Genomic DNA, 56,770 nt, shown 5'->3' on the forward strand with positions numbered 1-56,770 from the left:
TGCCGGACTGCGCCACCGTCCGCATCGAACGGGTGGGCGCCGCCGACGGGGCGCGCTACCTGGTCGACCGGGCCATGAACCAGGCGCCGCTGCGCGCCCTGGAGGCCGAGCTGTTCGCCCCCGGCACCGCCACGGCCGCCGAACTGTCCTCCCCGTGGATGCTGACCCTCGCCTCGCTGGTCTCCCGTTCGGAGCCGGGAGTCGAGCGGCTCGGCTCCCTCACCGGCATCCCGGACTCCGGCGAGGGACGGCAGCGGGTGCGCGACGCCCTCCTGGAAGAACTCATCCCCACCGCGTGCGCCCCGGATCCCGCGGAGCGCCGCCGTCGTTACGAGCCACAGGCGGTGTCCCGGTGGCTGCGGCTGCTCGCCGCGAGCCTCCCCGGCGGCAGCCGGGCCCCGGCCGAAGCGGGCGACGGCGCCCCGCGCTCCGGAGGCCTGGAGATCCACACCCTCTGGCCGGTCGCCGGGCCCCGCGCCGCCCGGTACGCCGCGATCGCGATCACCCTGGCCTGCTGGCTGCCCGCCCTCGTCCTGCTGGCGCTCTGCTTCGACCGGCGGAACCAGCTGCCCCTGCCGGGGCTGGTGCTGCTCCTGCTGCTGACGCCGGCGCCGCTCGCCTCGGCCTGGCAGGCGCGGGCCCCCTTCGCGCAGCCACGCCGGATGATGTTCCGGCGGCTGCGCGGCCGGTTCGCCCGGGTCCGGGTCGTCCTGGGCGCTGTGACGGGCGGGGTGCTCATGCTGCCCCTGATACCGCTGTTCGGCCAGGGGTTCGCACTGGGCGCCGGTGGTGGCTTCGCCTTCGTCTTCGGCTTCGGCCTGGCCCTGTCGGTACGGGCGGACGTCGATCGGGACCGGCTGCTCCTGGTGGGGGCACCGACCGCCCTGGCGGTGACGGTGGTCTCCGGACTGGCGGCCGGCGGGCTCGGCGACTTCGTCGGCGTCCTGGCCGGCTGCGGTGCCGGCGCGATCGGACTGGTGGTGGGGGTGCAGGCGGGACTGCGAGCCGCCCGGCGCCGGGGCGGCGGCGAACCCGACCCGGACGAGCCGGGGGTGCCCACCCCGCTGTCGCCGCTGCGCAACGACACGATGGCCGGGCTGGCGGCGGGCGCCATGATGACGGGCCTGACGCTCTACGCGCTGCTGTTCGTCGACTGGCTGCGGGTCTCCTGGCCGCTCGCCGCCGTCACGGCCGTTGCCTGCGGCCTGGCCGCCGGACCGGGCTTCGTCGCGATCACCGGCCGCCAGTACCTCGGTGTGCTCGCCGCGACCAGGGGCCGGCTGCCGTGGCGCCTGGCCGGGTTCCTCGGCTGGTGCCACGACCGGGGCCTGCTGAGGTCGGCCGGCACGGTGTACCAGCTGCGCCATGACGAACTGCTGGAGTGGCTGCAGCGGCCGGAGCCGTAGGGGCGTGCACGGCGGAGGGGCGCCCCCTTGCCTCGAAAGGGGCGCCCCTGGGTCAACCACGAGCTGTCGGCCACGAGCCCCGGGCTACGGCAGCGCCAGCATCCGCTCCAGGGCCAGCTTCGCGAACGCCTCGGTCTCCTTGTCGACCTCGATCCGGTTGACCAGGTTGCCCTCGGCCAGCGACTCCAGGGTCCAGACCAGGTGGGGGAGGTCGATGCGGTTCATGGTGGAGCAGAAGCAGACCGTCTTGTCGAGGAAGACGATCTCCTTGCCCTCGGGGGCGAAACGGTTCGCGAGGCGGCGGACCAGGTTCAGCTCGGTGCCGATGGCCCACTTGGAGCCGGCCGGGGCGGCCTCCAGGGCCTTGATGATGTACTCCGTCGAGCCGACGTAGTCGGCGGCGGCCACCACCTCGTGCCTGCACTCGGGGTGGACGAGGACGTTCACGCCCGGGATGCGCTCGCGCACGTCGTCGACGGAGTCCAGGCTGAAGCGGCCGTGCACCGAGCAGTGGCCGCGCCAGAGAATCATCTTCGCCGCCCGCAGCTGGTCGGCGGTCAGGCCGCCGTTCGGCTTGTGCGGGTTGTAGACCACGCAGTCGTCCAGGGACATGCCCATGTCCCGGACGGCGGTGTTGCGCCCCAGGTGCTGGTCGGGCAGGAACAGCACTTTCTCGCCTTGCTCGAAGGCCCACTCCAAGGCGCGCTGAGCATTCGACGAGGTGCAGATGGTGCCGCCGTGCTTGCCCGTGAACGCCTTGATGTCGGCGGACGAGTTCATGTACGAGACGGGGACCACCTGCTCGGCTATCCCGGCCTCGGTCAGCACGTCCCAGCACTCGGCGACCTGCTCGGCCGTGGCCATGTCGGCCATGGAGCAGCCGGCCGCGAGGTCGGGGAGCACCACCTTCTGGTCGTCCGAGGTCAGGATGTCGGCGGACTCGGCCATGAAGTGCACACCGCAGAACACGATGTACTCGGCCTCCGGGCGGGCGGCGGCGTCCCGGGCCAGCTTGAAGGAGTCGCCCGTGACATCGGCGAACTGGATGACCTCGTCGCGTTGGTAGTGGTGGCCGAGGACGAAGACCTTGTCGCCGAGCTTCTCCTTGGCCGCGCGGGCACGCGCGACCAGGTCCGGGTCGGACGGCGAGGGCAGGTCGCCGGGACACTCGACGCCCCGCTCGCTCTTCGGGTCGGCCTCACGGCCGAGCAGCAGCAGGGCGAGCGGAGTCGGCTGTACGTCGAGCTCCGTGGTCTGGGCGGTGGTCACGACACGCACCCTTTCTACTTTTCGTCGTTCTGACGTTATCTATCATAACTGCTTCACGTCACTTTGACGATGGCCATAGCGTCGATGTGACATCAATCCCGGCGCCGAACGGGAGGGTGGCCGCCAGATGGACGCGGGGTGGTCGCCTTGTGCGCAGGTCGCCGTGGGTGGCCACGGCGACTGCTGTGCGTCACTTCGGGCATGTGCGAGCATGAAGACGTAGGAAAAACGCGAGAACGCGCATGCCGGCCCGGAATGAATCAGCGGACCCGCCGGTTGCACTCGTCGGCAAGCAGTCTCCGTACAACCCGGGAGAGATGTAGATGTCCGTATCGGACGAGACCAGCACCGCCACCGACGGCATCATCCTGAGCGACGCCGCCGCGGCCAAGGTCAAGGCCCTGCTCGACCAGGAAGGCCGTGACGACCTCGCTCTGCGCGTCGCCGTCCAGCCCGGTGGCTGCTCCGGCCTGCGCTACCAGCTCTTCTTCGACGAGCGTTCCCTCGACGGCGACGTCGTCAAGGACTTCGGCGGCGTCAAGGTCGTCACCGACCGCATGAGCGCCCCGTACCTGGGCGGCGCGTCGATCGACTTCGTCGACACCATCGAGAAGCAGGGCTTCACGATCGACAACCCGAACGCGACCGGCTCCTGCGCCTGCGGCGACTCCTTCAGCTGAACCGAAGGGCACACAGCAGGAAGGCGGCGGCCCCTCGTGGTGAGGGGCCGCCGCCTTCGTCGTTCCGTGCTGTGCGTGTGCTCAGCCCAGCTGCGGGCTCAGCGTCGTCGACTTCTCCTTCGGGACGGCCTTGCCGTCCGTGCCGACCACCTTCCGGTCGGCCAGCGGCGCGTCCAGGCGCACCGCCTGGTGGTACTGCTTCGCGATCATCACGCAGATCTTGTCCGGCCAGGGCGTAGCGGTGACCTTCACCACCACCTGCTCCGAGCCCTCGTCCGCCGTCACCTTGTAGTCGGCGCACACCCCGCCGGTGAACGCCACGACCAGTTCGCGGTCATCGGTCGTGTACCCGTCCACCTTCACGTCCTTCGTGGTCCCCGCCGAGGCGCTCGCGCTCGCCGACGGGGTCGGCGTCGACGAGGAGGCCAGGTACTTCGGGTCCACCGCCGGATAGGTCACGGTGTACGAGTCCGCCGCCCCCCGCACCTGGAACAGCCAGGACGGCACCAGCGCCTGCCGCCCGGCCACGGACTGCGCGGCGAGCCCGAACACCGCCTTCTCGATCACGGCCGAGGCCGTGGACGACGTCGACGCGGACGACGTCGACGCGGACGACGTCGACGCGGCGCACGGCTGCTCCAGCCGGTCCTTCAGCGGTACGGAACTGGCGCAGCCGCCGATGCCCATCCGGTGGTCGGAGCGCGGCGCCGCGTTCATCAGCTCCAGCGTCTTCGCGGCGCCCAGCACCGGATACGTGTCGCCCTTGGCCGGCGTCGCCAGCATCCCGTTGCCGCCGACCACCTCGCCCTGCTTGCTCACGGTCAGCCCGGTCGTCCAGCCGTACGTCGGCAGCCCACCGACCACCGGATCGGCGTTCACCACCCGCTGGGCGCCCATCACCTGGCTCGCGTCGAGCTTCGCGGCGTCCTGGCCGAGCGCCTTCAGCACCGGCGCCGCGGCCTGCTCGGCGTCGCCGACGCTCACCGGGTCACCGGCCGGCGCCGCCGGGTCCTGCGTGCACACCAGGCCGCTCTTGCAGTTGTCGGTGCCCGGGGCGTAGCGGCTGTACGTCCAGATGCCCGGGGCGGCCCGGTTCACCTGGAGACTCCCGCCCGAGCCGTCGTTGTCGGTGCCCACCTTCCAGACCTGGCCCTCGGCCACCGGGGTCCCCTCGATCCCGAGCGCCTTCGCCAGCGCGGCGACCCGGTCCTTGGAGACCTCGCCGGAGGGCTGGTACACGGTGGCCGACCCGGGGCCTGCGGGGAGCGTTCCGCTCGCCTTGTACGTCACCCCGTAGGGATTGGGCTCGCCCGGGGCTATGCCGTTGCCGCCGGAGGAGTAACCGTCCAGGGCGAGGGGCGGGGGAGTGGAACCGCCGGACGCGCCCGTGGTCGTACCGCCGCCGGAGTCGGAGTCGGAGCCCGTGTTCGCGGCGAGGTAGGCACCACCTCCGCCGACCAGGAGGACGGCGGCGGCCACGGAGGCGACGACGAGGGCGGGGGAGCGGCGGCGGGGGGCGGGGTGATCGGCCTCGGGCTCGGGCCCGGATTCGGGCTCGGCTTCGGCCGCTGACGTCTCGGGAGCGTCGGGAGCGTCGGGAGCGTCGGGGGCAGCGGCGGCAGGGGCCACGTCCGGCTCGGGGGCTACGTCCGGCTCCGGAGCCTCTGCCACGGCGCCCTCGGCGGACTCCGCGGGGGCCTGCGCGTCGGCACCGGCGTCGGCGGCCACCTCGGCCTCGGCAGCCTCCGGCGACTCCGTGGCCTGCCGGGCCTCGGGGTGCTCCCCGGTGCTGCCCGCGGCCGCGCCGTCGTCGTTCTCGGGTCGCTCGCTCTTCACCGCATCGCTCCTTGCCGTGTCGTATCCCGCCTCCCCTGCACGGGGGACGGCGATGGGACGCGGGAGGGGAGCGCGCGGTTCCCTGGAAACGCGCCGGGCGGGACTCAGTCGCCGTAGTCGGACATCGCGTCCAGGAGTCTGGCGGACTTCTTCGGCACGGTCACCCCGTGGATGAGTGAGGGCGGCACCGGACGGGCATCGCTGTGATCGGGAACAGCCCAGTGCGGAGCCATCCGGGCGCAGTCCCCGCGCAGCGACGCGAGGTCGCCGTCGAGGTCGGCCGGAGCGGGGGCATGCACCTTGAGGTTCGTCATGACGGAACCGTAAGCACGCCAGGTGCCGCGAAGAAAGATCTACTATCGGGTAGTTTTGGCACCTTCAGGGCGCCCACCCGGACCCGGTAGCGTTAACTGTCAATAACGCCTCCCCCTCAGGAGAGTCCCAGCCGTGCGCATCGCAGTCACCGGCTCCATCGCCACCGACCACCTCATGACCTTTCCCGGCCGCTTCGCCGACCAGCTGGTCGCGGACCAGCTGCACACGGTCTCGCTGTCCTTCCTGGTCGACAACCTGGACGTACGGCGGGGCGGCGTCGGCGCGAACATCGCGTTCGGCATGGGACAGCTCGGCACCCGGCCGATCCTGGTCGGCGCGGCGGGCTTCGACTTCGACGAGTACCGGGCCTGGCTCGACCGGCACGGCGTCGACACGGACTCCGTCCGCATCTCCGAGACCCTGCACACCGCGCGCTTCGTGTGCACGACCGACGCCGACCACAACCAGATCGGCTCCTTCTACACGGGCGCGATGAGCGAGGCCCGCCTGATCGAGCTCAAGACGGTCGCCGACCGGGTCGGCGGACTCGACCTGGTCCTGATCGGCGCGGACGACCCGGAGGGCATGCTCCGCCACACGGAGGAGTGCCGGACCCGGTCCATCCCCTTCGCCGCCGACTTCTCCCAGCAGATCGCCCGGATGAACGGCGACGAGATCCGGATACTGCTGGAGGGCGCGACGTACCTCTTCTCCAACGAGTACGAGAAGGGGCTCATCGAGACGAAGACCGGCTGGAGCGACGAGGAGATCCTCGCCAAGGTCGGCCACCGGGTCACGACGCTGGGTGCGCGCGGCGTCCGTATCGAGCGGGTGGGCGAGGACCCGATCGAGGTCGGCTGCCCCGACGAGGAGCGCAAGGCCGACCCGACGGGCGTCGGCGACGCGTTCCGTGCCGGGTTCCTCTCGGGCCTCGTGTGGGGGGTCTCGCTGGAGCGGGCGGCCCAGGTCGGCTGCATGCTCGCGACGCTCGTCATCGAGACCGTGGGGACGCAGGAGTACCAGCTGCGTCGGGGGCACTTCATGGAGCGGTTCACCAAGGCGTACGGGGACGAGGCCGCGGAAGAGGTTCGGGGCTACCTGGTCTGAGTTTCGGGTGCGGGGGCGTGGGGGTTGGTCGCGCAACCCCGCGCCCCTTTCAGGGGCGCTCAGGTGAGCCGGCGTACCAAGTAAGCCGTTCCCTGCTCGGCCGGTTCCTCGCCGACATACTCCTGGCCCCGCATCTCGCACCACGCCGGGATGTCCAGTCTCGCCGCCTCGTCATCGGACAGGACCCGCACCCTGCCGCCCACCGGCACGGTGCCGATGACCTTCGCCAGTTCGATGACCGGGATCGGGCACCGCTTGCCCAGTGAGTCGACGACGACTTCCTCCGCCTGCGGCACGGCGGCCGTCGGCATCGGGGCGCCCAGCTTCTCCCGCACTCCCGCCACCACCCCCGGCAGCACCTCCAGGAACCGCTCCACATCCCCCTCGGCCGCCCCCGCCGGCAGTGACACCCGCACATTTCCCTCACTCAGTACGCCCATCGCCTTGAGCACATGGCTCGGCGTCAGCGTGCTGCTCGTGCAGGACGACCCCGAAGACACCGAGAAGCCCTCCCGGTCCAGCTCGTGCAGCAATGTCTCTCCATCGACATAGAGACAGGAGAAGGTGACGATCCCGGGCAGCCGCTGCTCGGCGTCGCCCACCACCTCCACGTCCGGCACCAACTCCGGTACCCGCGCGCGGATCCGTGCCGTCAGCTCCCGCAGTCGTACGGCCTCCCGCTCGGCCTCCGCCCGTACGGCCCGCAGCGAGGCGGCCGCCGCGACGATCGCCGGCAGGTTCTCGAAGCCGGGCGCCCGCCCCGACTCCCGTTCGTCCGAGGCCCCTTGGACGGCGAACCGCACCCCCTTGCGGACGACCAGCAGCCCGACCCCGCTCGGCCCGCCCCATTTGTGGGCGCTCGCCGTCAGCAACGACCAGTCGCCCGCCACCCGCCCCCACCCCAGCGACTGCGCCGCGTCCACCAGCAGCGGCACTCCGGCCGCCCGGCACACCTCGGCCACCGCCGCCACCGGCTGCACGGTCCCCACCTCGTGGTTGGCGGACTGGAGGCACGCGAGCGCGGTGTCCGGGCGGAGCGCCGCCTCGTAGGCGCCGACCTCCACCGCGCCGGTCCGCTCCACCGGCACCTGGGTCACCTGTCCACCCTCCGCCTCGAACACCTCGGCCGAATGGAGCACCGAGGAGTGTTCGACGGCTGACACGATCAGGTGACGCCCCGTACGGCGCCGACCGGCCAACGCACCTGAGATGCCTGTGTGTACGGCCCGCGTCCCGGAAGAGGTGAAAACCAGCTCGTCCGCCCGGCAACCGACAGCCTCGGCAGCCGCCTCCCGAGCGGCGTCCAGCAGCATGCGCGCCTTACGCCCTTCGCGGTACAGCCGGGAGGAATCGGCCCACCCGTCGTCAAGCGATGCCAACAACGCCTGGCGGGCAACAGGATGGAGCGGGGCAGCGGACGCAGCGTCAAAGTAGGACACACGGCAACGTTAAATCGTCGGTTGGAAATCAGGGGCGCGGGGCTGTGCCCATGTGCGGCTCCGTCGCGGGGCGCGACCAGCCACAACGCACCCGCACCCGCACCGCAAACCGCGACAACCCGAGCTATTGGGCGCCCATTCCCACCCCAACCGAGTGACAGGCGACGCGTATGCCCCCCTCCCCGCGAACCCCCGGAGGGCGTCGGCTAGGGTTTGGTCCGCATAAACATCCAAACCCCTGCCCGACGCAGGGCGGCGACCGACCAGCGAGAAGGCCGCAGCCGACCGCGCGGGCGAGACTCTCGGGAAGGCGCTACGTGAGTCCCAACGGCTCCGACCGCTCGCCGCGGCGCCCGATGCGGCGGAAGCTGCTGCAGGCAATGACCGCGGGCCTGGTCCTGGCATCCGCTACCGGATGCACATACAAGGACTTCCCCCGCCTTGGTATGCCCACCCCGACCACGGAAGAGGCTCCGCGGATCCTCTCCCTGTGGCAGGGCTCCTGGGCCGCCGCGCTCGCCGTCGGCGTGCTGGTGTGGGGTCTGATCATCTGGAGCGCCATCTTCCACCGGCGCAGCCGCACCAAGATCGAGGTCCCGGCCCAGACCCGGTACAACATGCCGATCGAGGCCCTGTACACGGTGGTGCCGCTCATCATCGTCTCGGTGCTGTTCTACTTCACGGCGCGCGACGAGACGAAGCTGCTCAGCCTCACCGACAAGAAGCCGGACGTCACGGTCAACGTCGTCGGCTTCCAGTGGAGCTGGGGCTTCAACTACATCACGCCCGTCGACGGTGTCACCGGCGACGCGAAGACCGACAAGAACCTGGACGCCATTCCGACCCGGTTCAAGGACGCGTTCCCGGCCAACGCCGGCGGTGTCTACGACGTCGGTACGCCGGGCACGAAGAACCCGCAGACCGGCAACCCCGGTCCGACGCTCTGGCTCCCCAAGGGTGAGACCGTCCGCTTCGTCCTCACCTCGCGTGACGTCATCCACTCCTTCTGGGTGGTCCCGTTCCTGATGAAGATGGACGTCATCCCGGGTCACACCAACGCGTTCCAGGTGACTCCGAACCAGGAGGGCACCTTCCTCGGCAAGTGTGCCGAGCTCTGCGGCGTCGACCACTCCCGGATGCTGTTCAACGTGAAGGTCGTCTCGCCCGAGCGCTACCAGCAGCACCTCAAGGACCTCGCCAAGAAGGGGCAGACCGGTTACATTCCCGCCGGCATCGCGCAGACGAGCCACGAGAAGAACCGGGAGACGAACAACCTGTGAGCATCCTCAACGAACCCCAGGGTGCCGCGGCAGCTGAGGGCTCTTACGCAGATGAGCTGCCGGTCAGGCGCAAGCAGCCCGGCAACGTGGTCGTCAAGTGGCTCACCACCACCGACCACAAGACCATCGGAACGCTGTATCTGGTCACGTCGTTCGCGTTCTTCCTGATCGGCGGTGTGATGGCGCTGCTGATGCGCGCCGAGCTCGCTCGCCCCGGTCTGCAGATCATGTCGAACGAGCAGTTCAACCAGGCGTTCACGATGCACGGCACGATCATGCTGCTGATGTTCGCGACGCCGCTGTTCGCCGGCTTCACGAACTGGATCATGCCGCTCCAGATCGGTGCTCCCGACGTCGCCTTCCCGCGGCTGAACATGTTCGCCTACTGGCTCTACCTGTTCGGCTCGACCATCGCGGTCGGCGGCTTCCTCACCCCGCAGGGAGCCGCGGACTTCGGCTGGTTCGCCTACTCGCCGCTGTCGGACGCGGTCCGCTCGCCGGGCATCGGCGCCGACATGTGGATCATGGGTCTGGCCTTCTCCGGCTTCGGCACCATCCTCGGTGCGGTCAACTTCATCACCACGATCATCTGCATGCGTGCACCCGGCATGACGATGTTCCGCATGCCGATCTTCGTGTGGAACGTGCTGCTGACCGCCGTCCTGGTCCTGCTCGCCTTCCCCGTCCTCGCCGCCGCGCTGTTCGCGCTGGAGGCGGATCGGAAATTCGGGGCACATGTCTTCGACGCGGCAAACGGCGGGGCACTGCTCTGGCAACACCTCTTCTGGTTCTTCGGACACCCAGAGGTGTACATCATCGCCCTGCCGTTCTTCGGCATCATCTCCGAGGTCATCCCGGTCTTCTCCCGCAAGCCGATGTTCGGCTACATGGGTCTGGTGGCCGCGACCATCTCGATCGCCGGTCTGTCCGTGACCGTGTGGGCGCACCACATGTACGTCACCGGCGGTGTGCTGCTGCCGTTCTTCTCCTTCATGACCTTCCTGATCGCGGTCCCGACCGGTGTGAAGTTCTTCAACTGGATCGGCACCATGTGGAAGGGCTCGTTGTCCTTCGAGACCCCGATGCTCTGGGCGACCGGCTTCCTGATCACCTTCACCTTCGGTGGTCTGACCGGTGTCATCCTGGCCTCGCCGCCGATGGACTTCCACGTCTCCGACTCGTACTTCGTCGTGGCCCACTTCCACTACGTGGTCTTCGGTACGGTCGTCTTCGCGATGTTCTCCGGCTTCCACTTCTGGTGGCCGAAGATGACGGGCAAGATGCTCGACGAGCGCCTCGGGAAGATCACCTTCTGGACGCTGTTCATCGGCTTCCACGGCACCTTCCTCGTCCAGCACTGGCTCGGTGCCGAGGGCATGCCGCGTCGTTACGCCGACTACCTGGCGGCGGACGGCTTCACCACCCTGAACACGATCTCGTCGATCAGCTCCTTCCTGCTCGGCCTGTCGATCCTGCCGTTCCTCTACAACGTGTGGAAGACGGCCAAGTACGGCAAGCCGGTGGGCGTCGACGACCCGTGGGGCTACGGTCGTTCGCTGGAGTGGGCGACCTCCTGCCCGCCGCCGCGGCACAACTTCGTCACCCTGCCGCGGATCCGCAGCGAATCGCCGGCCTTCGACCTGCACCACCCTGAGATCGCCGCCCTGGAGCAGCTGGAGCACGGCCACGCCGTCGCCGCTGTCGCGGGCAGCAAGGAGGCCGGCAAGTGAAGATCCAGGGCCGCATGTTCGTGTGGCTGAGTGTCTTCGTCCTCGTCATCGCGATCGTCTATGGCGTGTGGTCGAAGGAACCGGCCGGTACCACGGCACTCTTCCTGGCCTTCGGCCTGTGCATCATGATCGGCTTCTACCTGGGCTTCACCGCCTCGCGCGTCGACGCGGGTGCCCAGGACAACAAGGAGGCCGACGTCGCCGACGAGGCCGGCGAGATCGGCTTCTTCAGCCCGCACAGCTGGCAGCCGCTCGCCCTCGGCGTCGGCGGCGCGCTGGCCTTCCTCGGTGTCGCGGTCGGCTGGTGGCTGCTGTACTTCTCGGCACCCATCATCATGATCGGCCTTTTCGGCTGGGTGTTCGAGTACTACCGCGGTGAGAACCGCACCCAGTAGGCACGCGCCGAACGCAGCAGGAGCCCGGATCCTCCGTCAGGAGAGTCCGGGCTCCTGCCGTTTCCGGCCCGTTCGCGCCTTCGGCGCAGCGTCGGTCCCCCGTCCGGGCTAACTGCCGCGCCGGTCCGGAAAACATCTCATAGCGTGACAGTATGAGTCACTCTCCGTGCGCCCGTACCGTCGTCAGCTGCACCCTGCTGGTGATCGCCCTCGGCGCGGGCGTCACCGCCTGCGGTTCGGACGGCAACCCCCTCGCGGACAAGCCGTACGACGCGGCGGACCAGATCTCCTTCAACACCCCCACCGGGACGGGGAAGCGGGCCGACCCGGACAAGCCCCTGGAGGTCGTCGCCAAGAGCGACGAGGACCGCATCACGGACGTCACGGCCCAGGACGCCACCGGGCGCTTCGTGGCGGGCGAACTCGACGCCGACGGCCGCCGCTGGCACAGCACCTCCCCGCTGGCCGCCAACGCCCACTACACGGTCCAGGTCAGTACCGAGGACCGGGACGGCGCGCCCGGCCGCAAGATCCTCACCTTCGACACCAGCACGCCCACCACCCGGCAGGCGCTGAAGGTCACCTTCGGCCCCAAGGCGGGCGAGTACGGCGTGGGCCAGCCGGTCACCGCCCAACTCGACCACGGGATCAAGGACAAGGCCCAGCGCGCCATCGTCGAGCGCGCCCTCAGGGTCGACTCCGTCCCGGCCGTGGAGGGCTCCTGGTACTGGGTGAGCGACAAGGAACTCCACTACCGGCCCAAGGACTACTGGCCCACCCACGCCACCATCCAGGTGCACAGCAACCTGGACGGCGTCAGGATCAGCGACCGCCTGTGGGGCGGCGCGGCCAAACCCCTCAAGCTCACCACGGGCGACAAGCTCCTCGCCGTCACGGACGCCGGCGCCCACCAGATGACGGTCTACAAGGACGACAAGGAGATCAACCAGATCCCCATCACCACCGGCAAACCGGGCTTCGAGACCCGCAACGGCGTCAAGGTCGTCCTGGAGAAGCAGTACTTCGTACGCATGCGCGGCACCACGGTCGGCATCGCCGAGGGCACCTCGGACTCGTACGACCTCCCGGTCTACTACGCCACCCGGGTCACCTGGTCGGGCGAGTACGTGCACGCCGCGCCCTGGTCGGTGGGGTCCCAGGGCTACGCGAACGTCAGCCACGGCTGCACCGGCATGAACACCTCGAACGCCGAGTGGTTCTTCGACACCTTCCACCCGGGCGACCTGGTGAAGGTCGTCAACTCCAACGGCAAGACGATGGAGAACTTCGGCAACGGCTTCGGCGACTGGAACCTCGCCTGGAAGGACTGGCGCAAGGGCAGCGCCCTCACCAACGGCACCCCGGACGGCCCGAGGCCGGAGGACGCGGTACGTCTGCAGCCGACGTCAGTGTGAGAAACCAGGGGCGCGGGGCCGTATCCGATATGCGGCTGCCGCCGCGTGGGCGCGACCAGCCACCCACGACCGGCACTCGCGCACCGACCGGCACTCGCGCACGTACCGCGCCCCGCCCCCTCCTAGGCGCTCTGCAGCCTCTTCTGCCGCAACAAGGACGCCAGGGCCCCCGCGAACTCCACCGGCTCCACAGGCAGCGTCACAGCCGCGTCCGCCCGGCTCCACGTGGCGAGCCACGCATCCTGCGGCCGCCCGATCAGCACCAGCACCGGCGGGCAGTTGAACACCTCGTCCTTGATCTGCCGGCACACCCCCATGCCCCCCAGCGGCACCGCCTCGCCGTCCAGGACGCACACGTCGATCCCGCCCTTGTCCAGCTCGGCGATGACCGCCTCGGGCGTCGCGCACTCCACGAACTCTACGAACGGCACATCGGGAGCCGGCCGCCGGCCGGCGGCCAGCCGTACCTGCTCGCGGGTGTTGGAGTCGTCGCTGTAGACCAGCACCGTGGCGGTCGGCTGCATTGTTCCTCCGAGACGTCAGCGTCGTACGGACAGGACCGATGGGCCGGATGCTACTCCCCTGAACACCTCGTCAACACCTGTTGGAACACCGCTTCGATGGGCCATCCGGGCACTACACAGGGGGCGGACACTCCGAACGGCACCCCCCGGAGTGAGCGCGAGATAAGCGACCGACATAATGTCGGTCGTGGCGACAGCAACGACAGTAGAAACCGGGCACGCGCACCCGTCGGTCAACAGGCCGAACCTCACCAGCGTCGGAACCATCATCTGGCTGAGTTCCGAGCTGATGTTCTTCGCGGCCCTCTTCGCGATGTACTTCACCCTGCGATCGGTGACCGGCGAGGCTCACTGGAAGGAGATGGCGAGTCATCTCAACATCCCCTTCTCGGCGACCAACACCACGATCCTGGTGCTCTCCTCCCTCACCTGCCAGCTCGGCGTGTTCGCCGCCGAGCGCGGGGACGTGAAGAAGCTCCGGGGCTGGTTCATCGTCACCTTCATCATGGGTGCGATCTTCATCGGCGGTCAGATCTACGAGTACACGAGCCTGGTCAAGGAGGACGGGATCTCCCTCTCCTCCGACCCGTACGGTTCGGTGTTCTACCTGACCACCGGTTTCCACGGCATGCACGTGACGGGCGGCCTCATCGCCTTCCTGTTCGTCCTGGGGCGCACCTACGCGGCGAAGAGGTTCACGCACGAGCAGGCGACCGCGGCCATCGTCGTGTCCTACTACTGGCACTTCGTCGACGTCGTCTGGATCGGCCTCTTCGCCACGATCTACCTGATCAAGTAGCCGGGCCGGCACCACGCGCCGTAGAAGCGCACTTTCCAGAAGCATCGACGCAGAAGATCCTGACACCGGGGTAATCCGTGAAAAAGCTCTCCGCACGACGACGCCATCCGCTGGCGGCGGTCGTCGTCCTACTCCTCGCGCTGGCATGCACAGGGGGGCTGTACGCCGCGTTCGCACCCGCGGGCAAGGCGCAGGCCGATGAAACATCCCAGTCCCTGACCATCGAGGAGGGCAAGAAGCTCTACTCGGTCGGTTGCGCCAGCTGCCACGGCACCGGCGGTCAGGGTTCGTCCGACGGCCCCAGCCTGGTGGGCGTGGGCGCCGCGGCCGTCGACTTCCAGGTCGGCACCGGCCGTATGCCGGCCGCCACCTCGCAGGGCCCGCAGGTCGTCGCGAAGAAGAACATCTACACCCAGGCCCAGATCGACCAGCTCGCGGCGTACATCGCCTCGCTGGGCGCCGGTCCCGAGGTCCCGACCTCGGAGCAGTACGGCCCGGACGGTGCCGACATCGCCAAGGGTGGCGAGCTCTTCCGCACCAACTGCGCGCAGTGCCACAACTTCGTGGGCTCGGGTGGTGCGCTGACCAAGGGCAAGTTCGCCCCGAGCCTTGAGGGTGTCGACCCGAAGCACATCTACGAGGCCATGCAGACGGGCCCGCAGAACATGCCGTCCTTCCCCGACACCACGCTGACGGAGAAGAACAAGAAGGACATCATCGCGTACCTGAACGCGGTCAACAGCAGCAACACGGAGAACCCCGGCGGTCTCAACCTGGGCGGCCTCGGGCCGGTCAGTGAGGGTCTGTTCGCCTGGATCTTCGGTCTCGGTGCACTGATCGCGGTCGCCGTCTGGGTCGCCGCTCGGACCGCAAAGGCCAAGAAGTCATGAGTAGCCAAGACATTCCAGAAGAGAACCTGCCTGCTGAGCAGGACCACGCGCACGGCGCTGTGAGCGTCGCGGACGAGAAGGACCCCTTCTCGGACCCGGGTCTGCCGCCCCACGAGCACCGGATCCAGGACATCGACGAGCGGGCCGCCAAGCGGTCCGAGCGCGTCGTGGCCATGCTGTTCACGGTGTCGATGCTGGCCACCGTCGGCTTCATCGCCTCCTATGTGACGATCCCCAAAGACAAGTCGATCTTCGTCTTCCCGATCGGTCACATCAGCGCGCTGAACTTCGCCCTGGGCCTGACCCTCGGCGCGGCGCTGTTCTGCATCGGCGCGGGCGCGGTCCACTGGGCCCGCACCCTGATGTCCGACGTGGAGGTCGCCGACGAGCGGCACGCCATCTCGGCCCCGCCGGAGGTCAAGGCCAAGGTCCTGGCCGACTTCAAGCAGGGCGCGAAGGAGTCGGCGATCGGCCGGCGCAAGCTGATCCGCACCACGATGTTCGGCGCGCTGACCCTGGTCCCGCTCTCCGGCGTCGTGCTGCTGCGCGACCTCGGCCCGCTGCCCGGCACCTCGCTGCGCCACACGGTGTGGTCGAAGGGCAAGCTGCTCGTCAACATGAACACCAACGAGCCGCTGCGTCCCTCCGACGTCGCCGTCGGCTCGCTGACCTTCGCCAAGCCCGAGGGCGTCGAGGAGTCCCAGGAGGACTTCCAGAACGTGATGGCGAAGGCGGCCCTGATGATCATCCGGCTGCAGCCGGACAACATCAAGGACAAGCGCGAGCTGGAGTGGTCCCACGAGGGCATCGTGGCCTACTCGAAGATCTGCACCCACGTGGGCTGCCCGATCTCGCTGTACGAGCAGCAGACCCACCACGTGCTCTGCCCGTGCCACCAGTCCACCTTCGACCTCTCCGACGGAGCCCGAGTGATCTTCGGCCCGGCCGGCCACGCCCTGCCGCAGCTGCGCATCGGCGTGAGCGAGGAGGGCTACCTCCAGGCGCTCGGCGACTTCGACGAGCCCGTCGGTCCTGCCTTCTGGGAGCGCGGATGAGCACTACAGAGAACACCGAGTCCCGCGAACGCGGGACGGCGCCGGCCGGCGAGCGTGTCGCCGACTGGGCCGACGGACGGCTCGGGATCTACTCCCTGGCCAAGTCCAACATGCGCAAGATCTTCCCCGACCACTGGTCGTTCATGTTGGGCGAAGTGTGCCTGTACAGCTTCATCATCATCATCCTGACGGGTGTGTATCTGACGCTGTTCTTCCACCCGTCGATGAACGAGGTGGTGTACCACGGCAGCTACGTCCCGCTCCAGGGACAGCTGATGTCCGAGGCGTTCAGCTCGACCCTGCACATCTCCTTCGACGTGCGCGGTGGTCTGCTCATCCGGCAGATCCACCACTGGGCCGCGCTGATCTTCCTCGCCGGCATGTTCGTGCACATGATGCGCGTGTTCTTCACCGGCGCGTTCCGCAAGCCGCGTGAGATCAACTGGCTGTTCGGCTTCCTGCTGTTCGTCCTGGGCATGTTCACCGGCTTCACCGGTTACTCGCTCCCGGACGACCTGCTCTCCGGCACCGGTGTCCGCTTCACCGAGGGCGCCATCCTGTCGATGCCGATCGTCGGCACGTACATCTCGTACTTCCTCTTCGGCGGCGAGTTCCCCGGCCACGACTTCGTGGGGCGGTTCTACTCGATCCACATCCTGCTGCTGCCGGGCATCATGCTCGGCCTGGTGGTGGGCCACCTGATCCTGGTCTTCTACCACAAGCACACGCAGTTCGCGGGTCCCGGAAAGTCCGAGAAGAACGTCGTCGGCATGCCGCTGCTGCCGGTCTACATGGCCAAGGCCGGAGGCTTCTTCTTCCTGGTCTTCGGTGTCATCGCGGCCATCGCGGCGACCACCCAGATCAACCCGATCTGGGCCATGGGCCCCTACCGTCCGGACCAGGTGTCCACCGGCGCCCAGCCCGACTGGTACATGGGCTTCGCCGAGGGTCTGATCCGTTACATGCCGGGCTGGGAGATCAACTTCTGGGGCCACACCCTGGTCCTGGGCGTCTTCATCCCGCTGGTCCTGTTCGGTCTGGTGCTGGGCGCGATCGCGCTCTACCCGTTCATCGAGTCCTGGGTCACCGGCGACAAGAGCGAGCACCACATCCTGGACCGCCCGCGCAACGCCCCGACCCGTACCGGGTTCGGTGTCGCCTGGGTGACCGTGTACATGATCGGCCTGATCGGTGGTGGCAACGACCTCATCGCCACCCACTTCCATCTGTCGATCAACGACGTGACCTGGTTCGTCCGGATCTTCTTCTTCGCCGGACCGGTGATCGCGTTCCTCGTCACCAAGCGGATCTGCCTCGGCCTGCAGCGCCGGGACCGCGAGAAGGTGCTGCACGGTCGCGAGACCGGCATCATCAAGCGGCTGCCACACGGTGAGTTCATCGAGGTCCACGAGCCGCTCTCGCAGGAGCAGCTGCACACCCTCACGGCGCACCACCAGTACGAGCCGGCCCAGGTCGGCCCGGCGGTCGACGAGAACGGTGTCGAGCGCAAGATCAAGGGCTCCGAGAAGCTCCGCGCCAAGCTGAGCAACGCCTACTACGGCGAGGACAACCAGATCCCGAAGCCGACTGTCGAGGAGTACAAGGAGATCACGAGCGGCCACGGCCACCACTGATCCACCGCGTCGCCACGCCACAGCCGAAGGGCCCCCGTCCGGTGTACGGACGGGGGCCCTTCGCCGTGCTCGGAGCTGGATAGGGTAGGCCTGAGAACCTCTGTTGCCCGTACGACGATCAGGAGCGGCTTTATGAGCGCTGTGACCCCCGCTGGAGGCGACACCGCGGCGGGCCGTTCCTGGCCCGAGGTACTGAACGCGCTGCTGTACGGCCAGGACCAGAGCGCGGACGCGACGGCCTGGGCGATGGACCAGATCATGCGCGGCCAGGCGACCGACGCCCAGATCGCCGGCTTCGTCGTCGCCCTGCGGGCCAAGGGCGAGACGGTCGACGAGATCAACGGCCTGGTCCGCACGATGTACGCGCACGCCAACGTCATCGAGGTGCCGGGCCGCACGGTCGACATCGTCGGCACCGGCGGCGACGGCGCCAAGACGGTGAACATCTCCACGATGTCGGCGCTCGTGGTGGCCGGCACCGGCGCGAAGGTCGTCAAGCACGGCAACCGGGCCGCGTCCTCCGCGTCCGGGGCCTCCGACGTCCTGGAGAAGCTCGGCGTCAACCTCGACCTGACCCCGCAGCGGGTCGCCGAGGTCGCCGAGGAGGCCGGCATCACCTTCTGCTTCGCCATCAAGTTCCACCCGGCGCTGCGCCACGCGGGTGCCGCGCGCGGCCAGCTGGGCATCCGCACGGTCTTCAACATCCTCGGCCCGCTGACCAACCCCGCGCAGGTGCGCGCCCAGGCGGTCGGCGTCGCGGACCCGCGGATGGCCCCGGTCGTCGCGGGCGTCTTCGCGGAGCGCGGCAACTCCTCCCTCGTCTTCCGCGGCGACGACGGCCTCGACGAACTGACGACGACCGCGACGTCCCACGTCTGGATCGTCCGCGACGGCAAGGTCACGGAGGAGACCTTCGACCCCCGTGACGTCGGCATCGGTCTGGTCCCCGTGGAAGCGCTGCGGGGCGGCGACCCGTCGTACAACGCGGAGGTCGCCCGCAGGCTGCTGGACGGCGAGCAGGGGCCGGTACGGGACGCGGTGCTGCTGAACTCGGCGGCGGCCCTGGTGGCCCTGGACCCGGGCACGGGCACCCTGGCGGAGCAACTCCGCGCCGGCATGGACAAGGCGGCGGAGTCGATCGACTCGGGCGCCGCCAAGCGGGCCCTTGAGCGCTGGGCGGCGGCGACGAACAGGTAGGGGCGGGCGCGGTCAGGGGGCTGAGGCGCGGTACGGCACCTCCCCCACTGCCTCAAGGGCGTGGGGGACCCCAGCCGCGCCGTCGCGGCTGGTCGCCGCTGCGGCGGAGAAAGGGGAAACACCCCCGTCCCGTCATCCGGACAGGAGTTGCGCGGCCGCGATCACTTCACCTACGTTTCTTCCCAGGTCATGAGTGACAGTCATGAGGCCCCGGCCGACTGTCCGGCAACCCTCCGTCCGTGGCGGGGTGCCCCGGGTGAAGACCAGGCCGTAGGCAGCGAGGTCTACGGCAAGCGCGGACCCCTCGGACACCAGGGGTCCTGGTCGTCGAGGAGTCTCCCGTGAGCAAGCGAATGCGATAGGGCCGCAGAGCCCCGCCTCCGCATCCCTTTGCATCCCCTTTTTCTCTTTCTCCGTGCTGGAGCCGCGGTCGTCCGCGCGCTCGCGCGGTGATTCCGCCTCGCCTCTCACGGGAGTTCCGCCATGTCCGTCTCCACCGTTGCCTCCGCCCAGTCCGTTTGTGCCCCCTTGCCCGTTCTGGGGCGGGATGTCACCGTCCCGCTCGTCACCGGCGGCGAGGTCACCTACGCCGCCCTCGACTACGCGGCCAGCGCCCCCGCCCTCCAGCGGGTCTGGGACGACGTGGCGGCGTACGCGCCCTACTACGGCAGCGTCCACCGCGGCGCCGGCTACCTCTCCCAGCTCTCCACGGACCTCTTCGAGAACGCCCGCCGGACCGTCGCAGAGTTCCTCGACTGCCGCCCCGACGACCAGCTGGTCTTCACCCGTTCGACGACGGACTCCCTGAACCTCCTGGCCCGTGCTCTCCCCGCCGACTGCCAGGTCTTCGTCTTCGAGACCGAGCACCACGCCTCCCTGCTGCCGTGGCAGGACGCCCGCGTCACCTACCTCAACGCGCCCCGCACCCCGCGGCAGGCCGTCGAGACCCTGGAGCGCGCCCTCGCCGACCGGGACCCGTACGGCCCGGCCCTGGTCTGCGTCACCGGCGCGTCCAACGTCACCGGCGAGCTGTGGCCGGTACGGGAGCTCGCGGCCGCCGCGCACGCGCACGGCGCCCGGATCGTCCTGGACGCCGCCCAGCTGGCCCCGCACCACCCCGTCTCCGTCCGGGACCTGGACGTCGACTGGGTCGCCTTCTCCGGCCACAAGCTGTACGCCCCCTTCGGCTCCGGCGTCCTGGCCGGCCGCGCCGACTGGCTGCAGGCGGCCGAGCCGTACCTCGCGGGCGGCGGCGCCAGCCGCAAGGTCACCCGGCGCGAGGACGGGGGAGTGGCCGTGGAGTGGCACGAGAGCGCGGCGCGGCACGAGGCGGGCTCCCCGAACGTCATCGGCGCCTACTCCATCGCCTCCGCCTGCAAGGCGCTCACCGAGGCCGGATTCGACACACTGGTCACCCGCGAGCAGCACCTGGTCGAGAAGGTGCGGGCCGGGCTGGCCGAGATCCCGGAGGTCCGGGTCCTCTCCCTCTTCGGCGACGACGCCCCGCGCGTCGGCGTGATCAGCTTCGTGGTGGACGGCTGGAACAGCTCGCACTTCGCCGCCGCCCTCTCCGCCGATTACGGCATCGGCGTCCGCGACGGCCTCTTCTGCGCCCACCCGCTGGTCAGGACCCTGCTGGGCTCCGACCCGCAGACCCAGGGCGAGTGCGGGGCACCGGAGGCGGCACCGGGCGAGAAGTCCCTCAACGCCATCCGCGTGAGCTTCGGCGCGGGGACGCCGGACGAGCACGTCGAGCGTTTCGTGACGGCGGTACGGGAACTGGTGACCGACGGCGCGAAGTGGTCGTACCGCACGGAGGACGGCCGCTGCGTCCCGGCGGTGAGCTGACTTGCCTGAAAGGGGCGCTCCGGTGAGCGCCCCTTCTAGTTGTCCAGCCCGATCGCGAACGCCGCCTCCAGGTCGTGCTGGGAGTACGTGCGGAACGCGACGTGCGTGTCCGTGCCCTCCACGCCCTGGATCTTGCTGATCCGGCCCGGGATCACCTCGGCCAGGTCCTCGTGCTCGCGCACCCGGACCATGGCGATCAGGTCGTACGTACCGGTGACGGAGAAGACCTCGCTGACGCTCTCCAGTGCGGCGATCTGTTCCGCGATCTCGGGGATCCGGTCCACGCTGGTCTTGATGAGGACGATCGCGGTGATCACGGCTGGTTCTCTCCCTCGGGTGCCGGAGCTGGGGCGCTTCTCACTTTAGTCGCCCGCCCGTCGCCCACCACCGCCCTTCCGGGGCCGCGCTTCGCGCCTTTCCTTTTTCCGTACCGGACCCACGCGTAGCCGAACCCGAGTCCGAAGCCGACCAGGTGGGCGAGGTAGGCCACGCCGGGGCCGGAGGGGGCCTGGTTCAGGGCCAGCCACTGGAGGGCCGCCCAGAACGGGAGGACCACCCAGGCCGGGAAGCGGAGCGGGAGGAAGAAGAGGAAGGGGAGGAGACTGGTCACGCGGGCGTTGGGGAACAGGTACAGGAACGCTCCGAGGACCGCCGAGATCGCCCCGGACGCGCCTACCAGCGACTGCGGGGACGTGGCGTTGGCGACCGCGTAGCCGAGCAGCGCGAGATAGCCGCAGCCGATGTAGAAGAGGGTGAACTCCACGCGGCCCATCCGTTCCTCGGTCATCGCCCCGAAGACGAAGAGGAAGAGCATGTTGCCGAGCAGGTGCACCCAGCTGCCGTGGATGAACAGCGCCGTGGCCGGGGTGAGCGCCTCCCGTGCCGGACCGTCGAACAGGTCGGCGGGCACCACCCCCCAGTGCCGGAAATACGCCCGCTGGGCGGTCGCCAGGGCCTCTCCGGTGCCGTAGGACGGGGTGAAGCCGGAGGCGGGGCCGAGTACGAAGATCAGGCAGCACACGGCGATCAGGGTGTACGTCATGGGCGCGGACGTGCCCCGCAGGCTCCGCCGGGTCCGGGCCGCCGTCGTGTTCCAGTTGCCGATCATGGACATAGAGCATGGCGTAACCGGACGCAGTGGTGCAGATCGCCTCGCCGCCATGGAGAGGGCGGCGTCGAGTACCCGCCAGGCCGTAGGGTTACGAGCCACACGCGTCCGGACGGCGCGTCACGGACACTAGAAGGAAGCGAACAAGCCACGATGACGGTTCCCCTGCCGACCGCCACGACGCGGTGGCGCTGCACCCTCTGCGGCAACCTCACCCGCTTCGACGTGACCCGCTCGTCGAAGGTGGTCGAGTACGTCCACCTCGACCTTGCCGGTGAGCCGAAGGTCGAGGAGCGCGAGGTGGTCAGTGAGACCATCGAGTCGGTGCGCTGCCGCTGGTGCAACGCGGTGGACCAGGTGGAACTCGTGGACAGGCCGGGCGCCGACTCCTGAGACCGGGAGCCGGCCCCGTACAGGTGATGGGGTGTGACGGATGGTGGAGACCACAGGCGGGGGGCCGGGCGACGGCACCGCCGAGGTGCTTGACCGTCCGTTGCCCGACGGTGTGCGACGGCGTGTCGTACAGATCGTGTCGGACGGGTTCGGCGGGCTGACCGTCGCCGAACTGCCCGCACAGCTGCGACAGTACGCCCGCTTTGCCCCGAATCGCCGGGCCAAGTTCGCGGGGAACGCGATGGCGGCCGCGCTGGAGACGGACACCCTCTTCCGGCAGCGGATCGGGGAGAAGCTGAGAGAGGCCCAGCCGGAACTGGCCGGCGCCCTGGACTCCGGCTCCCCGCCCCCGGCCGCGGACCCGCTCGACGTGGCGGCCGCGGCCTATGTGCTGCGCCCCACGGGCTGGGTGAAGCTCGTGGCGGCGGCCGGCGAGGAGGCCCAGCGGGCCGACGCCGAGCGGGCCGACGAGGAGAGCCGGGCCGAACTGGAGCGGCTGCGCGAGGAACTGGACCGGGCCCGGGAGCTGACCCGGTCCGAGACGGAGCGGCTGCGCGCCGAGCTGGACGCGGCCAAGAGGGAAGCGGAATCGCTTCATCGCAAGCTGCGGGCCGCGCTGAGCGACGTGAAGCGCGGCGAGGCGGCGCTGCGCAAGCTGCAGGCCGAGATGGAGGCGGGGCGGGCCGAGGGGCAGTCCCTGGTGTCCGCCGCGGAGAGCGAGAGCCGGCGGCTCAAGGCCCGGCTCGGCGAGGCCGAGGCGGCCCTGGAGGCCAGCCGCCGGGCCGCCCGGGAGGGGCGCAGCGTCGAGGACATGCGGCTGCGGCTGCTGCTCGACACCGTCCTCGACGCGGCCCAGGGGCTGCGCCGGGAGCTTGCCCTGCCGCCGGTCTCGGTGCGGCCCGCCGAGACCGTGGACGCGGTCGAACCGGGACGAATGACCCCGAAGGACATCGCGGCGCGCGCACTGTCCGAGCACGACCCGGCGATCCTCAACCAGCTGCTCGCCCTGCCCCAGGCGCACTTGGTCGTCGACGGCTACAACGTGACCAAGACCGGCTATCCGCAGATGCCGCTGGAGAAGCAGCGGCTGCGGCTGCTCGGCCAGCTCTCCCAGCTCGCCGCCCAGACCGGCGCCGAGGTCACCTGTGTCTTCGACGGCGCCGAGCTGGCCGCGCCGGTGCTGCTCGCCCCGCCGCGCGGGGTCCGCGTCCTCTTCTCCAAGCCCGGTGTCACCGCCGACGAGTTGATCCGCCAGCTGGTGCGCGCCGAGCCGCCGGGCCGTCCGGTGATCGTCGCCTCGACCGATCGCGAGGTCGCCGACGGGGTCGCGAAGGCGGGGGCCCGTCCGGTCGCTTCTGCGATGCTTCTGAAGCGACTGTCCTGAACGTGCAACCCGCATATGCAATGCCCGAATTGACCGAACCGTCACGCAACGTAGCGTCAATCGTGCATTACTGCTCGTGAGTTATGTGCAAAGAGTGCGTTGCGTGACCACTTTTTTCGCTGCTGGGTTTGAACTGATCACAGGTAGGTCACTAGGGTCTGGGCTCGAACCTCCACACGGGTGATCACTCAAACGAAGGAGCCCGTCTCCGTGGCGTCCCATCGTCGACCCAAGCAGCCGAGCCGTGCGCGCGTGACCGTGCTCACCACCGCAGCGGCCGCCGCCGTAGTCCTCAGCGCCAACGCCGCCAACGCGGCACCCAGCGAGAAGCTGACCAAGGACGAGGTCAAGGCGAAGGTCGACAAGCTCTACGAGGAGGCCGAGCAGGCCACCGAGAAGCTCGACGGGGCCAAGGACAAGCAGCAGAAGCTGCAGAAGGAAATATCCACGATCCAGGACAACGTGGCCCGTGGTCAGGAAGACCTCAACAAGCTGCGGGACAGCCTCGGTTCGCTGGCCACCGCGCAGTACCGCTCGGGTGGCATCGACCCGTCGGTCCAGCTCTTCCTCTCGTCCGATCCGGACGACTACCTCGACAAGGCGTCCACGCTCGACCAGTTGAGCAGCCAGCAGGTCGAGGCCCTGAAGAAGATTCAGGACAAACAGCGCGAACTCGCCCAGGAGCGGGCAGAGGCCTCCGACAAGCTCAAGGACCTCTCTGCCACCCGCACCGAGCTGGCCAAGCAGAAGTCGGCCGTCCAGGGCAAGCTCGCCGACGCGCAGAAGCTGCTCAACACCCTGACGGCCAAGGAGAAGGCGGCGCTCGACGCCGAGCAGGCCCAGGCCGCCAGCCGCGCCTCCTCGCGCGTGGACCTCGGCAACACGGGCTCCGCCTCCGGCCGGGCCGCCAGCGCCTTCGCCGCCGCCCAGTCCGTGATCGGCTCGCCGTACGTCTACGGCGCCTCCGGCCCGTCCTCCTTCGACTGCTCGGGCCTGACCTCCTGGGCCTACGCCCAGGCCGGCGTCACCATCCCGCGCACCTCCGAGGCGCAGGCCAACGCCGGCACCCGCATCTACAGCGAGAGCGACCTCAAGGTCGGCGACCTGGTCATCTTCTACGGCGACTACCACCACGTCGGCCTGTACGCCGGCAACGGCCAGGTGCTGCACGCCCCGCACACCGGTGCCGTCGTGCGCTACGAGGCGATGAGCGACATGACCTTCGAGTTCGGCGTCCGGATCTGACTCCACCGGGTTACCGCGACACCCGTACGGCCGAAGATCAACTTGCCGTGGCGCCCGAACGGGCGAATCGCGGCAACCGGAACTGACTCCACGCCCCGCCGGTGACCTGCGTCAGCGGCGGGGCGTCACGTTGTGTGGCCGCCGAGGTCTTTGGCCGGGGTGTGGTCACGCGGCTACTGTCGGGCGCGTTTCCTCCGGCGCCGGGGCACCCCCGTCCCCGCGCCGGAGGAAGCGGTACCTGTCCGCCAGCAGAAGGACCGCCGTGGGGTCTCATCGCCGTCTCGCATCGTCGTCCGGGTTCAACCGGGGCGCCGGTGCCGCAATCTGCGTGCTGTCGGCCGCGGCCGCCGCGCTCGGTGCCGTACCGGCGAGCGCCGCCCCGCACGCCGACACCCGTGCCGAGGTGGACCGGCTGTACCGGCAGGCCGAGGAGGCGACCCAGGCCTACGACAAGGCCGACGAGCGGGCCGGTGCGCTGCGCCGCGAGGTGAACGACTCCCAGGACCGCATCGCCCGCCAGCAGGAGCGCATCAACACTTTGCGGGAGGCGCTGGGTTCGCTCGCCGGCGCCCAGTACCGCTCCGGCGGTATGGACCCCACCGTGGCCCTGCTGTTCTCCGACGACCCGCAGGACTACCTCGACCGGGCCTCCCTCCTCGACCGCGTCGACGCCCGCCAGGCCGGGCAGCTCAGGCGGCTCCAGGCGGCGATGCGCGAACTCGCCCAGGAGCGCGCCGAGGCCGCCGGGAACCTCGTCGAGCTGGAGAAGAGCCGCAAGGCGGTCGCCTCCCACAAGGCCGTCGTGGAGCGGAAGCTCGCCAAGGCCCGGCGGCTGCTCAACGCGATGCCCGCCGCCGACCGTGTCGCCTTCGAGCACGCCTCCCGCGGCGACGACCGGGCCGACCTGCCCGACCTCTCCGGCGCGGCCGCCACCGACGCCCGCGCCGCCGCCGCGATCGCCGCCGCCCGCTCCGCCCTCGGCAAGCCCTACGTCTGGGGCGCCAGCGGCCCCTCCGGCTTCGACTGCTCGGGCCTGATGCAGTGGTCGTACGCCCACGCCGGGATCCACCTCCCGCGCACCTCGCAGGAGCAGCGCCACGTCGGCCACCAGGTCCCGCTCTCCCAGGCACAACCCGGTGACCTGGTCGTCTACCACTCCGACGCCAGCCACGTGGGCATGTACGTCGGCAACGGCCAGGTCATCCACGCCCCCTACCCCGGCGCCCCGGTCCGCTACGACCCGGTCGGAATGATGCCGGTCTCCTCCGTCACCCGGCCCTGACTTCCGGGCTCCTGCCCTTACGATCGGAAAGTGGCTGGTCGTGGACGGGTGTGGCGCTCAGGAACGGTGGGGCTGTGTCTGCTGCTCCTGCCGCTGGCCGGATGCGGCGGCGGGCAGTCGTCGACCGGCACGGCCATGGCCGAGGTGCAGCAGGTCCTGGACCGCCGCTCGGCCGCGGTCCTCGGCCACGACGAGCAGGCGTACGCCGAGACCGGCACCCGGAGCTCGTACGCCGACCTGCGGGCCGTGCCGCTGGCGGACTGGAGCTACCGGCTGACCGCCCTCCACCCCGACGGCGCCGGGGTCACCGCCGACGCGCAGCTCAGCTACCGGATACAGGGGTACGACAAGGCGCCGGTGACGACGGACCGGGCGCTGACCCTCAGCCGCACCGCCGACGGAAAGTGGTATGTCACATACGACAAGCCCGCCGAGAAGTCCGGGCAGCAGCTCTGGGACCAGGGCAAGGTGACCGCCGTCAAGACCACCCACACCCTCGTCCTGGGCGTCGGCCAGTCCCGGACCACCCTGCGCGGCTACGCCCGCCTCGCCGACACCGCCGTCCCCGCGGTCTCCAAGGCCTGGGGCACGGACTGGACGCAGCGGGTGGTCCTGCTCGTGCCCGGGTCGCTGAACGGCATGGCCGGCCTGCTGGGCGCCCCCGCCTCCAACTACAAGGGCATCGCCGCCGTCACCACCGGCGAGGCGGGAGGCTCCGGCCAGGCCCCGGCCGACCGGGTCATCCTCAACCCGGAGGCGTACGCCGTCCTCGGCGCGGTCGGCAGACAGGTCGTCCTCACCCACGAGACGACCCACGTGGCCACCCGCGCCCACACCACGGCCGCCACCCCGCTCTGGCTCTCCGAGGGCTACGCCGACTGGATCGGCTACCTCGACACCGGCCGCACGCCCACCGAGGCGGCCCCCGAACTCGCCCGCGCCGTCGAGGCCGGAGACGCCCCCGAAGACCTCCCCGCCGACAAGGACTTCGGCTTCACCGACGACCCCACCAAACTGGCCCAGGCCTACGAGGGCGGCTGGCTGGCCTGCCGGATGATCGCCGCCCACTGGGGCGAGGAGAAGCTCGGCGCCTTCTACCGGGCCGTCGGCGCGCACAAGGAACGGGCGGGCGCGGTGGAGGACGCCCTGAGGACGGAACTCGGCACGACCCTGCCGGACTTCACCGCCCGCTGGCGGGACTACCTGACGGCGCAGCTGGGCGGCTGAGCCGGTCGCACCCGGGCTCAGGAGGAGACCGGGGTCTCCTTCGCGGGGGTCGCCTGAGCCGGGAAGGGGGCGACGGCGTCCTCGGTCACCGTGGAGCGCCACAGCGCGCGGGCCGCCGTGACCGTGGCCGCCACCAGCAGGCCGTTGCGCAGGAGCAGCAGGGTGATGCCGTACCAGTCGCTGACGACGACGTGCGAGAAGCCGACCGGGAACTCCAGGACCGTCACGAAGGCCGCCAGGAGGAGCAGGACGGCCGGGAGGGTCATGCGGCCGGCGCGGAAGCAGAGGCAGACGGCGGCCAGGCCCACCAGCCACACCATGTACTGGGGGCTGATCACCCGGCTGGTGACCGTGAACATCAGGACGGCGGTGAAGGCCGCGTCCGCGAGCGTGTGGGAGCGGAAGCGGGCCGCCGACAGCCGCCACAGCAGCAGCCAGCCGAACGCGAGCGCGGTGAGCAGCAGGGCCGCCGTGCTCACCGCCTTCACGTGCGGGCCGAGGAACTCGATCGAGCCGTAGTTGAGCAGCACCTCGCCGTGCCAGCCGAAGTGCCGGGCGACGTGGAGGACCAGCGCGCCGAGGGACTCCACCTCGGTGCCCCGGTCCCGCTGGAAGGTCAGGAACGAGAACGCGCCCGGCATGGCCACCGCGAACAGTGCTCCGACCGCACCCGCTGTGACGGCCGCCGACGCCCAGGCCCGCCGCCGTACCGCACCCACGAGCAGCAGCGCCGGCCACACCTTGACCATCGCGCCGAAGCCCGCCAGCGCGCCCATGAGCCGGGGGTGCCGGGCCCCGGCGAGCAGCGCGGCGACGGCGACGGCGGTGACCATCAGGTCGTAGCGGGAGTAGACGGTCGGGCCGAGCAGCGGGACGCCCAGCACCCAGACCCAGGCGCCGCGCAGGGTGCGGCCGGGGCGCAGGCCGGCGTAGAGCAGGAGGGAGAGGACCACCAGGTCGGCGAGGCAGGCCAGCACGAAGAAGGCGGTCGGGTAGTCCAGGAAGGGGAGGAGGCCGGGGGAGAGGATCGCCAGGGCGGCCGCGGGCGGGTACTGCCAGGTGACGTCGTCCAGGGGAAACGTGCCGTGCCGCAGGACCTCGTACCAGCCCTGGTAGATGACCGACACGTCCGACGTGACGTCCGCACCCGGGAACACGCACACCTTCAGGACGAACAGCAGCAGCACCAGCCGGGTGGCACCCCAGATGACCAGCGGCAACGCCAGGGCACGCCGCACGCCCGTCCTGTCCACCTGAGCCCCTGTCCGTCGGCATCGCCGTGTCGAATGGGCCACATGATCTCCCGGCGTCCTGTGCGGGGGCCATGAAGCATGGCCGAACACCCTGTGCAGGTAGGGTCGGCGCCGATGAACAAGACCCTCGTCGTGACCAATGACTTCCCGCCCCGGCCGGGCGGTATCCAGGCATTCCTGCACAACATGGCCCTGCGCCTGGACCCCGAGCGGCTTGTCGTCTACGCGTCCACCTGGAAGCGGGGCCGGGAGGGCGTCGAGGCCACCGCCGCGTTCGATGCGGAGCAGCCCTTCACCGTCGTACGCGACCGTACGACGATGCTGCTGCCGACGCCCGGGGCGACCCGGACGGCGGTCGGGCTGCTGCGGGAGCACGGGTGCACGTCGGTGTGGTTCGGGGCGGCGGCCCCGCTGGGCCTGATGGCCCCGGCGCTGCGGAAGGCCGGGGCGCGGCGGCTGGTCGCCACGACCCACGGGCACGAGGCGGGCTGGGCCCAGTTGCCTGCGGCCCGGCAGCTGCTCGGGCGGATCGGGGACGCGACCGACACGATCACGTATCTCGGCGAGTACACGCGGTCCCGGATCGCGACCGCGCTGAGCGCCGGGGCGGCGGCGCGGATGGTGCAGTTGCCGCCGGGGGTGGACGAGAAGACCTTCCACCCCGGCTCGGGGGGTGCCGAGGTGCGGGCGCGGCTGGGCCTGGCCGACCGGCCGGTGGTCGTGTGCGTGTCGCGGCTGGTGCCGCGCAAGGGGCAGGACACGCTGATCCTCGCGATGCCGCTGATCCTGGCCGCCGAGCCGGACGCGGTGCTGCTGATCGTGGGCGGCGGGCCGTACGAGAAGGAGCTGCGGCGCCTGGTCCGGGAGACCGGGGTCGAGGCGTCGGTGCGGTTCACGGGGGCCGTGCCGTGGGCCGAGCTGCCCGCGCACTTCGGCGCGGGTGACGTGTTCGCCATGCCGTGCCGGACCCGGCGGGGCGGGCTGGACGTGGAGGGGCTCGGGATCGTGTACCTGGAGGCCTCGGCGACCGGGCTGCCGGTGGTGGCGGGGGATTCGGGGGGTGCGCCGGACGCGGTCCTTGACGGGGAGACCGGGTGGGTGGTGCGAGGCGGGTCCCCCGAGGAGGCCGCCGAGCGCATCGTGGCGCTCCTGGGGGACTCCGAACTGCGTCAGCGGATGGGGGAGCGCGGGCGGCGGTGGGTCGAGGAGAAGTGGCGGTGGGATCTCCTTGCGGAGAGGTTGAAGGCGTTGCTGTAAGGGGGGCGGCGAAGTCCGCTGCAGTTCCCCGCGCCCTCAAAAAAAGAGGGGCGCTACAGGGGCGGTAGGTCACATTGATCGAGCAAGTTGTGCAACTGCTCCGCCGTGAGCCGCGAGTTGGCTGCCGCACCCTCCGCCAGGTCCGGGTCGTCGAGGTTCGGCGGGATCAGCGGATTGGCCGCCGCCGCTCTGCGGACCCTCGGGTCGAGGTCGGTCAGCAGGGCCACCGGCGGACGGTCCAAGGTCGGGTCGGCCGCCGCCAGGGCCCGTACCTCCGGGTCCTCGTGGGTGAGCAGGCGGGCCAGGCCCGTGCGGGGGAGGCGGGGGAGGGAGAGCAGGCAGGGGCGTTGGCGTGGGGCCGCGACGAAGGTCTCCAGGAGCGTCGCCGGGGGTGCGAGCGGGTGGTTGAGGGCCAGGAGGTGGCGGACCTCGGTGTCCGGGTCCTCGGCCAGTCGGTGGGCCAGGTCCTCGGGGAGCGCGGGGCAGGTCGCGGCCAGCCGTCGTAGCAGCGGGTGGTCCGAGATGGCGCACTCCGTGTACCAGCCGGGATCGGGCTCGGTGAGCATCGTGGGGAGCCGGCCGATCTGCTCGGCGGTGCGGCCGATGACCCGGTCGATGGCGGCGCGCTGTCCCCAGGTGCGGGGGAGCGGCTGGAGCAGGGCCCGGGTGCGCACCACGGGTGCCGGATCCTCGGACAGCTCCGCCAGCAGGGCGGGGGTGAGGTCGGCTCTCGCGGCCACCCGTTCGCGGACCTCGGGGTCGGGGTCCCGGGCGAGACGGGCCACCGCGTCGGCGGGGGTGTGGCGGTTGCGGGCGAGGGAGTAGAGGTTGCGGTTCTCGGCGAGGCAGCGTTCGACCACGGCGCGGGAGACGGCGTACTCGCCGAGCATGAGGCTGCGTTGGTGGCAGTCAGGTGCGGGGAGTTCGGCCTCCATGGCCGCCGGGTCCAGGTGCCGGCCGGCGTCGCGGGCGGCTTCGCGCACGGTGGGGTCGGAATCGGCGAGGAGCGCCTCGCGCTGCGCGGGGCCGAGCCAGATCCAGTGGTGCGCGCCGTAGACGCGCACCGCGGGGTTCTCGTGGCGGACCGCCCGGTGCCGGAAGGACGCCGGGAGCTGGCCGGACGCCACGAGTTCCTGGGCGACCTCCGCCGTCGAGACGAGCTGACCGGGCCCGAAGTCCTCGTCCCGCGCGGTCAGCAGGGTCACGAGGACGTCGTCCGGAAGCGCCTGGCGCGGGTGCCGTCCCGGACGGGGGCCTCCGGCCAGGTGGGCGCGGACCTTGGCGTCGGGGTCGGTGGCCAGTCTGCCGCGGTCGGCGGGGGCCGCGTGCGGGTTGCGGGCGAACCGCCTGCGGACTTTCGGGTCCGGGTGTGCGATCACCGCGTCCACGACCTCCGCGGGCAGCGCGCGCCCCTCGCACAGCACCTCCCAGGCCGCCTCAGCCGCCGGGTCCAGCAGCCGCAGCAGGACGTCGGGCGGGGCCGCCGGGTTCGCCGCGACGCCTCGTAGCCAGGCTTCCTTCATGGTGCGGTGCTCCCCCTCCGCCGACCGGGAAAAGTCTGTTCCAAACGCGCGGTCCAACTCTGCCGCAGGCCTAGGCGGAACCGGAAAGTCCGCACATGCTGCGCACATGACAGCAAAACTGATGCAGCGTCAGCTGACTAGACGTCACATCCTGGGCATGATCGCCCTCCAGACCGCCGCCGCGGCCGGTCTCACCCGTGTCGGTCTCCAGTCGGCGCAGGCCGCGGAGGAAGCGGCCGACGTCGACAACGCACCCGCGATCGTGGTCGGTTCGGGGTACGGCGGGGCCGTGGCCGCGCTCCGGCTCGGACAGGCCGGGGTGCGCACCCTCATGATCGAGATGGGTCAGCTGTGGAACACCGCCGGCTCCGACGGCAAGATCTTCTGTTCCACCGCCGCCCCGGACAAGCGGTCCATGTGGTTCAAGACCCGCACCGAGGCCCCGCTCGCCACCTTCCTCTGGCTGGACGTCGTCAACAAGGACATCACCGCCTATCCGGGAGTGCTCGACCGGGTGCACTACGACAACATGTCCGTGTACGTGGGACGCGGTGTCGGGGGCGGTTCGCTGGTCAACGGCGGGATGGCCGTGACCCCGCTCCAGTCCTACTTCACCGAGCAGTTCCCGACCGTCGACGCGACCGCGATGTACAGCACGTACTTCCCGCGTGCCCGCACCATGCTCGGCGTCAACACCGTCGACTCCACCTGGTTCGAGTCGACCGAGTGGTACCAGTTCACCCGGACGTCCCGGAAGGCCGCCGCCAACACCGGGCTCAAGACCACCTTCGTGCCGAACGTCTACGACTTCGGCTACATGCAGCAGGAGGCCGCCGGCACCGCCACCAGGTCCGCGCTCGCCCAGGAGGTCATCTACGGCAACAACTACGGCAAGAAGAGCCTCGACAAGACCTACCTCGCCGCCGCCCTCGGCACCGGCAACCTCACCATCCACACCCTGGAGAAGGTGAAGGCCGTCACGCGGGCGAGCGACGGGTCGTACGTGCTCAGCGTCGACCGGATCGACACCACCGGGGCCGTCGTCGAGAGCAAGCAGTACAGCTGTACCTACCTGTTCCTCGGCGGCGGGAGCCTCGGGACCACCGAGCTGCTCGTCCGGGCCCGGGACACCGGGGCGCTGCCCGCGCTCAACTCCAGTGTGGGGGCGGGCTGGAGCACCAACGGCAACACCATGCTCGGGCGTGCCAACCACATCTGGGACACCACCGGCGCCAACCAGGCGACCATGCCGGTCATGGGCATCGACGACTGGGCCAACACCGACAACCCGGTCTTCGCGGAGATCGCCCCGCTGCCCATCGGGTTCGAGACCTGGGTGAGTCTGTATCTGGCGATCACCAAGAACCCGCAACGGGCGTCCTTCACCTACGACTCCGCGAGCGACGGGGTGAAGCTGGGCTGGACCGCGGCCCAGAGCGCGGTCTCGGTCGCCATGGCCAAGAAGCTGTTCGACCGGATCAACCTCGCCAACGCCACGATCTACCGGTACGACCTGTTCGGGTCGGGCAGCAAGGTGTTCGCGGACGACTTCTGCTACCACCCGCTGGGCGGCTGCGTGCTGGGCAAGGCCACCGACGACTACGGACGGGTGAAGGGGTATTCGAAGCTGTACGTCACGGACGGCTCGCTCGTGCCCGGGAACATCGGCGTGAACCCGTTCGTCACCATCACCGCGCTCGCCGAGCGGGCGATGGAACGGGTTCTCGCCGAGGACTTCTGAGTTCCCGGAGGCCTGAAGTGCCGTACTACTTCTGGTACAGGGCCTCGATCTCGTCCGCGTAGTCCTTCGCCACCACGTTGCGCTTGAGCTTCAGGGACGGCGTCAGGTGGCCCGACTCCTCCGAGAACTGGGAGGACAGAATGCGGAACTTCCGCACCGATTCCGCCTTCGACACCGCGGCGTTGCCGTCGTCGACAGCGTCCTGGATCGCCGCGATCAGATCCGGGTCGTCACGCAGCGACGCCGCGGTGGAGCCCGCCGGCTTGCCGTGGTCGGCCGCCCAGCGGCCCAGGAACTCGTCGTCGACGGTGATCAGCGCGCCCACGAACGGCCGCCCGTCGCCGACCACCATGCACTCCGCGACCAGCGCGTGCGCGCGGATGCGGTCCTCGATCACGGCCGGGGCGACGTTCTTGCCGCCCGCGGTGACGATGATCTCCTTCTTGCGGCCGGTGATCCTGAGGTAGCCGTCCTCGTCCAGGGTGCCGATGTCCCCGGTGTGGAACCAGCCGTCGGCCAGCGCCTCGGCGGTCGCGCCCGGGTTGTTCCAGTACTCCTTGAACAGGTGCTCGCCGTGCAGCAGCACCTCACCGTCGTCCGCGATGCGGATCACCGAGCCGGGCAGCGGCTGCCCGACCGTGCCGATCTTCGTCCGGTCCCAGGGGTTGAACGCGGTCGCCGCACAGGACTCGGTCAGGCCGTAGCCCTCCAGGACCGTGAAGCCGATGCCCCGGAAGAAGTGGCCCAGCCGCTCGCCGAGCGGGGCGCCGCCGGAGATCGCGTACTCGCCCTTGCCGCCCAGCACCGCGCGCAGCTTGCTGTAGACGAGCTTGTCGAAGGTCTTGTGCTTGATCTTCAGGCCGAGCGTCGGGCCCGGCGGCGTGTCCAGCGCCTTGCTGTACGCGATCGCGGTGTCCGCGGCCTTGTCGAAGATCTTGCCCTTGCCGTCCGCCTGCGCCTTGGCGCGCGCCGAGTTGTAGACCTTCTCGAAGACGCGCGGGACGCCGAGGATCAGCGTCGGCCGGAAGGCGGCCAGTTCGTCGGTGAGGTTCTTGATGTCCGGGACACAGCCCAGCTTGATCGGCGCCATCATCGGGGCGATCTGGACGAGCCGGCCGAAGACGTGCGCGAGCGGGAGGAAGAGGAGGACGGAACACTCACCGGTGCGGAACAGGGGGCGCAGCCGCTCCACGATGTTGCCGCACTCCGCGAAGAAGGCGCGGTGGGTGAGGACGCAGCCCTTGGGGCGGCCGGTCGTACCGCTCGTGTAGACGATGGTCGCCGGGTCGTCCGCCTTCGCCTGCGAGCTGCGCTCGTCGACCGTGGCGTCGGTGACGCCCTGGCCGAGTCTGCCGAGCTCCTCCAGGGCGCCGGCCTCGATCTGCCAGACGTGCTTGAGGGCGGGCAGCGTCTCGCGCACCGACTCGACGGCGGCCGTGTGGCCGTCGAGTTCGACGATGCAGGCGGTCGCTCCGGAGTCGCTGAGGATCCACTGCACCTGTTCCGGCGAGCTGGTCTCGTACACCGGCACGGTGACCGCGCCGGCGCTCCAGATCGCGAAGTCGAGGAGCGTCCACTCGTAGCGGGTGCGGGACATCAGGCCGACCCGGTCGCCCGGCTGGATGCCGGAGGCGATGAGGCCCTTCGCGGCCGCGTGCACCTCGGCCAGGAAGGCGGTCGCGGTCACGTCCTGCCAGACACCTCCCCCAGACTCCGTCCGGGGGGACCCCGATTTCGCTCCGCTCACCTTGCGGGCCATGACGGCGACGTTCGGATGCTGCGCGGCGTTTCTGCGGACGATGTCGGTCAGATTGCCGTCCGCGGGGACCTCGTACAAAGCCGGAAGGCTGAACTCGCGCAAGACTGCTGCTCCTCATAGGGCGCCGACGCCACGACGTTGTGCGATGCGACGGTGCGGTCCAAGGCTCGGGCAGGTACTCAGGGCTTCGCCACGGGGTGGAAGATCCGTTGGTTGAAATCCTGAGCACGACTGGACTGCCCGGACGTTACCCGCCGGTATGGCTTCTTCGACAGGGGGGTCCGGCGAGATGTTCGGTGCGTCACACGGGTTGGTGTTCCTTTGCGTACGGTAGTCCACGGCTTTAGTGACTGACCAGTAACCGCAGGTCCGGCCATCGCCTGTTCACGTTTGCCGCACAGGCCTACGCTTGATCACCATGGCAGCAACACCCTCCGGCACCCGAAGGACCCGCGTCCATGTGGTCAGCGACGTGCACGGCAACGTCCGTGACCTGGCCAGAGCCGGCGACGGCGCCGACGCCCTGATCTGTCTCGGCGACCTGGTCCTCTTCCTCGACTACGCCGACCACTCCCGCGGCATCTTCCCCGACCTGTTCGGCGTCGAGAACGCCGACCGCCTCGTCGAACTCCGCACCGCCCGCCGCTTCGAGGAGGCCAGGGAACTCGGCGCCCGGCTGTGGGGCGGGATCGGCATGGACCGGGCGACGGCGATCGAGAAGGCGGTGCGCAAGCAGTACGCCGAGATGTTCGCGGTGTTCCCGGCACCGACGTACGCGACGTACGGCAATGTCGACATGCCGCCGCTGTGGCGGGAGTACGCCGGGCCGGGCACGACGGTGCTGGACGGCGAGCGGGTGGAGATCGGGGGGCGGGTCTTCGGCTTCGTGGGCGGGGGCCTGAGGACACCGATGCGGACCCCTTACGAAATCTCCGACGAGGAGTACGCGGCGAAGATCGAGGCGCTCGGCGAGGTCGACGTGCTCTGCACGCACATCCCGCCGGAGGTGCCGGAGTTGGTGTACGACACGGTGGCGCGCCGGTTCGAACGGGGCAGCCGGGCGCTGCTGGACGCCATCCGCCGCACCCGCCCCCGGTATTCGCTCTTCGGGCACGTCCACCAGCCGCTGGTGAAGCGGATGCGGATCGGGGCCACCGAGTGCGTGAACGTCGGGCACTTCGCCGGTACCGGCCGGCCCTGGGCGCTGGAATGGTGACGACCCCGGACAGGGGGTGAAGTCGGCTGGTCGGACGCGCGGTAGCCTTCACGCGGCACGCGTGTGCGCACGCCCGCGCACGCCGACCCCTTTACTGGTCCCACCGGTCCCACCGGCCCGCATCTGGAGGAGCCACGGCGATGGCGGAACACACCAGCTCGAACATCACGATCGAGGCGGCCCCGGCCGACGTCATGGCGGTGATCGCCGACTTCGGGCGTTACCCGGACTGGACCGGCGAAGTGAAGGAGGCGGAGGTCCTGAAGACCGACGCCCAGGGCCGTGCCGAGCAGGTCCGCCTGGTCATGGACGCCGGCGCGATCAAGGACGACCAGGTCCTCGGGTACACCTGGACCGGCGACAACGAGGTCTCCTGGACGCTGGTGAAGTCCCAGATGCTCCGCTCCCTGGACGGCTCGTACCTCCTGAAGCCGGCGGGTGCGGGTTCGACCGAGGTCACGTACTCGCTGACGGTGGACGTCAAGATCCCGATGCTCGGGATGATCAAGCGCAAGGCGGAGAAGGTCATCATCGACCGGGCGCTGGCGGGGCTGAAGAAGAGGGTGGAGTCGGGGGAGAAGTGACGTAGGGACGCGTCAGCGCCCCTTACGGGGCGCTCGTCAGCCGTGTCTCATACAGCCGCGGGCGGTCGTGCCTCCCCCAGTGCCTCAAGGGCCTGGGAGGTGCCCCCAGGGCGGCACGGGTGGGCGCTGGGGGTCCCCCCTCTGGGGGAGGCACCCTGCCAACGCCGGTAAGTGACACCCCCTCCCCGCCCCGGGCACCTTCGGGCAAGGCCCGCTTCAGTTACGGTTCACCCTCATGCGCACCATCCTGATCACCGGCCCCGGCGGCAGCGGCCGTACGACCGTCGCCGCGGCCACCGCCCTGCGCGCCGCGGCAGAGGGCACCCCGACCCTCGTCCTGAGCGCCGACCGCACGGACACCCTCGGCGCCGCCCTGGGCACGGCGACAGGACCGGAGCCCACCCGCGTCACCCCCACCCTCACCGCCTGGCGCCCCGACGCCGCCGCCCGCTTCCGCGAGGACCTCACCGCCTTCCAGACCCGCGCCGCGAACGTCCTCGACCTCCTCGGCGCCTCCCGCCTGGACGCCGAGGAGCTCACCCCACTGCCCGGCGCCGAGGAACTCTCCTTCCTCCGCGCCCTGCGCGACGCCGCCCTCTCCGAGCGGTACGAACTGCTCGTCGTGGACCTCCCGCCCGCCCCGCAGGCGCTCGCCCTCCTCTCCCTCCCCGAGGAGCTCCGCCGGTACCTGCGCCGCCTGCTCCCGCCCGAACGGCAGGCGGCCCGCGCCCTGCGCCCGGTCCTCGGCCGGCTCGCCGGCGTCCCGATGCCCGCCGACTGGCTCTACGAGACCGCGGCCCGCTGGGACGTCGAGCTGGCCGCCGTGGCGGCCGTCCTCACCGACCGCGACACCGCCGTACGCCTGGTCGCCGAACCCGGCCCGGCCGGCGCCGACGCCGTCCGCAGCGCCCGCCTCGGCCTCGCCCTGCGCGGCCTGCCCGCCGCGACCCTGGTCGCCAACCGCGTGCTGCCCGAGGCCACCCCCCTGCACGCCCTCGTCGCCCAGCAGCGCAAGGTCCTCGCGGAGTGGGCGGAGGCGTACGACGTCACCGCGGTCGCCCACCTCGGGCACGACCCGCGCGGCACCGACGACCTCGCCGCGCTCGCCGTACCCGGTGTCAACACCGCACCCGCCCCGGTCGAGTGGCCGGTCGCCGACCGGATCGAGGCGGACGGCGTCCTCGTCTGGCACATCCCGCTGCCCGGCGCGATACGGGACGACCTCGACCTCGTCCGGCGCGGCGACGAGGTCGTGATCACCGTGGGCGGCTTCCGCCGGATCGTCGCCCTGCCGTCGGCCCTGCGCCGCTGCACCGTCGCCGGGGCTTCCCTGCGCGACGGCGAGCTGCGGCTGCGGTTCGCGCCGGACCCGGAGCTGTGGCCGCGCTGACGATGAAACCGGTACGCCCGTTCGGGTAACGTCGGAGAGACGAACCGTAGTCAGGAGTCCGTCATGAGCGAAGAGCGCCCCGCAGCCGACGCCTCCGAGGCCGCGGACGAGGTACGGGCGACGGACGACGACGCCTGGGCCACCGCCTGCGCCGAGGACCTGGAGGCGGAGAAGGCCCGCCGCCGCGCCCGGTACGGCCCGCCCCCCGGGTCGGCCGCCGAGGAACTGCGCCGACTCGTCGACGCCGTCGCCGACAAGCTCTCCGGCATCCAGCCCCCGCTGCTCGGGGCGGTCGCCGGACCCGCCGCCCAGCAGGTGGTCAGGCAGGTCGTCCAGCAGGCGAAGAACGCCGTCGAGCCCGTCCTGGAGCGCAACCCGGACGTCTTCGACCACCTGGCCGCGGCCGGCAGCGAACTCCTCGCCGCCTACCGCTCCGCGGTCCAGGCCCAGGAGACCCGCTGGACCTCCGGCAGCCACGACAAGGGCGAGGACGACGGCCCGGGGGAACGCATCGATCTCGACTGACAGCCCCCTCGGGTACGGTTGGCCGTAGCGGGGCTCGACCGAAACTGAGGGATTCATGGGACTCACCATCGGCGTCGACATCGGCGGCACGAAGATCGCGGCCGGCGTGGTCGATGAGGAAGGCAACATCCTCTCGACCCACAAGGTGCCGACCCCGGGTACGCCCGAGGGCATCGTGGACGCCATTGCCTCCGCCGTAGAGGGTGCGCGCGCCGGGCACGAGATCGTCGGCGTGGGCATCGGCGCCGCCGGTTACGTGAACCGGCAGCGCTCCACGGTCTACTTCGCGCCCAACATCGACTGGCGCCAGGAGCCGTTGAAGGAAGAAGTCGAGGCCCGCGTCGGCCTCCCCGTGGTCGTGGAGAACGACGCCAACGCCGCCGCCTGGGGCGAGTACAAGTTCGGCGCCGGCAAGGGCCACCGCAACGTCATCTGCATCACCCTCGGCACCGGCCTCGGCGGCGGCATCATCATCGGCAACAAGCTGCGCCGCGGGCACTTCGGGGTGGCCGCCGAGTTCGGGCACATCCGGATGGTCCCGGACGGGCTGCTGTGCGGCTGCGGCTCGCAGGGCTGCTGGGAGCAGTACGCCTCCGGCCGTGCCCTGGTCAGGTACGCCAAGCAGCGCGCCAACGCCACCCCCGAGCACGCCGAGCTCCTGCTCGGCCTCGGCGACGGCACCCCCGACGGCATCGAGGGCAAGCACATCTCCATGGCCGCCCGCCAGGGCGACCCGGTCGCCGTCGACTCCTACCGCGAGCTCGCCCGCTGGGCCGGCGCCGGCCTCGCCGACCTGGCCTCCCTCTTCGACCCCTCCGCGTTCATCGTCGGCGGCGGCCTCTCGGACGAGGGCGAGCTGGTCCTCGACCCGATCCGCAAGTCCTACAAGCGCTGGCTGGTAGGGGGCAACTGGCGCCCGGTGGCCGAGGTCATCGCGGCCCAGCTGGGCAACGAGGCCGGCCTGGTCGGAGCGGCGGACCTGGCGCGGGAGCCGGATCCGATCATGTAGGCGCCGCCGACTGGTCCCACTTTCTTTTCAGGGGCGCGGGGCGGTAGTCGATATGCGGCTACCGCCGCGTGGGCGCGACCAGCCACACACAACCGGCAGTCGCCCACCCACCTCGCGCCCCACCCCATTAGGCGCACGGCCCCCCACCCGGCGTACATTGATCCACATGGCGCCGCTCCCCAACTCCCACACAGAGCCCGACGGTTCCGCCGTCATCCGCGTCCTCGGCTACAACATCCGCTCCATGCGGGACGACACCGACGCCCTTGCCCGCGTCATCAAGGCCTGTGCCCCCGACCTGGTCCTGATCCAGGAAGCCCCCCGCTTCTTCCGCTGGCGCAAGAAGCTCGCCCGCCTGGCCTCCGCCTCCGACCTGGTGATCCTCACCGGGGGCGGCACGGCAGCCGGTCCGGCGATCCTCTGCGACCTCCGCGCCACCGTCGAGCGCACCGAGGACGTCCTCCTCCCCCTCACCCCGGGCCTGCACCGCCGCGGCCTCGCGACCGCCGTCGTCCGCTTCGGCGGCGTCCGCCTCGGCGTCACCAGCTTCCACCTCAGCCTCCAGCAGGACGAGCGCTACGAGCAGGGCGGCATGCTCCTCGACCGGGTCGCGGGCATGGGTGTGGAGCACGCCATCGCCGGCGGCGACCTGAACGACCGCCCCGACGGCCGCACCTTCCGCCGCCTGGCCGACGCCTTCCAGGACTGCCGTACCACCGCACCCTGGGGCGGCGAGCTCACCTCCTCGTCCACCGACCCCCACCAGCGCATCGACGCGATCTTCGCGACGAAGGGCATCGAGGTGCTCGGCTGCGGTGTACCGACCGGCCTGCCCGGCGTCACCGACGCGGATCTGAGGGCGGCCACCGATCATCTCCCGGTCCTGGCCGCCCTCAGGGTCCCCGCCGTCTCCTAGCCGGCTACGGCCGCTGCTTCACCTTGTCCACGACGGCCCAGCTGTCGAGGTACGAGAGCTGGATGTACGTCTTCATGGCCGCGCCGTCGCCCGAGGTGCGCACGTCGCGGAAGCCGAGGAACTCGTACGTCACGGGGTCGAAGACGAAGTAGCCGCCGAAGCCCAGCGAGCCCTTCGGGAGCGTCGGGTCGTCGTACGTGATGGCCACCCCGGTGCGCCCCTTCGCGTCTTTCTGGCCCGGCACGACCTTCACGCCCGGCACCATGCCGAGCGCCTCGTACGCCGCGGGCCGCAGCCCCGCCGGCATCACCGGGACCAGCTTCAGCAGTCCGGCGAGGCTGAAGTGGACGTTCGACCAGTCCTGGTCGGAGAGGTCGTCGAGCGAGGTCTTCCGGCCGCCGAACTCGTTCGTGATCGACAGGATCAGCTGCTCGGGGTCGGTCGGCAGCTTCCGCAGCGTGCCCCAGTCCTGCGGTGGCCAGACGCTCTCGCCCTTCTTCAGCGGCGGCGACCACCAGCCCTTGCCGATCTCCATGATCCAGGATCGCCTGGAGCCGTCCACGGAACGCCAGTTCTCGTCGACATAGCTCTTCGTGGCACCGGTCTTCTGGTTCGTCTCCTTGATGATCTCCTTCGTGTAGATGTACTGGTCGTCGCGCGGGCTGGCCGTCCGCTCGTGCTTGCGCTCGTACGCGGCGGCCCCCTTGAGCACCGTCTGCGCGCTCACGTTCCGCATGGCGGGCGCGCTGGTCGCCGGCGGTTTCGCGGTCCGGTGGGTGCGGGCGCCGTCGTCGTCCCGTACGGCGACCAGCACACCGGCCGTGACCGCGGCGGCGAGCCCGGCCGTCAGGGCGATGCGCAGGACGGGGCGGCGGGGCGGCCGTTCCCGGGTGGCGGTCTGGTTCATCGCGGTGAGCAGCCGGTCCCGGGCCCGGCGCCTGGTCTCGTCGTCGAGCGGGGGAGCCTCCGTGTCGAAGTCCCTCAGTTCGCGCAGTTCGTCGATGTCACGCATGGGCGTCTGCCTCTCGGAAAGCCGTCGGATCGGTTCCGCCCAGTGCTTCGCGCAATCTGCTGCGAGCCCGGTGCAGCCGCGATCTGATGGTGCCGACCGGCACGCCGAGCGCCTCGGCGGCCTCCTCGTAGTCGAGGCCGGCCCACGCCACCAGCAGGACGACGTCGCGATGGCGGGCGGACAACCCGCCCAGCGCGGCCGTCAGTTCCCGGCGCACCCCCGTGGCACCGGCCCTGGCGACCGCGCGGTCCGCGACCGGCTCCTCGTGCTCCACCGGCTCCGGCAGCCGGGACAGCGCCTTGAAGCGGCGTGCCTCGGCCCGGCGCTGCCGGCCCACGAGGTTGGTCGCGATGCCGAACAGCCACGGGCGGGCGTCGGCGCGTGCGAGGTCGTACGTGTGGCGTCGCTGGAAGGCGGTGACGAAGGTCTCCGCCATCAGATCCTCCGCCGCCTCCGGACCCAGCCGCCGGGCCGCGTAACGGTGTACGGCGTCGGCGTGCCGGTCGAAGAGCACGGCGAACCGCTCGGGCTCGTCCCGGGACCGCGCGATCACCCGGGCGTCGCTGTCCTCGCGATCCTCGTCGCGGGTGCCGGTGCCCGGCGGTCCGACGGTCATCGGGGCTCCTTTCCGTTCGTTCGAACGCCTCGAAGGCTTGGGCTCGGTGTTCACCTCTCCTTCGCCGGTCCGCGGAAGCGAGTTCCCTTTTCCGGGACCGGGGCCGCCGCCGAAAAAGCCGAGGGCCCGTCCGGAGTCACTCCGGACGGGCCCTCGGGCGGGCGCGGATCGGTCAGACGACGGCTCCCCGCCCGGGGTCGCCGTCCTCCTCGTCGTCGGTCTTCATCCTGGTCACCAGCGTGACGAACCCGCCGAGGAAGCCGCCGATGCCCAGCGTCGCCAGCCACCAGGTCATGTCCCAGCCCAGCAGCACCGCGAGCAGCAGCAGGATCGGGCCGCCCACCACGCCCAGCCAGGCGAACTTGGCCGTGACGTCGGCCTCCGGCAGCGGCGGCGGATCGGGCGGCACGAAGTGCCCCTCGTCGTCCTCGTCGAAGTCGTCCTCGGACGGCTCCGGCGCCGTGTAGTCACGCGGGCCGCCCACCCCGGGCGCGAAGGAGACCGAACCGCCCAGCGGCCGCACGGGCCGCTGCTCCTCGGCCGCCCCGGCCCCCGTCCCGGCGGCCTCGGCGCCCGCGTCGCTCTCGTCCTCGTCCATCGCCGGCAGCGCGAGGTCCTTCACCGGCTTGAAGGGCGTCGTGCCCGGCGGGTCCGGCGGCTCGTCGCCGTACCCCGCGACGATCGCCGCCCAGGCGGCCGCCTCGTCGAAGGGCACCCCCGTATCGTCCGGCTCGCGGTCCTCGCGGTCGGAGTCGTGCTCAGCCAACTGCGGCCGTCCCTTCCTTGCCGACACTGGGTGCGAGCCGACCGACGAAGGCGAGGCTCTCCTCGAAGATCCGGTCCGCGTCATGGTCCAACGTCGCCACGTGGTAACTCTGTTCCAGCACGACCTCCGTTACGTCCGTGGACGACACCCGGCTCAGGATCCGGGCGGAATCCACCGCCGGAACCACATGGTCCTCGGTGCTGCGCAGGAGCAGCAGCGGCTGGGTCACCTGCGGCAGCTCCTTGTCCACCTGGCGGAAGAAGTTCCGCAGCGAGTGCGCGCTGTGCAGCGGCACCCGGTCGTACCCCGTCTCCGCGGCGCCCGGCTTGGCGAGGTCGCTGGCGATGCCCTTCGTCGTGCGCACGAGATGCCGGGCCACCGGAAGGGCGTACGCCGACAGGCCGTGCACCTTGTTCGCCGGGTTGACGATCACCACGCCGTCCACACCCGTACCGTTCCGCGCGGCCAGCCGGAGGGCCAGCGTGCCGCCCATGGACAGGCCCGCCACGAACACCTGGGAGCAGCGCTCGCGCAGCAGCCGCAGCTCGCGGTCCACCTCCGCGTACCAGTCCTGCCAGCCGGTGACCGCCAGGTCCTCCCAGCGGGTGCCGTGGCCGGGCAGCAGGGGCAGGGACACGGTCAGGCCGTGTGCCGCATGGTGTTCCGCCCAGGGGCGCAGCGACTGCGGCGAGCCGGTGAAACCGTGGCAGAGGAGGACGCCGGCCTCCCCGCCGTCATGGCGGTACGGCTCGGCTCCGGGGAGAACCGGCACCTTCGGTCTCCAATTCTTTCGATTTCGTTCGAGGGGGCGGAACTGCGAGAGCCATGGACGACGACTCCAGTTGTGCTTCACCGTACGCGACGGCACTGACACCGACCAGGGTCGTCGGGCTCATTCCCGGCGCTCCGGGTTAAGGTCTGATCGACGGAAACAGGAGGCACTCGGTTGTTGTACGGCGCGATGAAGGTCGCCATCGGGGGACCGTTGAAGGTCACCTTCAGGCCCTGGGTGGAGGGCCTGGACAACGTCCCGGCCGAGGGCCCGGCGATCCTGGCGAGTAACCACCTGTCCTTCTCGGACTCGTTCTTCCTGCCCGCGGTGCTGGACCGCAAGGTCACCTTCATCGCGAAGGCCGAGTACTTCACCACGCCCGGGCTGAAGGGCCGCCTCACGGCCGCCTTCTTCAAGGGCGTCGGCCAGCTCCCGGTGGACCGCTCCGGCGCGCGCGGCGCCGGCGAGGCCGCGGTGCAGAGCGGCATAGACGTGCTGGAGCGGGGCGAGCTGTTCGGCATCTACCCGGAGGGCACCCGCTCGCCCGACGGCCGCCTCTACCGGGGCAAGCCCGGCGGCCTCGCGCGCGTGGCGCTCGCGACCGGCGCCCCGGTCGTCCCGGTCGCCATGATCGACACGGAGAAGATCCAGCCGCCGGGGCAGGTGATGCCCAAGCTGATGCGACCGGGCATCCGGATCGGCAAGCCGCTGGACTTCAGCCGTTACCAGGGCATGGAGCACGACCGGTTCGTGCTGCGCGCGGTGACCGACGAGGTCATGTACGAGATCATGAAACTTTCCGGCCAGGAGTACGTGGACATCTACGCGACGGCCGCCAAGCGGCAGATCGCGGAGGCCGCCAAGGCCGAGAAGGACGCGGCGAAGGCCGAGAAGAAGGCCGCCGAGTCCTAGACCGGCGACAGGGGGACCCGCGGCCGGGGGGACCGGCAGCCGGGGACGGGCAGGGGGACTGGGGGACATGAGCAAGCGGGAACGCGTCATACGGATGTCGGTCGAGCAGCCGCTGTGGCGTGCCCTCACCGGCTACCGCGTGCTGACCCTGCTGTACGCGATCGGCCTGTTCGCCTCGGCCTACGACGACTACGACCGCGCGGGCGTCGCCATCGCCTACTACGCCGTCCTGGCCGTCTGGACGCTGGCGACCCTGCCCCGCGTGCAGAACGCGGCGGCCTGCACCAAACGCTTCCTCGCCGTCGACCTCGCCATCGCGCTCACCGGCATCGTGCTGACCCCCTGGGTGGTCACCCAGGGCCACATCGACCGGGGCGGCCCGACCCTGCCGTCGATCTGGACCGCCGGCTCGGTCCTCGCCTACGCCCTCAAGGGCGGCTGGCGCTGGGCCGCGTTCGCCTCCACGCCGGTGGCCGCCGCCAACCTGATCGAGCGCGGCCACCCGGCCCGCGACACCGTCCACAACGTGATCCTGGTCTGGGTCGCCTCCATCGCCATCGGGTACGTCGTCGAGGTCGCCCGCGCCTCCGAGCGCACCCTCGCCCGCGCCCTGGAGATCGAGGCGGCGACCCGGGAACGGGAGCGGCTCGCCCGGGACATCCACGACGGCGTCCTCCAGGTGCTCGCCATGGTGCAGCGGCGCGGCGCGGACCTCGGCGGCGACGCGGCCGAACTGGGCCGGCTGGCGGGCGAGCAGGAGGTGGCCCTGCGGACGCTGGTCTCCGGCGGCCTGGTGCCGCCCTCGCGGCTCTCGGAGGACGAGGCCGAGGGCGCCGTCGTACGCCTGGTCGAGGAGCCGGACGACGGCGGTCCCGTCGACCTGCGCACGCTGCTCTCGCGGTACGCCGGATCCCGGGTCAGCCTCGCCGAGCCCGGCGCGCCGGTGGAGCTGCCGCCGGGCGCCGCACGCGAGTTGGCCGCCGCCGTCGGTGCCGCCCTGGACAATGTGCGCAGGCATGCGGGCGAGGCGGCGCGGGCCTGGATCCTGGTCGAGGACGAGCCCGGCGAGGTCGTGGTGACCGTACGGGACGACGGCCCCGGCATCCCGGAGGGGCGGCTCGCCCAGGCCGAGGGGGAGGGGCGGCTCGGGGTGGCCCAGTCGATCCGGGGGCGGCTGCGCGACCTCGGCGGCAGCGCCGAGCTGTTCTCGACTCCCGGGCAGGGCACGGAAGTAGAGCTGAAGGTACCGAAGGTCTCCCCGGGGAAGGCGGAGCGGCGATGAGCATCAAGGTCATGGTGGTCGACGACCACCCCATGTGGCGGGACGCGGTCGCCCGGGACCTGACCGAGTCCGGTTTCGAGGTGGTCGCCACCGCCGGGGACGGCGACCAGGCGGTGCGCCGTGCCAAGGCCGCCGCACCCGACGTCCTCGTCCTGGACCTCAACCTGCCGGCCAAGCCGGGCGTCCAGGTCTGCAAGGAACTCGTCGGCCACAACCCGGCGTTGCGGGTCCTGGTCCTCTCCGCGAGCGGGGAGCACGCCGACGTCCTGGAGGCGGTGAAGTCCGGCGCGACCGGCTACCTGCTGAAGTCGGCCTCGACGGAGGAACTCCTCGACGCGGTCCGCCGTACCGCCGTCGGCGACCCGGTGTTCACGCCCGGCCTCGCCGGTCTGGTCCTCGGCGAGTACCGCCGGCTGGCCTCCGAGCCCGCCCCGGAAGCGGACCCCGACCGGCCCGACGCGCCCCGGCTCACCGACCGTGAGACCGAGGTGCTGCGGCTGGTCGCCAAGGGCCTGAGCTACAAGCAGATCGCCGAGCGCCTGGTCATCTCCCACCGCACGGTCCAGAACCACGTCCAGAACACCCTCGGCAAGCTCCAGCTGCACAACAGGGTGGAGCTGGTGCGGTACGCGATAGAGGCCGGCCTCGACGACGACTGAGCCGACGACTGATCTGATCTTCGGGCGGCGCGTAAACCAACCGCCCGACAATTCACCGGAATTGCCCTTCCGCGCCCATCCCTGTGTGAGCTGGATCACCATTAGCGTGAGTCCCACCAGGCAACCGCGGCGAAGGGACATTTCCATGCGGGTCGGAGTACTGACCGGAGGCGGCGACTGCCCCGGGCTCAACGCCGTCATCCGGGGCATCGTCCGCAAGGGCGTGCAGGAGTACGGCTACGACTTCGTCGGCTTCCGGGACGGCTGGCGCGGCCCCCTCGAAGGCGACACCGTCCGCCTCGACATCCCCGCCGTACGCGGCATCCTGCCCCGCGGCGGCACCATCCTCGGCTCCTCGCGGACCAATCCGCTCAAGCAGGAGAACGGCATCCGCCGGATCAAGGACAACCTCGCCAAACTGGAGGTCGACGCGCTGATCGCGATCGGCGGCGAGGACACCCTCGGCGTCGCCGCCCGCCTCACCGACGAGTACGGCGTGCCCGTCGTCGGCGTGCCGAAGACCATCGACAACGACCTGTCCGCCACCGACTACACCTTCGGCTTCGACACCGCGGTCGGCATCGCCACCGAGGCCATCGACCGGCTGCACACCACCGCCGAGTCCCACATGCGGGTCCTGGTCTGCGAGGTGATGGGCCGGCACGCCGGCTGGATCGCCATCCACTCCGGCCTCGCCGGCGGCGCCAACGTCATCCTCATCCCCGAGCAGCGCTTCGACGTCGACCAGGTGTGCGCCTGGGTCACGTCCCGCTTCAAGGCGTCGTACGCCCCGATCGTGGTCGTCGCCGAGGGCGCCATGCCGAAGGACGGCGAGCTGGTCCTCAAGGACGGGACGCTGGACTCCTTCGGGCACGTCCGGCTCTCCGGGGTCGGCGAGTGGCTGGCCAAGGAGATCGAGAAGCGCACCGGCAAGGAGGCCCGGACCACCGTCCTCGGGCACATCCAGCGCGGCGGCACGCCCAGCGCCTTCGACCGCTGGCTGGCCACCCGCTTCGGCCTGCACGCCGTCGACGCCGTCCGCGACGGGGACTTCGGCAAGATGGTCGCGCTGCGCGGGACCGACATCGTCCGGGTGCCGATCGCGGAGGCCACGGCCAAGCTGAAGACCGTCGACCTGAAGCTGTACGAGGAGGTCGGGGTGTTCTTCGGCTGACAGCCGCCGACCATCTCTCCTCGGCCCGCGCGCCGTCACGGCCACCGTGACGGCGCGCGCCCTGTGCTACCGGACCGGCCGCCCCTCGGAGAACGTGCCGCTGTCACGCAGCTGACCGATCAGCTCGCGCACCACGGCGGCGCCGTTCAGCGTGAGGATCGACTCCGGGTGGAACTGCACCCCGGCGAAGCCAGGCCCCCGCACCGCGTGCACCTCGCCGTTGTCCGCCCGGCTCACCTCGACCCCGTGCGCCGCCAGCTCCCGCGCCGCCTCCTCGTCGCAGCGGGCCACGAAGCTGTTGTAGAAGCCGACCGTCTCCGGCCGCCCGAACAGGTCCACGGTCGTCTGCGCCCCCTGGTAGGGCACCTCCTTGCGGACGATCTCCAGCCCCAGCTCCGCCGCGATCAGCTCGTGCCCGAGACAGACGCCCAGCACCCCGTGCCGGTGCTCCCGGATCACGGTCGCCGCCAGCTCCCGCAGGATCCGCATCTTCGGATCATCCGGGTCGGAGGGGTCACCGGGCCCCGGGCCGAGCACCACCGGGCCCTCGTGCGCGAGCACGGCCGCCCGCAGCCCCGGCTCGTCGTACCGCCGGACGGTGACGTCGAGCCCGCCGGCCCGCAGCACGTGCGCGAGCATCGCCGTGAACGTGTCCTCGCCGTCCACCACGAGCGCGTGCCCGGCCAGCTCGCCGGTCCGCTCCTGCATCCGCAGCCAGAACGGCGCCAGGGAGGCCCGCCGCCCGTCCAGCGCGGCCCGCACCTGCGGGTCGTCGGCCAGCCGCGGTCCCGTCCGCTCCGCGCGCGGCCGGGCCGGCCGTACCCCGAGGGCCGCCAGCACGCCCGCCGCCTTGGCGTGCGTCTCGGCGACCTCGCTCGCCGGGTCCGAGCCGCGTACCAGGGTGGCGCCGACGGGCACCCGCAGCCGGCCGTCCGCGTCGATGTCGGCGGTGCGGATCAGGATGGGGGAGTCCAGGGTCTGGGCGCCGCCGGAATCACGCCCCAGCAGGGCCAGCGCACCCGCGTAGTAGCCGCGGCCGCCCACCTCGTGCCGCTCGATCACCCGGCAGGCGTTCTGCACCGGCGACCCCGTGACGGTCGCCGCGAACATGGTCTCCTTCAGGACCTCCCGCACGTCCAGCGAGGACCGGCCGCGCAGCTCGTACTCGGTGTGCGCGAGGTGCGCCATCTCCTTCAGCCGCGGCCCGACGACCACACCGCCCATGTCGCCCACCGTGCACATCATCTTGAGCTCCTCGTCGACGACCATCGACAGCTCCTCGATCTCCTTGCCGTCGGCGAGGAAGTCGAGCAGATGTTCGGGGGTGGGGCCCTCGGCGGGATAGCGGTACGTGCCGCTGATCGGGTTCATCACCACCGTGCCGCCGGACATCCGCACGTGCACCTCCGGACTGGCGCCGACCAGCGTCCGGTCCCCGGTGTATACGACGAACGTCCAGTACGCGCCCCGCTCGCCCTCCAGCAGCCGGCGGAACAGAGCCAGCGCGTCGGCACGCCCGAAGCCCGGGATCCGGCCCTCGTACGTCCGCCGGATCACGAAGTTCGCACCCTCGCCCCGGCCGATCTCCTCGCGCAGCACCCGGCCGACGATCTCCGCGTACGCGTCGTCGTCGACGTCGAAGGCGCCCGACTCGACGTGGACGTCGTGGGTGGGGAGGGCGGCGAGGGCCGCGTCGAGTGGAATGTGACATACCACTGTCGGGGTCAGTACCAGCAGCGGCGTCCCGTCGTCCCGCACGTCGAACCCCCGCTCCCGGATCTGCCGGTACGGGATCAGCGCGAGCCCCTCCTCGGGCAGGTCGGCGAGCCGGTCGTGGGCGGTCACCGGGCCGAGCAGGAGCTCCACCGTGTTCTCGTCGTGGCCGGGGGTGCGGCGGCGGAGCAGGGCGAAGGGGCGGTCGTCGTGGAGAAGCTGGTTCAGGTCCATGGTTCCTCTGCGGTCCTTGTCAGGTGAGACAGGTGGGAGAGGAACGGCCCCGGAAACGCCGAAGGCCGCCCCTCCGGGCGGCCTTCGCGAAGTCTTGCGTACGCGCAGTCAGTGGGCCGCCGGAGAAGCGGTCCACCACCAGTTCTGGTTCGAATGCGCGAACATGCGGGAAACCCTACCCCACCCCGCGCCCTGTCCACAGGGCAATCGCGGCGTCTCACCAGTCGAGCCGGAGGAAAATATGGCGACACGACCCCGTAATGTTTACGAGGTGACCGTGAACGCTAAGACCAGCCTCGGCGCTGGCAACACCTGGCGAAACCTGCCCGCGGCGCAGCAGCCCGAGTACCCCGACCCCGAGGCTCTGCGCAAGGTCGTTGCGGAGCTGGAGTCGTATCCGCCCCTCGTCTTCGCGGGCGAGTGCGACCAGCTGCGCGCCCGGATGGCGGCCGTCGCCAAGGGCGAGGCGTTCCTCCTCCAGGGCGGCGACTGCGCCGAAGCCTTCGACGCGGTGTCCGCCGACCACATCCGCAACAAGCTCAAGACCCTCCTCCAGATGGGTGCCGTACTGACGTACGCCGCGTCGGTGCCCGTGGTGAAGGTGGGGCGGATCGCCGGCCAGTACAGCAAGCCGCGCTCCAAGCCGACCGAGACCCGCGACGGCGTGACGCTGCCGACCTACCGCGGCGACTCCGTCAACGGCTTCGACTTCGACGAGGCCTCGCGGATCCCGGACCCCGAGCGGCTGAAGCGGATGTACAACGCCTCCGCCTCGACGCTGAACCTGGTGCGCGCCTTCACCACCGGCGGCTACGCGGACCTGCGTCAGGTGCACGCCTGGAACCAGGACTTCGTGAAGTCCTCCCCGTCCGGCCAGCGCTACGAGCAGCTCGCCCGCGAGATCGACAACGCGCTGAACTTCATGCGGGCCTGCGGCGCGGAGCCCGAGGAGTTCAAGACGGTCGAGTTCTTCTCCTCGCACGAGGCGCTGCTGCTGGACTACGAGTCCGCCCTGACCAGGGTCGACTCGCGCACCGGCAAGCTGTACGACGTCTCCGCGCACATGGTGTGGATCGGCGAGCGCACCCGGCAGCTGGACGGGGCGCACATCGAGTTCGCCTCGAAGATCCGCAACCCGATCGGTCTCAAGCTCGGCCCGGCGACGACCGCCGAGGAGGCGCTGAAGTACATCGACCGCCTCGACCCGGACCGCGAGCCGGGCCGGCTGACCTTCGTCGTCCGGATGGGCGCGGACAAGGTCCGCGACAAGCTCCCCGAGCTGGTCGAGAAGGTCACCGCCTCGGGCGCCACCGTGGCCTGGGTGACCGACCCGATGCACGGCAACACCTTCGAGGCGGCCTCGGGCCACAAGACCCGCCGCTTCGACGACGTGCTCGACGAGGTCAAGGGCTTCTTCGAGGTCCACAAGACCCTCGGCACCCACCCGGGCGGCATCCACGTCGAGCTCACCGGCGACGACGTCACCGAGTGCGTGGGCGGCGGCGACGAGATCTTCGTCGACGACCTGCACCAGCGCTACGAGACGGCCTGCGACCCCCGGCTGAACCGCAGCCAGTCCCTGGACCTGGCGTTCCTCGTCGCGGAGATGTACCGGGACCAGTAGCCGGTCGCTGTGTGAAGTGGGGCGCGGATCACAGATGATCCGCGCCCCTTCCACTTTTGCGCTCGCCGGGTGATGGGTAAGGTTAGGTTTGCCTCACCGACCAATCGGGACGGCACCACTGATCGATCCCGGCGGGAGGTGAATCCGCGTGTACGTCTGCAGCTGCTTCGGGGTGACCGAGGCGCAGGTCAAGCAGCATGCGGAGGACGGTGCCTGCACCCCCCGCCAGATAGCGTCCGCCTGCAAGGCGGGCACGGACTGCGGTTCGTGCGTCCGACGCATCCAGGCGATTCTCGGCCGGGGCGCCTGCCCCCGCCGCGAGCTCGCCGACCAGGGCCGCCCGGTGCTCTCCGGACTCGAAGCGCTCGACGAAGCCGCGTGAGTCAGCTGCTCTCGGGCTGCTCGATGATCTGCGAGATGTAGAGCGCCTCGCCGAGCTTCTCCACCAGCTCCAGCTGGGTGTCGAGGTAGTCGATGTGGTGCTCCTCGTCCTCCAGGATGTCCTCGAAGATGTTCGCGGACGTGATGTCGCCCTTCTCGCGCATCATCTTGATCCCGCGCTTGAGGCGGTCGATCGCCTCCACCTCGATCTGCCGGTCGGCCTCGAACATCTCCTTGACGGTCTGCCCCACGCGGACGTGGAACAGCCGCTGGTAGTTGGGCAGCCCCTCCAGGAACAGGATCCGGTCGGTGAGCACCTCGGCGTGCTTCATCTCGTCGAACGACTCGTGCCGGGTGTACTTCGCGAGCTTGTACCAGCCGAAGTTCTCCTGCATCTTCGCGTGCAGGAAGTACTGGTTGATCGCGGTGAGCTCACCGGTGAGCTGTTCGTTGAGGGATTCGATGACCTCGGGGTCGCCCTGCATCGCAGAGGCTCCTTCCATGGACTGGGGTGTGTGCGGCGCATGATTGCACCGGCATAGAAGATCGTCCAGTAAGTGCGTACTTAGTAAATAAGTCCATGCTTGGCATTAGTTGACCGATTTGCTGATCTCTGGGGGGTCTGCCTGGTCAGGTGCACCGCCCGAGGTCTGTCAGGATGGAAGGCATGGGTCATCCGGTGGAGCGCGCGTCTCGGGAAACCGCGGGAGCCGAGCTTCCGCCGGGACAGCGACTGCAACGCGGCTGGCCGGTCACGCACTACGGCCCGGTGCCCAGGTTCCGGCCCGAGCGCTGGGAGTTCCGGGTCTTCGGCGCCACCGCCGACGGCGGCGCGCACGTCTGGAACCACGAGCAGTTCACGGCCCTGCCGTACACCACCGTGGTCGCCGACCTGCACTGTGTGACGAAGTTCAGCATGCTCGGCGCGGAGTGGGGCGGGATCCCGGCACGGACCGTCCTGGAGCTCGCGCCGCCCGCTCCCGATGTCACCCATGTGATGGTCTGGGCGGAGTACGGCTTCAGCTCCAACCTGCGCCTCGCGGACTTCGCCGCCGAGGGCGCCCTCTTTGCCACCCACAAGGACGGTGAACTCCTCACCGCCGAGCACGGCTTCCCGGTCCGCCTGGTCGTCCCTCACCTGTACGCCTGGAAGGGCCCCAAGTGGGTCCGCGGCGTCGAGTACATGACCGCCGACCGCCGCGGCTTCTGGGAGGAGCGCGGCTACCACAACATCGGCGACCCCTGGAAGGAACAGCGCTACTCCTACCAGGAGGGACCGGGGGACGGCCCGGAACTCTGAGCCGTCGGTGACGGGCCGGCTCAGGTCTCCCGGAGCCGCTTGAGGCGCTCGACGTCGGCCGCGTGCCCCTCCTTGCCGCCGGGCGTCTCGATGATCAGCGGTACGCCCGCGGTCGCCGGGTGGGTCATCAGCGCGCGGAACGGGTCCTCTCCGATGTGCCCGGCGCCGATGTTCTCGTGCCGGTCCTTGTGCGCGCCCACCACGTCCTTCGAGTCGTTGGCGTGGATCAGCTTCAGCCGCCCCTCGCCGACGGTCGCCACCAGCAGGTCCAGCGTCTGGTGCATCCCGCTCGGCCCGGTCAGGTCGTGCCCGGCGGCGAAGATGTGGCAGGTGTCCAGGCAGACGCCCAGCTTCGGATGGGCGTCCAGCGCCTCGAAGTACGGGCCGAAGTCCCAGGTCCGCGAGCAGAGCGAGGCGCCCTGTCCGGCGGTGGACTCCAGGAGCAGGAACGGGTCGTCGTCATGGGTCAGCTCGTCGAGCAGCGGCAGCAGACGCGTCCGCACCTGCTTCAGCGCCACGTCCCGGGCCCGGCCGCCGGTCGCGCTGCCGGTGTGCACGACCACCCCGAGCGCCCCGATCTCCCGGCCGCGCCGCAGCGAGTGCCGCAGCGACTCCACCGACCGCTCCACGGTCGCCTCGGTGTGCGAGCCGAAGTTGATCAGGTACGGGGCGTGCACATACGCCGGGATCGCCCCCTCCGCACAGGCCGCGCGGAACGCCTCGTCCTGCTTCGGGCTGCCCGCCGGGGTGGCCCAGCCGCGCGGGTTGGCGACGAAGACCTGCACGGTCTCGGCCTTCAGCTCACGGGCGTACGACAGCCCCACGGAGTGCAGACCGCCGGCCACCGGGACGTGGCCGCCGACGGGGTTGCGGGCGGGACCTGACTGCTGACTCTTCACCCGTCAAGGGTGTCACGGCGCGGCCCGCCCCCGGTCAGCGGATGGTGATGGTGATCGTCGACCCCTTGGGTGCCTGCTCCCCGGCGTCCACCGACTGCTTCTTCACGGTGTCGCCGAACAGCCCGATCAGCCCGCGGTTCTCCTTGACCTGGAAACCGGACTGCTCCAGCAGCTTGGTCGCGTCGTCCACGGTGGCCCCGACCACGTTCGGCACCTCGACCAGCTCGGGGCCCTTGGACAGCGTCAGCGTGACGGTGTCGCCCTCGGCGGCCTGCGCGTCGCCCGCCGGGGTCTGCTGGGCGACCTGCCCCTGGTCGTACTCGGAGTTGATCTCGGTGGCGGACACCGTCACCTTCAGCCCGGCCTCCTGGAGCTCCTGCCGGGCGTCGTCCAGGTCGTCGCCGGTGACGTCGGGGACGTCGACCGGGGCACCCTTGCTGACGACGAGTGCGATCGCGGTCCCCGCGTGCCGCTCGGTCCCGGCCCCCGGGTCGGACGAGATGACCGACCCCTTGGCCACCTCCTCGCTGAACTCCCGTGTCACCATGCCCGGTTCGAGCCCGTTGGCGGTCAGCAGCAGCTTGGCCCTGGCCAGCGTCCGCCCCTGCACGTCCGGCACGTTCACCGTCTCGGGGCCGTCCGAGATGGTCAGCGTCACCGAGTCGTTGCTGCGGATGCGCTTGCCGGCCGCCGGGTCGCTGCTGATCACCGTGCCGCGCTTCACCGTGTCGCTGTAGGCGTGCTCGACCGACCCGACGTCGAGCCCGGCCTGCTTCAGCCGCGTGGTGGCCTGGGCCTCGGTCTTCGACAGCAGCGGCGGGACCTTGGTGAACTGCCCGGAGTTGATGTACCAGACGCCGGCGCCGGCACCGAGGAGGACCAGTACGGCGACGACCAGCGACACCAGCCCGCGCCGGGACCGGCGGCCCCCGCGCCGCCGGTCGGATGGGGGTGCCCCCGCGCGAGCGAAGCCGAGCGTGGGGGAGGGCGGCGACGCGAACCGGCTGGTCCGCAGCACCCCCTCGTCCTCCTCGTTGACGGGCAGCGGCCGGGGCACCGTCAGCGACCGGGGTATGACACTGGTCCGGTCCTCGGCGATGTCGTGCGCGTCCGCCAGCGCCTGCGGCGGCAGGGCGTCCAGCTGCTCGGCACGGAGCGCGCCGCGCGCCTCCCGCAGCAGGGCGAGCAGCGCGACGGCGTCGGGCGGCCGGACCGCGGGACTGCGGGCGGTCCCGAGGGCGACCAGCTCGTCCAGCTCGTAGGCGAGCCCCGGCACGACGGCGGACGGAGCCGGCACGTCCTCGTGCAGGTGCTTGTAGAGGATCACCGCGGGTGAATCCGAGTCGTGCGGCTTCTGCCCGGTGAGCATCTCGTACAGCACGACACCGCACGCGTAGACGTCGACGCGCGGATCGGCGGCCCCGCTCTCGACCTGCTCGGGCGCGAGGTACGACACGGTGCCGAGCACGACGCCGGTCGTACTGGTGACGGAGTCCACGGACCGCACCAGACCGAAGTCCGCGACCTTGACCCGCCCGTCGTCCCCTATCAACACGTTCTCGGGCTTCATGTCCCGGTGCACGAACCCGGCCCGGTGCGCGGCGCCCAGCGCGGCCAGCACCGGCTCCAGGATGTCCAGCGCGGCCCGCGGCTGCAGCGCGCCGCGCTCGCGCAGCACGTCACGCAGGGTGCAGCCGGCGACGTACTCCATGGCGAGATACACGTACGACCGGTCGGCCCCCTGGTCGTAGACCTGCACGACGTTCGGGTGGGCCAGCCGGGCGACCGACTTGGCCTCCCGGATGAACCTCTCGACGAAGGACCCGTCGGCGGCGAGCGCCGGGTGCATCACCTTCAGCGCGAGCACACGGTCCAGCCGGACGTCCAGGGCCCGGTAGACCGTGGCCATCCCGCCGACGGCGATCCGCGCGTCGACGCGATACCGGCCGTCGAGCACCTGCCCGACGAGGGGGTCCTGAAGGGTCGTATCCACCCAGCGAGTGTACGAGCACCGACTGACACCCCCACAGGTGAGACCGCTTTCCCCGGGGGACTGCAGCGCACCTGTGACGCTTTGCACCTGGCTGAAATATGCACCTGTCCACCCGCAGCCACCGACGGCGCCCGGCCCCGGGCATGCTGCCCACCCACCCGCAGCCGCCGACGGCGCCCGGCCCCCACGGGAGAGTCCCGCTTGTCAGCAGACGGTTTCGGGCGGTGCGTGGGTGGGAGAGCAGACGGGAGCGGGCCGGTGTTCAGAACGCAGGGCGCTCGGGGTCCAGCACGGCCAGGCCCTCCGCAGGAGACGACGCCTCCGCGAGGTACCGACGGGGAATCCGCCCCGCCAGCCGGGCCAGCCGCCCCGCCTCCACCCCGGCCCGCATGGCGTGAGCCATCCGCTCGGGATCCTGCGCCCGCGTCACCGCCGACGCCAGCATCACCCCGGCACACCCCAGCTCCATCGCCAGCGCCGCGTCCGACGCCGTACCGGCCCCCGCGTCCAGGATCACCGGCACCCGCGCGTGCTCGACGATCAGCTGGAAGTTGTGCGGGTTGCGGATCCCGAGTCCCGATCCGATCGGCGACCCGAGCGGCATCACCGCGGCGCACCCCACGTCCTCCAGCTTCCGGGCCAGCACGGGATCGTCGTTCGTGTACGGCAGCACCGTGAACCCGTCGTCCACCAGCGTCTCCGCCGCGTCCAGCGTCTCGACCGGGTCCGGCAGCAGCGTCCGTTCGTCGGCGATGACCTCCAGCTTGATCAGATCGGTCCCCAGCGCCTCCCGCGCCAGCCG

Annotated in this window: 53 protein-coding genes and 1 riboswitch (2 of these 54 running past the window's edge); of the genes, 33 read left to right on the forward strand and 20 right to left on the reverse strand. The window is 70.7% G+C overall.

What is annotated here, in order from left to right:
* Positions 1-1,406 carry the 3' portion of a hypothetical protein gene (locus ABT137_RS37720; protein WP_351715845.1) on the forward strand. 1,501 nt of this gene lie to the left of the window's left edge, so only the last 1,406 of its 2,907 coding nucleotides appear in the window; the start codon falls outside the window, past its left edge; its stop codon occupies positions 1,404-1,406.
* A gap of 84 nt (positions 1,407-1,490) precedes the next feature.
* On the opposite strand, the gene nadA is transcribed toward ABT137_RS37720, so the two are convergent.
* A complete protein-coding gene (nadA, locus tag ABT137_RS37725; protein WP_351715847.1) occupies positions 1,491-2,675 on the reverse strand; it encodes a quinolinate synthase NadA in 1,185 nt (394 codons plus the stop codon).
* A 323-nt stretch (positions 2,676-2,998) separates the two neighbouring features.
* On the opposite strand from nadA, the gene ABT137_RS37730 reads away from it, so the two are divergent.
* Positions 2,999-3,355, forward strand: coding sequence for an iron-sulfur cluster assembly accessory protein (locus ABT137_RS37730; RefSeq protein ID WP_030951236.1), 357 nt, complete (start codon positions 2,999-3,001; stop codon positions 3,353-3,355).
* Between the two features lie 81 nt (positions 3,356-3,436).
* Here ABT137_RS37730 and ABT137_RS37735 read toward each other — a convergent pair whose 3' ends face one another.
* Together ABT137_RS37735 and ABT137_RS37740 are read right to left on the reverse strand one after the other, a co-directional pair.
* Positions 3,437-5,191 carry a hypothetical protein gene (locus ABT137_RS37735; protein ID WP_351715849.1) on the reverse strand — a complete coding sequence of 585 codons (1,755 nt, stop codon included), beginning with the start codon at positions 5,189-5,191 and terminating at the stop codon, positions 3,437-3,439.
* Between the two features lie 104 nt (positions 5,192-5,295).
* Complete coding sequence (locus ABT137_RS37740; protein WP_093503947.1) at positions 5,296-5,505, reverse strand: hypothetical protein; 210 nt, start codon at positions 5,503-5,505, stop codon at positions 5,296-5,298.
* A gap of 133 nt (positions 5,506-5,638) precedes the next feature.
* On the opposite strand from ABT137_RS37740, the gene ABT137_RS37745 reads away from it, so the two are divergent.
* Positions 5,639-6,613, forward strand: a complete 975-nt coding sequence (locus tag ABT137_RS37745) for a carbohydrate kinase family protein (RefSeq protein WP_351715851.1) — start codon at positions 5,639-5,641, stop codon at positions 6,611-6,613.
* A gap of 59 nt (positions 6,614-6,672) precedes the next feature.
* Here the strand turns inward: ABT137_RS37745 and ABT137_RS37750 are convergent, their stop codons facing one another.
* A complete protein-coding gene (locus tag ABT137_RS37750) occupies positions 6,673-8,052 on the reverse strand; it encodes a cysteine desulfurase/sulfurtransferase TusA family protein (protein ID WP_351715853.1) in 1,380 nt (459 codons plus the stop codon).
* Between the two features lie 317 nt (positions 8,053-8,369).
* Here ABT137_RS37750 and ctaC point away from each other — a divergent pair, with 317 nt between their 5' ends.
* From ctaC to ABT137_RS37770, 4 genes are all read left to right on the forward strand, one after another.
* A complete protein-coding gene (gene ctaC, locus ABT137_RS37755; protein ID WP_351715855.1) occupies positions 8,370-9,332 on the forward strand; it encodes an aa3-type cytochrome oxidase subunit II in 963 nt (320 codons plus the stop codon).
* Positions 9,329-11,062 carry an aa3-type cytochrome oxidase subunit I gene (gene ctaD, locus ABT137_RS37760; RefSeq protein ID WP_351715856.1) on the forward strand — a complete coding sequence of 578 codons (1,734 nt, stop codon included), beginning with the start codon at positions 9,329-9,331 and terminating at the stop codon, positions 11,060-11,062. The genes ctaC and ctaD overlap by 4 nt, the downstream gene beginning before the upstream one ends.
* On the forward strand, positions 11,059-11,457 hold the full coding sequence (locus ABT137_RS37765) for a cytochrome c oxidase subunit 4 (protein WP_093503960.1): 399 nt from the start codon (positions 11,059-11,061) through the stop codon (positions 11,455-11,457). The genes ctaD and ABT137_RS37765 overlap by 4 nt, the downstream gene beginning before the upstream one ends.
* A 152-nt stretch (positions 11,458-11,609) precedes the next feature.
* Complete coding sequence (locus ABT137_RS37770) at positions 11,610-12,872, forward strand: L,D-transpeptidase (RefSeq protein WP_351715858.1); 1,263 nt, start codon at positions 11,610-11,612, stop codon at positions 12,870-12,872.
* Positions 12,873-12,994: 122 nt separating this feature from the next.
* Here ABT137_RS37770 and ABT137_RS37775 read toward each other — a convergent pair whose 3' ends face one another.
* Positions 12,995-13,396 (reverse strand): response regulator, encoded by a 402-nt coding sequence (locus tag ABT137_RS37775; RefSeq protein WP_351715860.1) that lies wholly within the window; start codon positions 13,394-13,396, stop codon positions 12,995-12,997.
* Between the two features lie 178 nt (positions 13,397-13,574).
* Between ABT137_RS37775 and ctaE the strand changes: the two genes are divergently transcribed.
* From ctaE to ABT137_RS37805, 6 genes are all read left to right on the forward strand, one after another.
* Entirely contained in the window at positions 13,575-14,195 is a 621-nt protein-coding gene (gene ctaE / locus ABT137_RS37780; RefSeq protein WP_123977821.1) for an aa3-type cytochrome oxidase subunit III, read from the forward strand.
* A 77-nt stretch (positions 14,196-14,272) separates the two neighbouring features.
* The gene (gene qcrC, locus ABT137_RS37785; RefSeq protein ID WP_351715862.1) at positions 14,273-15,085 is read left to right on the forward strand and encodes a cytochrome bc1 complex diheme cytochrome c subunit; all 813 of its coding nucleotides are present in this window, start codon (positions 14,273-14,275) and stop codon (positions 15,083-15,085) included.
* Positions 15,082-16,140 (forward strand): cytochrome bc1 complex Rieske iron-sulfur subunit, encoded by a 1,059-nt coding sequence (gene qcrA, locus ABT137_RS37790; protein WP_351715864.1) that lies wholly within the window; start codon positions 15,082-15,084, stop codon positions 16,138-16,140. Before qcrC ends, qcrA begins: the two co-directional genes overlap by 4 nt.
* Positions 16,137-17,774: a cytochrome bc1 complex cytochrome b subunit gene (gene qcrB, locus ABT137_RS37795; RefSeq protein WP_351715866.1), complete on the forward strand. Its 1,638-nt coding sequence runs from the start codon at positions 16,137-16,139 to the stop codon at positions 17,772-17,774. The genes qcrA and qcrB overlap by 4 nt, the downstream gene beginning before the upstream one ends.
* Before the next feature lie 132 nt (positions 17,775-17,906).
* On the forward strand, positions 17,907-18,971 hold the full coding sequence (gene trpD, locus ABT137_RS37800) for an anthranilate phosphoribosyltransferase (protein ID WP_351715868.1): 1,065 nt from the start codon (positions 17,907-17,909) through the stop codon (positions 18,969-18,971).
* 185 nt (positions 18,972-19,156) lie between these two features.
* Positions 19,157-19,273, forward strand: a riboswitch (SAM riboswitch).
* A gap of 181 nt (positions 19,274-19,454) precedes the next feature.
* Positions 19,455-20,819: an aminotransferase class V-fold PLP-dependent enzyme gene (locus ABT137_RS37805; RefSeq protein WP_351715870.1), complete on the forward strand. Its 1,365-nt coding sequence runs from the start codon at positions 19,455-19,457 to the stop codon at positions 20,817-20,819.
* 35 nt (positions 20,820-20,854) lie between these two features.
* On the opposite strand, the gene ABT137_RS37810 is transcribed toward ABT137_RS37805, so the two are convergent.
* Both ABT137_RS37810 and ABT137_RS37815 read right to left on the reverse strand, forming a co-directional pair.
* Positions 20,855-21,136, reverse strand: coding sequence for an Lrp/AsnC family transcriptional regulator (locus tag ABT137_RS37810; RefSeq protein WP_351715872.1), 282 nt, complete (start codon positions 21,134-21,136; stop codon positions 20,855-20,857).
* Complete coding sequence (locus ABT137_RS37815) at positions 21,133-21,927, reverse strand: rhomboid family intramembrane serine protease (RefSeq protein WP_351715874.1); 795 nt, start codon at positions 21,925-21,927, stop codon at positions 21,133-21,135. The genes ABT137_RS37810 and ABT137_RS37815 overlap by 4 nt, the downstream gene beginning before the upstream one ends.
* Positions 21,928-22,080: 153 nt before the next feature.
* Between ABT137_RS37815 and ABT137_RS37820 the strand changes: the two genes are divergently transcribed.
* The 5 genes from ABT137_RS37820 to ABT137_RS37840 all read left to right on the forward strand — a co-directional run bounded on the left by ABT137_RS37820 (position 22,081) and on the right by ABT137_RS37840 (position 27,458).
* Positions 22,081-22,320 carry a hypothetical protein gene (locus tag ABT137_RS37820; protein ID WP_009309707.1) on the forward strand — a complete coding sequence of 80 codons (240 nt, stop codon included), beginning with the start codon at positions 22,081-22,083 and terminating at the stop codon, positions 22,318-22,320.
* A 40-nt stretch (positions 22,321-22,360) separates the two neighbouring features.
* The gene (locus ABT137_RS37825) at positions 22,361-23,704 is read left to right on the forward strand and encodes an NYN domain-containing protein (protein WP_351715876.1); all 1,344 of its coding nucleotides are present in this window, start codon (positions 22,361-22,363) and stop codon (positions 23,702-23,704) included.
* A 210-nt stretch (positions 23,705-23,914) separates the two neighbouring features.
* The gene (locus tag ABT137_RS37830; protein WP_351715878.1) at positions 23,915-24,949 is read left to right on the forward strand and encodes a C40 family peptidase; all 1,035 of its coding nucleotides are present in this window, start codon (positions 23,915-23,917) and stop codon (positions 24,947-24,949) included.
* Between the two features lie 262 nt (positions 24,950-25,211).
* The gene (locus ABT137_RS37835) at positions 25,212-26,231 is read left to right on the forward strand and encodes a C40 family peptidase (protein WP_351715880.1); all 1,020 of its coding nucleotides are present in this window, start codon (positions 25,212-25,214) and stop codon (positions 26,229-26,231) included.
* Positions 26,232-26,261: 30 nt separating this feature from the next.
* Positions 26,262-27,458 carry a hypothetical protein gene (locus ABT137_RS37840; protein WP_351715881.1) on the forward strand — a complete coding sequence of 399 codons (1,197 nt, stop codon included), beginning with the start codon at positions 26,262-26,264 and terminating at the stop codon, positions 27,456-27,458.
* A gap of 17 nt (positions 27,459-27,475) precedes the next feature.
* Here the strand turns inward: ABT137_RS37840 and ABT137_RS37845 are convergent, their stop codons facing one another.
* A complete protein-coding gene (locus ABT137_RS37845) occupies positions 27,476-28,711 on the reverse strand; it encodes a glycosyltransferase 87 family protein (protein WP_351715883.1) in 1,236 nt (411 codons plus the stop codon).
* Positions 28,712-28,825: 114 nt separating this feature from the next.
* Here ABT137_RS37845 and ABT137_RS37850 point away from each other — a divergent pair, with 114 nt between their 5' ends.
* Positions 28,826-29,968 carry a glycosyltransferase family 4 protein gene (locus ABT137_RS37850; protein WP_351715885.1) on the forward strand — a complete coding sequence of 381 codons (1,143 nt, stop codon included), beginning with the start codon at positions 28,826-28,828 and terminating at the stop codon, positions 29,966-29,968.
* A 53-nt stretch (positions 29,969-30,021) separates the two neighbouring features.
* On the opposite strand, the gene ABT137_RS37855 is transcribed toward ABT137_RS37850, so the two are convergent.
* Positions 30,022-31,491 carry a serine/threonine-protein kinase gene (locus tag ABT137_RS37855; protein ID WP_351715887.1) on the reverse strand — a complete coding sequence of 490 codons (1,470 nt, stop codon included), beginning with the start codon at positions 31,489-31,491 and terminating at the stop codon, positions 30,022-30,024.
* A 106-nt stretch (positions 31,492-31,597) separates the two neighbouring features.
* On the opposite strand from ABT137_RS37855, the gene ABT137_RS37860 reads away from it, so the two are divergent.
* Positions 31,598-33,232: a GMC oxidoreductase gene (locus ABT137_RS37860; protein ID WP_502984642.1), complete on the forward strand. Its 1,635-nt coding sequence runs from the start codon at positions 31,598-31,600 to the stop codon at positions 33,230-33,232.
* A gap of 25 nt (positions 33,233-33,257) precedes the next feature.
* On the opposite strand, the gene ABT137_RS37865 is transcribed toward ABT137_RS37860, so the two are convergent.
* Positions 33,258-35,093 carry an AMP-dependent synthetase/ligase gene (locus tag ABT137_RS37865; RefSeq protein WP_351715889.1) on the reverse strand — a complete coding sequence of 612 codons (1,836 nt, stop codon included), beginning with the start codon at positions 35,091-35,093 and terminating at the stop codon, positions 33,258-33,260.
* A 316-nt stretch (positions 35,094-35,409) separates the two neighbouring features.
* Here ABT137_RS37865 and ABT137_RS37870 point away from each other — a divergent pair, with 316 nt between their 5' ends.
* From ABT137_RS37870 to ABT137_RS37895, 6 genes are all read left to right on the forward strand, one after another.
* A complete protein-coding gene (locus tag ABT137_RS37870; protein ID WP_351715891.1) occupies positions 35,410-36,207 on the forward strand; it encodes a metallophosphoesterase family protein in 798 nt (265 codons plus the stop codon).
* A 140-nt stretch (positions 36,208-36,347) separates the two neighbouring features.
* Positions 36,348-36,791: an SRPBCC family protein gene (locus tag ABT137_RS37875; protein WP_093503999.1), complete on the forward strand. Its 444-nt coding sequence runs from the start codon at positions 36,348-36,350 to the stop codon at positions 36,789-36,791.
* A 235-nt stretch (positions 36,792-37,026) separates the two neighbouring features.
* Positions 37,027-38,181 carry an ArsA family ATPase gene (locus ABT137_RS37880; RefSeq protein WP_351715893.1) on the forward strand — a complete coding sequence of 385 codons (1,155 nt, stop codon included), beginning with the start codon at positions 37,027-37,029 and terminating at the stop codon, positions 38,179-38,181.
* A gap of 63 nt (positions 38,182-38,244) precedes the next feature.
* The gene (locus tag ABT137_RS37885; protein ID WP_351715895.1) at positions 38,245-38,706 is read left to right on the forward strand and encodes a DUF5304 domain-containing protein; all 462 of its coding nucleotides are present in this window, start codon (positions 38,245-38,247) and stop codon (positions 38,704-38,706) included.
* Positions 38,707-38,761: 55 nt separating this feature from the next.
* Positions 38,762-39,715: an ROK family glucokinase gene (locus ABT137_RS37890; RefSeq protein WP_351715897.1), complete on the forward strand. Its 954-nt coding sequence runs from the start codon at positions 38,762-38,764 to the stop codon at positions 39,713-39,715.
* A gap of 166 nt (positions 39,716-39,881) precedes the next feature.
* The gene (locus tag ABT137_RS37895; RefSeq protein ID WP_351715899.1) at positions 39,882-40,631 is read left to right on the forward strand and encodes an endonuclease/exonuclease/phosphatase family protein; all 750 of its coding nucleotides are present in this window, start codon (positions 39,882-39,884) and stop codon (positions 40,629-40,631) included.
* Positions 40,632-40,635: 4 nt separating this feature from the next.
* Here the strand turns inward: ABT137_RS37895 and ABT137_RS37900 are convergent, their stop codons facing one another.
* The 4 genes from ABT137_RS37900 to ABT137_RS37915 form a co-directional block, all read right to left on the reverse strand.
* On the reverse strand, positions 40,636-41,643 hold the full coding sequence (locus tag ABT137_RS37900) for a CU044_5270 family protein (RefSeq protein WP_351715900.1): 1,008 nt from the start codon (positions 41,641-41,643) through the stop codon (positions 40,636-40,638).
* Positions 41,636-42,259, reverse strand: a complete 624-nt coding sequence (locus tag ABT137_RS37905) for an RNA polymerase sigma factor (RefSeq protein WP_351715901.1) — start codon at positions 42,257-42,259, stop codon at positions 41,636-41,638. Before ABT137_RS37905 ends, ABT137_RS37900 begins: the two co-directional genes overlap by 8 nt.
* Positions 42,260-42,431: 172 nt before the next feature.
* Positions 42,432-43,025: a hypothetical protein gene (locus tag ABT137_RS37910; protein WP_351715902.1), complete on the reverse strand. Its 594-nt coding sequence runs from the start codon at positions 43,023-43,025 to the stop codon at positions 42,432-42,434.
* Positions 43,018-43,797 carry an alpha/beta hydrolase gene (locus ABT137_RS37915; protein WP_351715904.1) on the reverse strand — a complete coding sequence of 260 codons (780 nt, stop codon included), beginning with the start codon at positions 43,795-43,797 and terminating at the stop codon, positions 43,018-43,020. Before ABT137_RS37915 ends, ABT137_RS37910 begins: the two co-directional genes overlap by 8 nt.
* Before the next feature lie 174 nt (positions 43,798-43,971).
* Between ABT137_RS37915 and ABT137_RS37920 the strand changes: the two genes are divergently transcribed.
* The 4 genes from ABT137_RS37920 to ABT137_RS37935 all read left to right on the forward strand — a co-directional run bounded on the left by ABT137_RS37920 (position 43,972) and on the right by ABT137_RS37935 (position 47,824).
* Positions 43,972-44,709 carry a lysophospholipid acyltransferase family protein gene (locus tag ABT137_RS37920; RefSeq protein WP_351715906.1) on the forward strand — a complete coding sequence of 246 codons (738 nt, stop codon included), beginning with the start codon at positions 43,972-43,974 and terminating at the stop codon, positions 44,707-44,709.
* 67 nt (positions 44,710-44,776) lie between these two features.
* On the forward strand, positions 44,777-45,991 hold the full coding sequence (gene macS / locus ABT137_RS37925; protein ID WP_351715908.1) for a MacS family sensor histidine kinase: 1,215 nt from the start codon (positions 44,777-44,779) through the stop codon (positions 45,989-45,991).
* On the forward strand, positions 45,988-46,650 hold the full coding sequence (locus tag ABT137_RS37930; protein ID WP_351715910.1) for a response regulator: 663 nt from the start codon (positions 45,988-45,990) through the stop codon (positions 46,648-46,650). The genes macS and ABT137_RS37930 overlap by 4 nt, the downstream gene beginning before the upstream one ends.
* Before the next feature lie 145 nt (positions 46,651-46,795).
* A complete protein-coding gene (locus ABT137_RS37935) occupies positions 46,796-47,824 on the forward strand; it encodes a 6-phosphofructokinase (RefSeq protein WP_351715912.1) in 1,029 nt (342 codons plus the stop codon).
* Positions 47,825-47,890: 66 nt separating this feature from the next.
* On the opposite strand, the gene ABT137_RS37940 is transcribed toward ABT137_RS37935, so the two are convergent.
* Together ABT137_RS37940 and ABT137_RS37945 are read right to left on the reverse strand one after the other, a co-directional pair.
* Complete coding sequence (locus ABT137_RS37940; protein WP_351715914.1) at positions 47,891-49,771, reverse strand: anthranilate synthase family protein; 1,881 nt, start codon at positions 49,769-49,771, stop codon at positions 47,891-47,893.
* Between the two features lie 108 nt (positions 49,772-49,879).
* Positions 49,880-49,936 (reverse strand): trp operon leader peptide, encoded by a 57-nt coding sequence (locus ABT137_RS37945; protein WP_073943045.1) that lies wholly within the window; start codon positions 49,934-49,936, stop codon positions 49,880-49,882.
* Between the two features lie 106 nt (positions 49,937-50,042).
* Here ABT137_RS37945 and ABT137_RS37950 point away from each other — a divergent pair, with 106 nt between their 5' ends.
* Positions 50,043-51,395 (forward strand): class II 3-deoxy-7-phosphoheptulonate synthase, encoded by a 1,353-nt coding sequence (locus tag ABT137_RS37950; protein WP_351715916.1) that lies wholly within the window; start codon positions 50,043-50,045, stop codon positions 51,393-51,395.
* A gap of 148 nt (positions 51,396-51,543) precedes the next feature.
* Positions 51,544-51,777 carry a (2Fe-2S)-binding protein gene (locus ABT137_RS37955; RefSeq protein WP_351715918.1) on the forward strand — a complete coding sequence of 78 codons (234 nt, stop codon included), beginning with the start codon at positions 51,544-51,546 and terminating at the stop codon, positions 51,775-51,777.
* Position 51,778: 1 nt separating this feature from the next.
* Here ABT137_RS37955 and bfr read toward each other — a convergent pair whose 3' ends face one another.
* Positions 51,779-52,261: a bacterioferritin gene (bfr, locus tag ABT137_RS37960; RefSeq protein WP_351715920.1), complete on the reverse strand. Its 483-nt coding sequence runs from the start codon at positions 52,259-52,261 to the stop codon at positions 51,779-51,781.
* Positions 52,262-52,443: 182 nt separating this feature from the next.
* Here bfr and ABT137_RS37965 point away from each other — a divergent pair, with 182 nt between their 5' ends.
* Positions 52,444-53,076, forward strand: a complete 633-nt coding sequence (locus tag ABT137_RS37965; protein ID WP_351715922.1) for a sulfite oxidase-like oxidoreductase — start codon at positions 52,444-52,446, stop codon at positions 53,074-53,076.
* A gap of 20 nt (positions 53,077-53,096) precedes the next feature.
* Here the strand turns inward: ABT137_RS37965 and ABT137_RS37970 are convergent, their stop codons facing one another.
* From ABT137_RS37970 to ABT137_RS37980, 3 genes are all read right to left on the reverse strand, one after another.
* On the reverse strand, positions 53,097-53,975 hold the full coding sequence (locus tag ABT137_RS37970; protein WP_351715924.1) for a deoxyribonuclease IV: 879 nt from the start codon (positions 53,973-53,975) through the stop codon (positions 53,097-53,099).
* A gap of 34 nt (positions 53,976-54,009) precedes the next feature.
* Entirely contained in the window at positions 54,010-55,968 is a 1,959-nt protein-coding gene (pknB, locus tag ABT137_RS37975) for a Stk1 family PASTA domain-containing Ser/Thr kinase (RefSeq protein ID WP_351715926.1), read from the reverse strand.
* 262 nt (positions 55,969-56,230) lie between these two features.
* A protein-coding gene (locus ABT137_RS37980; protein ID WP_351715927.1) for a thiazole synthase crosses the window boundary here: on the reverse strand, positions 56,231-56,770 show its 3' portion. It continues 255 nt past the right edge of the window; the window shows 540 of its 795 coding nt (coding positions 256-795); the start codon falls outside the window, past its right edge — the gene reads right to left on this strand; its stop codon occupies positions 56,231-56,233.

It is taken from the genome of Streptomyces sp. NPDC001980 (assembly GCF_040296885.1).
GTDB lineage: Bacteria > Actinomycetota > Actinomycetes > Streptomycetales > Streptomycetaceae > Streptomyces.

Excerpts from the sequence above, each read along its gene's own strand:
- ABT137_RS37770 (WP_351715858.1), top strand. The coding sequence starts at position 11,610 with ATGAGTCACTCTCCGTGCGCCCGTACCGTCGTCAGCTGCACCCTGCTG.
- ABT137_RS37935 (WP_351715912.1), top strand. The coding sequence starts at position 46,796 with ATGCGGGTCGGAGTACTGACCGGAGGCGGCGACTGCCCCGGGCTCAAC.
- bfr (WP_351715920.1), bottom strand. The coding sequence starts at position 52,261 with ATGCAGGGCGACCCCGAGGTCATCGAATCCCTCAACGAACAGCTCACC.
- ABT137_RS37820 (WP_009309707.1), top strand. The coding sequence starts at position 22,081 with ATGACGGTTCCCCTGCCGACCGCCACGACGCGGTGGCGCTGCACCCTC.
- ABT137_RS37870 (WP_351715891.1), top strand. The coding sequence starts at position 35,410 with ATGGCAGCAACACCCTCCGGCACCCGAAGGACCCGCGTCCATGTGGTC.
- ABT137_RS37815 (WP_351715874.1), bottom strand. The coding sequence starts at position 21,927 with ATGATCGGCAACTGGAACACGACGGCGGCCCGGACCCGGCGGAGCCTG.
- trpD (WP_351715868.1), top strand. The coding sequence starts at position 17,907 with ATGAGCGCTGTGACCCCCGCTGGAGGCGACACCGCGGCGGGCCGTTCC.
- ABT137_RS37895 (WP_351715899.1), top strand. The coding sequence starts at position 39,882 with ATGGCGCCGCTCCCCAACTCCCACACAGAGCCCGACGGTTCCGCCGTC.
- ctaE (WP_123977821.1), top strand. The coding sequence starts at position 13,575 with ATGTCGGTCGTGGCGACAGCAACGACAGTAGAAACCGGGCACGCGCAC.
- ABT137_RS37900 (WP_351715900.1), bottom strand. The coding sequence starts at position 41,643 with ATGCGTGACATCGACGAACTGCGCGAACTGAGGGACTTCGACACGGAG.
- ABT137_RS37885 (WP_351715895.1), top strand. The coding sequence starts at position 38,245 with ATGAGCGAAGAGCGCCCCGCAGCCGACGCCTCCGAGGCCGCGGACGAG.
- ABT137_RS37825 (WP_351715876.1), top strand. The coding sequence starts at position 22,361 with ATGGTGGAGACCACAGGCGGGGGGCCGGGCGACGGCACCGCCGAGGTG.
- ABT137_RS37730 (WP_030951236.1), top strand. The coding sequence starts at position 2,999 with ATGTCCGTATCGGACGAGACCAGCACCGCCACCGACGGCATCATCCTG.
- ABT137_RS37890 (WP_351715897.1), top strand. The coding sequence starts at position 38,762 with ATGGGACTCACCATCGGCGTCGACATCGGCGGCACGAAGATCGCGGCC.
- macS (WP_351715908.1), top strand. The coding sequence starts at position 44,777 with ATGAGCAAGCGGGAACGCGTCATACGGATGTCGGTCGAGCAGCCGCTG.
- qcrA (WP_351715864.1), top strand. The coding sequence starts at position 15,082 with ATGAGTAGCCAAGACATTCCAGAAGAGAACCTGCCTGCTGAGCAGGAC.
- ABT137_RS37875 (WP_093503999.1), top strand. The coding sequence starts at position 36,348 with ATGGCGGAACACACCAGCTCGAACATCACGATCGAGGCGGCCCCGGCC.
- ABT137_RS37905 (WP_351715901.1), bottom strand. The coding sequence starts at position 42,259 with ATGACCGTCGGACCGCCGGGCACCGGCACCCGCGACGAGGATCGCGAG.
- ABT137_RS37805 (WP_351715870.1), top strand. The coding sequence starts at position 19,455 with ATGTCCGTCTCCACCGTTGCCTCCGCCCAGTCCGTTTGTGCCCCCTTG.
- ABT137_RS37930 (WP_351715910.1), top strand. The coding sequence starts at position 45,988 with ATGAGCATCAAGGTCATGGTGGTCGACGACCACCCCATGTGGCGGGAC.
- ABT137_RS37855 (WP_351715887.1), bottom strand. The coding sequence starts at position 31,491 with ATGAAGGAAGCCTGGCTACGAGGCGTCGCGGCGAACCCGGCGGCCCCG.
- ABT137_RS37940 (WP_351715914.1), bottom strand. The coding sequence starts at position 49,771 with ATGGACCTGAACCAGCTTCTCCACGACGACCGCCCCTTCGCCCTGCTC.
- ABT137_RS37850 (WP_351715885.1), top strand. The coding sequence starts at position 28,826 with ATGAACAAGACCCTCGTCGTGACCAATGACTTCCCGCCCCGGCCGGGC.
- ABT137_RS37775 (WP_351715860.1), bottom strand. The coding sequence starts at position 13,396 with ATGCAGCCGACCGCCACGGTGCTGGTCTACAGCGACGACTCCAACACC.
- ABT137_RS37965 (WP_351715922.1), top strand. The coding sequence starts at position 52,444 with ATGGGTCATCCGGTGGAGCGCGCGTCTCGGGAAACCGCGGGAGCCGAG.
- qcrB (WP_351715866.1), top strand. The coding sequence starts at position 16,137 with ATGAGCACTACAGAGAACACCGAGTCCCGCGAACGCGGGACGGCGCCG.
- ABT137_RS37880 (WP_351715893.1), top strand. The coding sequence starts at position 37,027 with ATGCGCACCATCCTGATCACCGGCCCCGGCGGCAGCGGCCGTACGACC.
- ABT137_RS37860 (WP_502984642.1), top strand. The coding sequence starts at position 31,598 with ATGACAGCAAAACTGATGCAGCGTCAGCTGACTAGACGTCACATCCTG.
- ABT137_RS37740 (WP_093503947.1), bottom strand. The coding sequence starts at position 5,505 with ATGACGAACCTCAAGGTGCATGCCCCCGCTCCGGCCGACCTCGACGGC.